This is a genomic window from Williamsia sp. z71, assembly GCF_059553375.1.
This window is the reverse complement of record NZ_JCANWX010000005.1, coordinates 115017-171894: the sequence shown is the minus strand read 5'-3', so window position 1 is coordinate 171894 and position 56878 is coordinate 115017. Positions and strand designations below refer to the sequence as shown.

Here is a 56878-nt window from a genome sequence, read left to right as displayed (position 1 = left end):
TTCGCCCTGCGGCAATTCGGAGATCCGGGTCATCGCGGTAGGTGCGTTGTTGGGGGAGTAACCCAGCAATTCCAGCCCCGGAATCGGGTTTCCGTACGGTGAGGTGGTCGGGTGGTCGAGGACCTCGAGCAGCCTGCGCTCGACGTTCTCGCTCATCACGTGCTCCCAGCGGCAGGCCTCGGCATGCACGTCTTCCCATGGCATCCCGATGACATCGACCAGGAGCCGTTCGGCCAGGCGGTGTTTGCGCATCACGGACGTGGCCAGGTTGCGGCCCTTGTCGGTGAGCTCGAGGTGTCGGTCGCCGGCCACGAGTACCAGGCCGTCGCGCTCCATCCGCGCTACGGTTTGTGACACGGTCGGTCCGCTCTGCTCTAGCCGTTCGGCGATCCGCGCCCGAAGGGGAACAATGCCTTCTTCTTCGAGGTCGTAGATCGTCCGGAGATACATCTCAGTCGTATCGATCAGTTCGTTCACGATCTCCATCCCTTTCGTCTTGACCCAGGTTACCCGCCCGGAAGGGTCAAGTCCGTACTCCTGCGGGGGGTCGTGGGTCACATACGCATGCGGTGTCGACCAGGACACTAGGCTCAATCCATGAGCACTCGGTCACATACGTCGAATCCCGGGTCTGCGGCAGTGATCTGGAGCGACGATTTCCTGCGCTACCGGTGGACCCCCGCGCACCCGATGAACCCGGTCCGGCTGGCGCTGACCATGTCACTGTCGCGGTCACTGGGGGTGCTCGACGGTGTCGAGACCAGTGCGCCGATGCCGGTCGACGACCGGCTGCTGCAGACCGTCCACACCTCGTCCTACCTCGATGCGGTCCGGGCCGCATCGAACATCGATGACCACACCAAGGGCGCCGCGCACCTGCTGGAACGGTTGTTCGGCCTCGGCAGTGCCGACAACCCGGCCTTCGAGGGGATGCATGAGGCCGCCGGAGTGCTGGTCGGCGGAACGATGGCGGCCGCGGCGGCGATCGCGTCCGGCTCGGTCACGCGCGCGGTCAACATCGGCGGTGGCATGCATCATGCGATGCCCGGACACGCGGCAGGCTTCTGCATCTACAACGACTGTGCGGTCGCGATCCGCTGGCTCCTGGACCAGGGCTACGACCGGATCGCCTACATCGACATCGACGCCCACCACGGTGACGGGGTGCAGAAGGTGTTCGCCGCCGATCCGCGGGTCCTGACCGTGTCGCTGCACCAGCACCCGGCCACCCTCTGGCCCGCCACCGGATGGCCCGAAGAGGTGGGTGAGAAGGACGCGCGGGGGACCGCGGTGAACATCGCCCTGATGCCGGAAACCAACGACAAACTCTGGCTGCGGTCCTTCAATGCGATCGTGCCGGCCATGATCGACCAGTTCCGTCCACAGATCATCGTCAGTCAGTGTGGCGCCGACAGCCACGTGCGCGACCCGCTGACGGACCTCTCGCTCACGGTCGACGGCCAGCGCGCTGCGATCCTGGCGATGCGTGATCTTGCCGACAAATACTGTGAGGGCCGCTGGCTCGCGGTCGGTGGTGGCGGTTACGGCATCGTCGATGTGGTGCCGCGCAGCTGGACCCATCTGATCGCGGCGGTCACCGGCAACGACATCGCACCCGATACGATCATCGATGAAAGTTGGCGCGAGGCAGCCAAAGTCGAATCGCAGTTGCTCGACGAGTCACTCCGCGGTGATCCGGCACCCACCATGACCGACGGTGGCGACCTGGACTACCTACCCTGGAACGGTGACGGCGGCGGCCCCTTGATGGAGGGCGTCACCGAGGCGGCGCAGACCCGCCTCGACGCCACCATCATGGCAACGCGTCGAGCTGTGTACCCGATGTGCGGTCTCGACCCGGAGGATCCCCGTGACTGACAATTTGCAGATCAGCGAACCGGCGACCGAGAACATCCGGCCGGATCAGCGTGGGCCCCACGACTTCCCCCGCCACTGGATCGCTGATGTCCTGGCCAGCGACGGCGGGGTGGTCCATCTGCGGCCGATCGTCCCGGAGGACGCGGACGCCCTGGTCCGGTTCCATTCGGGGTTGTCCGAGCGGACCCGCTACCTACGGTATTTCGGCCCTTTTCCGCACATCCCGGCCCGTGAACTCGCCCGGATGACCACCGTGGACCACTACTCACGGGTGGCGTTCGTCGGTGTCCTCGGCGGCGAGATCATCGCCATCGGGATCTATGAAGGTCTGGCGGCGAGCGGCAAGCCCACCACGGCCGAGGTCGCGTTCGTCGTCGCCGACGAGCATCAGGGCCGTGGCCTCGGTCCGGTGCTGCTCGAACATCTCGCGGGTGCGGCCGCCGAATGCGGATTCGAGAAGTTCGAGGCGGAGGTCCTCGCGGAGAACCCGAACATGGTCGCGGTGTTCCGCGACGCCGGATATCAGCTGCGCCGCAGCTTCGACGGCAGCACCATCCACGTCGAGTTCACCATCGACCCCACCGAAGCGCTGTTGTCGGTGCGCAACGCCCGGGAACGGGCGTCCGAGGCACGCAGTGTCGCCAATCTGCTGCGTCCGGGATCGGTCGCGGTGATCGGTGCCTCGGTGGACCGGCTCAAGGTGGGAAATGCGGTGCTGGCCAATGTGATCGCCGGGGGATTCACCGGTCCGGTATTCCCGGTCAACTCCGAACACCGTGCGGTCCGCGGCATCCGGGCCTACTCCACGGTGCGGGACATCCCCGACCCGGTGGATCTGGCGATCGTGGCGGTCCCGGCCGACGCCGTCGAAGAGGTGCTCGACGATTGTCTGCACAAGGGCGTCAAGACGATGCTGGTGCTCTCCGCCGGGTTCGGTGACACCAGCGATTCCGGGCTCGCCTCGGAACGTCGGCTGGTCGAATCGGTCCGGGAACACGGGATGCGACTGGTCGGCCCCAACGCGCTGGGCGTGGTCAACACCGATCCGGCCATCTCCCTCAACGCCACGCTCGCCCCCCACGTGCCCGGTCGCGGTGCGGTCGGATTCTTCTGTCAGTCAGGCGCTCTGGGCATCGCGATCCTCGACACCGCGGCCCGCCGGCAGCTGGGCCTGTCGACGTTCGTCTCGGCCGGCAACCGCGCCGACGTGTCGGGTAACGACCTGCTGCAGTACTGGGACACCGATCCCGAGACCGAGGTGGTGCTGCTGTACCTCGAGAGTTTCGGTAACCCGCGCAAGTTCACCAGACTCGCGCGCCGGGTCGCCAGCGGCAAGCCGGTGGTGGCGGTGAAGTCCGGCCGCGGGGCGGTGCCGCCGGCGATGGCGGCCGCCGATCATTCGCTCGACGACGCCAGTACCCGGGCCCTGCTGGCCCAGGCCGGTGTCATCCAGGTCAGCACCATCGGTCAACTCTTCGACTGCGCAACGGTCTTCGCCTATCAGCCGCTGCCGCGGGGGCCGCGGGTGAGCATCGTCGGCAACTCGACGGCCCTCGGTGTGCTGGCGCAGGAGGCGGGTAGTCACTTCGGGCTGCAGGTCGTGCAGCGCGTCGATCTCGGGCCGGGAGCCTCTCCGGAGACCTTCGAGGAAGCGGTCCGCACCGCGGCCGCCGACGAGGATGTCGATGCACTCATCGCGGTGTTCGTGCCGCCGGTCGCGATCAGCGTCGACCGGTACGCGCAAGCACTGATGACCGGGATGTCCGGTTCCGACAAACCGGTGGTCACCACATTCCTTGCGGTGGAAGGCATTCCGCAGCATCTGACGGTCCTGGGGCCGTACGGCACCCCGGCGCGTGGCTCGATCCCGTCCTACCCGAGTCCGGAGCGGGCCGCCGAAGCGCTGGGTCACGCCTGGCGGTACGCGCAGTGGCGTTCGCGGCCGGCATCACAGGTCCGGCGCCCGGTTGACGTCGATCCCGACCTGGCCCGGCGACTGGTTCGCGAAGCGGTGGAGAGGGCCGGCGGCGCGGTCATCGATCTCGACGATCAGCTGACCGCGGAGGTGTTGCGCTGCTACGGAATCGAGATCGTGCCGTTCCGGGAAGTCAGTACGGTCGACGAAGGTGTCGCGGCGGCAAATGAGCTCGGCTATCCGGTGGCGGTCAAGGCGTTCTCCTCGGTGTGGCGGGGGCGAGCCGACCGCGAGGGTGCCCGGCTGGACCTGCCGGATCAACATGCCGTCGAACTCGCGATGGTCGAACTGCGGGAGGTCACCGGGGAGTCCCGGCTGCACGTGCAGAAGATGGCGCCCAAGGGCATCAGCACCGTCATCCGGGTCCGCGACGATCCATCCTTCGGTTCACTGATGTCGTTCGGACTCGCGGGCGTGACCAGTGATCTGCTGGGGGACCGGGCCTACCGGGCGCTGCCGTTGACCGAAGCCGACGCCGCCGATCTCATCGAGGCGCCGCGGTCGGCGCCGCTGTTGTCGGGGTACGGCGGATCCGAACCGGTCGACAAGGAGGCCCTGATCGATCTGGTGACCAGGATCTCGGCGCTGGTCGACGACATACCCGAAACGCGTGAAGTGGTGTGCGATCCGATCCACGCCACCCCCGGCGGCGTTGCCGTGCTGTCCGCCCGGATGACCGTCGGGCCGGTACCGGCCAAACACGATTCCGGACCGCGCCGGCTCTGACGGGACGGGACTGGTCTCGGTTCCGGTCCCTGGCCGGGTCCGAACAGCGATCAGCCGCCACCGACGATGTCTGGTGGCGGCTGATCTACGCGATGAACGTATGTGTGTCTCAGCTGGCGTAGGCGCGCAGACGCTCGGCCCGCTCACCCTGACGGAGCTTCGACATGACCTCGCGCTCGATCTGGCGGACCCGCTCGCGGGACAGGCCGAACATGCGGCCGATCTGGTCAAGGGTGCGCGGCTGACCGTCGTCGAGGCCGAAGCGCAGGCGGATGACCTGCTGTTCCCGCTCGTCGAGGGTGGACAGGACCGACCGCACATCGCTGTGCAGGAGTCCGGCGATGACGGCGTTCTCGGCCGAGGTCGCCTCGGCGTCCTCGATGAAGTCGCCCAGGGGTGCCTCCTCGTCGCTACCGACCGGCATGTCCAGGCTCACCGGGTCGCGGCTGTGATCGAGGAGGTCGGCGATCTTCTCCGCCGGGATACCTGATTCTGACGACAACTCGTCGTCGGTGGCCTCACGTCCGAGCTGCTGATGCAGTTCACGCTTGATGCGGGCCAGCTTGTTGACCTGCTCCACGAGATGGACGGGCAGCCGGATCGTGCGGCTCTGATCAGCCATGCCGCGGGTGATCGCCTGACGGATCCACCAGGTGGCGTAGGTCGAGAACTTGAAGCCCTTGGCGTAGTCGAACTTCTCCATCGCGCGGATCAGCCCGAGGTTGCCCTCCTGGATGAGGTCGAGCAGCGGCATGCCGCGCCCGGTGTAGCGCTTGGCCAGGGAGACAACCAGGCGCAGGTTGGCCTCGAGGAGGTGGGCACGTGCCGACTCACCCTCACGGACCAGCTGGGCCAGATCCTTCTTCTTCACCGCGGACAGACGCTTGCGCGTGGCGAGTACATGCTTGGCGTAGAGGCCGACCTCGATCTGCTTGGCGAGTTCGACTTCTTGTTCAGCGGTGAGCAGCGCGGTGCGGCCGATCCCGTTCAGATAGACACGGACCAAATCCGAGGCCGGGCTCTGCGCATCCAGGTCCTGTTCGGTCATCGCCGGACGGATGGTGGTGGTGGGGCTGGACATGTCGGCCTCCTCAAGTGCGGTTGCTTTCACACTGTTCAACGGAGGGGCCGGTGCAGATAGTTCCTCATCGAGATCACGAGGTGAACCCCGTGACCTGCGTCTTTCGAGAACCGGGCTGAGAAGTTACTGAGAGTGTACTGAAGTTTCCCGGCGCAGGCCGTCCCAGCGGGCCGGTAGGACGATGCCGTGGCGGATCAGACCCTCGACGAATTCGTGCACGGCCGCGGCATCGATGTTCTCCTCGCCGGTTGCCACCGCGAGCAGTTCGGTCACCTCGTCCAGGGACAATCCGTCGGGGTTGAGACCGGCCAGCAGCGATTGCCCCAACTGGTCGATCTCGTGGCTCCACCGCGGACCGTCCGGCCGGTGGATGCGGGTGACGATGCGCTCCCAGCCGCCTTCGGCCGCCAGCGTCGACACCTGTTCCAGAGCGACGCCGTCGGCGACCGAGAATCGCTCGTCACCCACGTCGTGACTGCGTAGCCAGGCAACGCGACGCAGGTAGTCGGTGGCCTCGGCGCCCAGGGGATCCTCGAAGGAGTGACTCAGCTCTTCGGCGAGCAGGTCGGTGGGCTCATCGGTGCGGCGCAGGAACACGAAGCCGAATCCGATACCGCGGACTCCGGCCTTCTGCAGGTGAGTCAGCCACGCATCGGCCATCTTGGCCGATGCCGGGTCACGCGGATCGCGGCCGGCATCACGCAGCCAGGTGCCGACGTACAGGGCCGGGTCGGCGACGTCACGTTGCACCACCCAGGCATCGACACCCTGGTCGGGGATCCACTGCGCGATCCGCTCACGCCAATCGTCGCCGGTGATGACCCAGGAGGCGAGCATCGAGGCGGTTCCCCCCTCGGTCAGGAAGTTCGGTGCGGTCCGGCACATCAACTCGCTGGCACCGTCGAGGTCGAGACCGGAGTCGCGGTAGGTGTGTGTCACCTTCGGCGGTCCCACGACGAAAGGAGGATTCGCGACGATCTGATCGAACTTCTGGCCACCGACCGGGCCGAACCATGGCCCTTTGAGCAGCGAGTACCGCGAAGGTGCGATGCCGTTGATGGCCATGCCCGCGCGGGTCAGGGCCAGCGATCGGTCCGTGATGTCGGTTGCGGTGAGATGTGCGGCGAAATCCGCGGCATGCACGGCCTGCACACCGCATCCCGTGCCGACGTCGAGAAGCCGGCCGACCGGCTCGGTGGGGGTGGCCCGGAGCAGTGACAGCGACGCGTGGCCGACACCGAGGACATGGTCCTCGGTGATGCTGTGACGGCGCAGCGTGCCGTCGAGGTCGGAGAACAGCCACCGGTTGCCCGCGCCGAAGTCGAAGGGCCGCAGGTCGATCGCTGCGTAGAGCCCGCGATCGTCACGGCGGACGATGCCGTGCCGGAGCGCATCGTCGACCGTCACCGGCCGCAGTGCGGCGCTGACCTGCGCTTCTGTACAGGTGTCGCCGAGGAGGAGGAGGCGGACCAGGACGCCGAGTTCACCGCCGTCGGCGCAGATTCGGCGGGCCGGGACGGGTTCGCCGCGACCGAGGGCCGCATGTGCCTGTTCTCCGAGCAGGCGCAACACACCATCGGTGGTGTAGTCGGCGCGCAGAAAAGCCTCGCGTAGGCCGTCGGCCTGGGTGTACAGGTCGGCCGTTTGTTCTGTGATGGTCACTCTTTGCGTCGATCGATTCCGTGGAAATCGTTGCCGTCGGTCAGTTGTCGTGAATACGGACCGCTGTACTTGTAATGGAGCACTTCGTCTTTGGATCGGGGTGGCCGGTCGTTGGCCATCAGTACCGCGATCCAGGGAATGGGGATGGACAGCACGATCACGCCGAGCGCCAGGAACCCGTTCTGTGTGGTCGCATAGACGATTCCCGCGATGACCAGTGCCGGAATGCGAAAAGCCATCAACGTCAGGTATCTGCGTACGCGAGCGCGATGTTGTTCTTCCAGGGAGGTCTGTGCCTCGGTGATGAGAAACGTTTCGGGCGCGTGATCTTTCGAACCCACGATTTCTACTATCCTCTTTGTTCCCGCCGACGGCCACATCGGGTCGATATTGGCCCGACGGGCCAGGTCGTTGCAGAATTGACGGCATGGATACCCAGACACTCGACAAGCCGGACGTCACCACCGACGAAACCACGGAGGACGACACACCGAAGTTCTTCCACTACGTCAAGAAGGACAAGATCGTCGAAAGTGCGGTCATGGGCAACATCGTGGTGGCGCTCTGCGGTGAGACGTTCCCGGTCACGCGTTCGGCCAAGCCGGGTTCGCCGGTCTGCCCGAAGTGCAAGAAGATCTACTCGAAGATGAAAAAGGGCGACTGAGTCCCACCTGCGCGAGGCGCGTTCACACCTGCGGCGGCGGGCCCTGATCGTCGGCCCGGGTCTTTCGGACCGGGTCGGGCTTCTTCTGGATCGGGCCCGTCGGCAGCCATTGCGGAGTGCTGCGGAACTGATCGGTGATGTCGCTGGTCTGCTGTGAGACCCAGTCGCGCATCTGGTCGATCTTGGTGGGATTCGCGGGCCACAGCTGCTGCACGACCGAGTTGAACTCGGCGCCCACCACGATCGCGAAACCGAGGAAGAACGTGAACAGCAGGAACGCGATCGGTGTGGCCAGCGCACCGTAGCTGTACCCGGTTGCGGTGATGGCCGTCAGATACCAGCGCAGGACCGCGCTGGCGCACCAGAACACCAACCCTGCCAGCAGCGCGCCGCAGACCAGGCGATGCCAGGGCAGTGGTTTGGCGAGTGCGACGCGGTAGAGCGTGGTCAGACCCGCGATCAACAACAGCGCCACGGCCGGGAAATAGCCGTACTCGATCGCCACAGTGCTCGCCGGGTGCCACGAGTCCGGGATCACCTCGCGCACATAGGTGGGTCCGAGAGCGACCAGCGGCAGGGTCAGCACGGCGAGTACCAGGAAACACACGTACAGCCACAGGGCGAACAGCCGTTGGGTGACCGGATGACGCACGTTGTGCTGGCCGTGTGCGATCACGATCGAGTCGACAAAACTCGCCATGGCCGACGACCCTGCCCACAGGGACAGCAGGAAGCCCAGCGAGATCACCTCGGCGCGGCCGCTGACCAACACGTTGTCGACGGTGGGCCGGATGAGCTCGTCGACGACGTTCGCGCTGAAGGTTCGGTCCGAAAAACTGATGATCCGGTCGGAGATGATCTCTTCGGTGTTGGGCCCGAACCAATTTGCGATATACCCCACAGTGCCCAGTAATCCCAGGAGAAGCGGGGGTAGCGAGAGTGTCTGCCAGAACGCCGCCTGGGCTGCCATCGCAAAGATCGAGTCATCCCAGGACTTCGTGATGGTCCGCCAGAGCATCCAGGGCAGGCGCTTGGTCACCCCCGCAATCGTGGGTCTATCTGCGTCATCACCACGGGTCTGGGTCGACGGCGTGGGTTCGGGGACGGAATCGGGGGCGGGCCCGGCTGATGCACTGATGGTCTCAAGCATTGCCGAAGTTGGGATTCGATGCGTGTTGCCGCGCCGCCACCGCCCTGCACCCGATCGCCCGCCGATCCGCGGTAGCATTCCCCGATGCCTGGGCTCGCCGAGCGCTTCGTCGCCGACACCGACCGCCAGGCGCACTCGTCCGACTTCGTCGAACGGTGCACCACTGTTCAAACCTCAACTGCGTCAAGGAGTTGTGCTCTGCCGTGACCCGACCCACAGCCGTTTCCGAGCCATCGACAACCACCCCGGCCCCGGCGCCGGCAGCGTCGTCGCTACGGACCTGGCAGCGACGGGCGCTGACCAAGTACCTGTCGGCCGCGCCGAAGGATTTCCTGGCGGTGGCCACCCCGGGTGCCGGTAAGACCACCTTCGGTCTGCGGATCGCCGCCGAACTGCTGGCCGACCGTACCGTGGACCAGATCACGGTGGTCGCACCCACCGAACACCTGAAACATCAGTGGGCCGGCGCGGCCGCCCGGGCGGGCATCGCCCTGGATTCGAATTTCAGCAACTCCGCGGGCCAGACCAGCTCCGACTTCAACGGCGTGGTCCTGACCTATGCCCAGGTCGCGGCCCACCCGTCGCGACATCGTGTCCGAACCGAGAACCGCCGGACCCTGGTGATCCTGGACGAGATCCACCACGGCGGTGACGCGAAAAGCTGGGGTGATGCGATCCGCGAGGCCTTCTCCGACGCCACCCGGCGGTTGTCCTTGACCGGAACGCCCTTCCGGTCCGACGACAGTCCCATCCCATTCATCACGTACGAACCCGAACCGGGCGGCGGCGCCCGTTCGGTCGCCGACTACACCTACGGCTACTCCGACGCGCTGGCCGACGGCGTCGTGCGCCCCGTGGTGTTCCTGGCGTACTCGGGTGAGGCGAGCTGGCGCAACAGTGCGGGCGAGGAGTTCACCGCCCGACTGGGCGAACCGCTGTCCGCCGAACACACCGCACGCGCCTGGCGCACCGCCCTCGACCCGCACGGCGACTGGATCCCGGCCGTCCTGCAGGCCGCTCACACGCGTCTGAGGCAACTGCGCAGCACCGGCATGCCCGATGCCGGCGGCCTGGTGATCGCCACCGATCAGACCGTCGCGCGCGACTACGCGGAACTGCTGCAGGCGATCACAGGGAAGATGCCCACGCTGGTGCTCTCGGATGATCCGAAGGCGTCCGGGCGGATCGCGTCGTTCAGCGAATCCAAGGACGAGTGGATGGTTGCTGTCCGGATGGTGTCCGAAGGCGTCGACGTCCCGCGTCTGGCGGTCGGTGTCTACGCCACCAGCGCGTCGACCCCGCTGTATTTCGCCCAGGCCATCGGCCGGTTCGTGCGGTCGCGACGGCCGGGGGAGAACGCCAGCGTGTTCCTGCCGTCGGTGCCGGTCCTGCTGCAGTTGGCCAGCCAGCTCGAGGCGCAGCGCGATCACGTGCTGGGCAAGCCGCACCGGGAATCCGACGGTCTCGAAGATGCGCTGCTCAACGACGCGAACAAGCAGAAGGATGAAGCGGGCGAGGACGAGAAGGGGTTCGAGTCCCTGCATGCCGACGCCGAGCTGGATCAGGTGATCTTCGATGGGTCGTCCTTCGGCACCGCGACGTTCGCCGGCAGCGACGAAGAGGCCGACTACCTGGGCCTGCCCGGTCTCCTGGACGCCGACCAGGTGCGTGACCTGCTCCGTAAACGGCAATCCAATCAGGTCGAGAACCGAACCGCCGATCCGGCTCCGGCACCGCCGGTCGAGCGGTCACCGTCGGTGGGCAAGCAACTCACCGCCATGCGCAAAGAACTCAACAGCCTGGTGGCCATGCATCACCACCGCACCGGCAAGCCCCACGGCCAGGTGCACAACGAGTTGCGGGAACGACTCGGTGGTCCACCCACCGCGATGGCCACGGCTGAACAACTGCAGGAGCGGATCGACGCGCTGCGCAAGTGGCGCTGAGCGCGGTCTCCGGCTCTCGGCCGTCACTGCGGTAACCCCCCGCAAAACAGCACTGCCGCGGATCACTCGAGTGATCCGCGGCAGTGCTGTTGTTTTGTTGTCTTAGACGAGCTCGTCCTCGGATGTCACTGTCGCACCCATGTCGACAAGCCGTGCTTCGTGCTCGTTGAAGTGGTGACGGCAGAACAGCAGCTCTCCACCGGTGGAGAGCGTGGCGCGCACTCGTGCTGCGGCACCGCAACGATCACAGCGGTCAGCAGTGGTCAATTGCATGGCGATCGGGGGCGTGGTGATGGTGTCTGACATTTTTCCTCCGTCCCGGGCCTGCGTGGCGCGGTTCCCTTCGCGAGCTAATACACCGGGGCGGTGTATCCAGGTCTCACTCTCTCAGACGAATTGCCGATCGTCTTTGTTCCCCGGGTCCTCCGGGTGTGTCGTCACTCACCCGTAACAGGCGACCTGCGCTCTGCAACATATGTAACCGGAGTGGTGTGAGGCAAGTCCCGTCGGCCCCCGGCATTTACAGTTGATCGATGCACCCGTCCGCCGACACCGGCCCGCGCCCGGATGGACGCCTCGCGCTGCTGCCCGCGCTGTTCGTGATCGGGGCGATCTGTCAGTACGTCGGTGCCTCGATCGCGGTCCCGTTGTTCGACGACCTGAACCCCGCGGCGGTGGCCTGGCTGCGCACGATGGGCGCCGGAGCCGCGCTGCTGGCGATCTGGTGGCCGCTCGCCGGCCGGCGCCGGCCGCGCGTGGCGGGGTCTTTCGGCCACAGACGGTTACTGATCGCCGCGGCGTTCGGGCTGGTGACGCTGGGCATGAACATGTCGTTCTATCTGGCGATCGATCACATCGACCTCGGGGTGGCGGTTGCGATCGAGTTCCTCGGGCCGATCGTCGTCGCGGCGGCCGGTTCGCGGCGGCTCGCAGACGGCATCGCGGTGCTCGTGGTCCTCGTCGGGGTGGTGCTCTTGAGCGGTGCAAGCCTGTCGGGGTCACCCATCGGGGTGCTGTTCGCGCTGATGGCCGCTGCCCTGTGGGCCGGTTACATCCTGATCGGGAAGTCGGTCTCCGGTGGCGGAATGTCGGGGCAGTCCTGGCGGGACGGCATCGACGATCTGGCGATCGGACTGTCCATGGCCGGGGTGATCTGCGCGCCGCTGGTCATCGGGGTGAGCACCGCCACCGATCCCGGGGCCTTATGGGATTGGCGGCTCTTGGCGCTCGGCGTGGGTGTCGGGGTGCTCTCGAGTGCGATCCCGTATCTGCTCGACCAGATCGTGCTGGTTCGCCTGACCCGGGCCCGATTCGCGCTGCTGCTGGCGCTGCTCCCGGTGACCGCGGCGGTGGTCGGCGCCGTGATGCTGTCGCAGATACCGTCGCCCGCCGAACTGTGCGGCATCGCACTGGTCATCGCGGCCATCGTCTTCACCGCGCGCGACGAGAGCGGGCGCGACGAACGCGGGCGCGATGCGGGGCATGGAAATGGTGCCGGCAGCGGTGGCGAAATCGCCCCTGGCGCCCGCAATGAAATTGCCCCGGGCGCCCGCAATGAAATTGCCCCTGGCGCGCTGCCGGGCTGATGCGGCAGGCTGGTGGGGTGAGTGCAGGAACGAACCTGGTCCATCTCTGTTCGATCTCCGACTGGCTCGAGGCCAGGACGACCGGATCGATCGAGCCCCCATCTCTGGCCGAACAGGGTTTTGTGCACCTGTCTGAACGTCGGCAGGTTCATATCCCGGCGAATCTCCTGTATTCGGATCAGTCCGATCTGGTGTTACTGACCATCGATCCGCTCCGTGTCGGTGCCGAAATCGTGTGGGAGAACGGCGATCCACCGGATCCCTCGGGGTTGCAGTTCCCCCACCTGTACGGCGGGTTACCGGCCGGCGCGGTGACCGCGGTGGAGCGCTATGACGTCGACGAGTCCGGGCGCTACCCGCAACTGCACTAGTAGGTGAGGCCGTTCTCGCTGGTGAATCACCCGGCGGGTGCCCTCGGGAGCCAGAACCGCGCCCCTTCTGGCGTGGTGATCTGGCTTCTGAACGGAGCGATCTCGGCGTTGTTCGACCTGCGCGGGCCCGACCAGAAGTCGCAGCAGCGACAGCACTGGCAGTAGACGACGTTCCCGGCAGGGCCCGGCGATGAACCGACCGGTGGCGCGGTCATCTGTCTCCACGACACGCGCACTCAGGTCGGGTGTAAACGCGGTGTACCCCGATTGATGGCTCAGAATACGAATCCAGATGCAATCATCGGATATTCCGGCAGCTGATCGCCGGCATATCGCAGCTGAAAGGGATACATGCCTTCTGAGTTCACGGTCGATTCGAGTCGCGGCACAAAGCTCTCGGGTATTCGCTGGGACCCCACCGATGAACCGGTGGCGGCGGTGCTCCTGATCCACGGGATGGGTGAGCACATCCGGCGATACACCGAGACCGCCGAGGCGCTGGCCGACGACGGGTATGTCGTGTACGGCTATGACCATCGCGGCCACGGACGTTCCCGACTGGCCGACCGCGAGCTCGGTGACCTCGGTCCGGACGGATGGCGCCAGCTGGTCGCGGACATCGGACGGGTGATCTCGATGGTGCACACCGAGCAACCCGATCTGCCGTTGGTAGTCCTCGCGCACAGCATGGGTTCGTTTGCGGTGCAGCAATACCTACTCGACGACAGCAACCAGGTCGACGCCGTGGTGCTGACCGGCACCGCCGCGCTCGACGGACTCGAACCGGCGCTCGATCTCGATGCCGAACTCGACCTGACAGCGTTCAACGCGCCGTTCGCCCCCGCCAGAACGGATTTCGACTGGCTCTCCCGCGACAACACCGTTGTCGACGACTACGTGAAGGACCCGCTGTGCGGTTTCGGCATCGACGTGGACTCCACTCGGGCGATGTTCGTCGGCGCCCGGCGCATCGCGGAACGACCTGCGGTGGCCGCGATCCGGCCGGATCTGCCGATCCTCATCGCGGTGGGCGACCAGGATCCGGTGAACGGTGGGGGAGCACTGGTCGATCTACTCGCGGCCCACTACCGGAACGGCGGTCTCGAGGACGTCAGCGTCCGGGTTTTCGCCGGTGCCCGTCACGAGGTTCTCAACGAGACCAACCGGGCGCAGGTGCGTGGTGAGATCCTCGACTGGCTGGCCGAGGTCGTCGAACAGGGCGAATGAACAAATGGCCGGATCCCCATGGGGATCCGGCCATTTGCGCGTGGTGCGGGCGTGACTAGTCGAGGTAGTCGCGCAGGACCTGCGAACGCGACGGGTGCCGCAGCTTCGACATGGTCTTCGATTCGATCTGACGGATCCGCTCACGCGTCACGCCGTAGACCTGACCGATCTCGTCGAGGGTGCGCGGCTGTCCGTCGGTGAGTCCGAAGCGTAACCGGACAACGCCGGCCTCACGCTCGGACAGCGTCTCGAGGACGGACTGCAGCTGATCCTGAAGGAGCGTGAACGAGACCGCGTCAACGGCCACCACAGCTTCGGAATCCTCGATGAAGTCACCGAGCTGGCTGTCGCCCTCATCACCGATCGTCTGATCGAGCGAGATCGGCTCACGCGCGTACTGCTGGATTTCCAGCACCTTCTCCGGCGTGATGTCCATTTCCTTGGCCAGCTCTTCCGGGGTGGGCTCACGGCCCAGATCCTGGAGCAGCTCACGCTGGATACGGCCGAGCTTGTTGATGACCTCGACCATGTGCACCGGAATACGGATGGTGCGGGCCTGGTCGGCCATCGCGCGGGTGATCGCCTGACGGATCCACCAGGTGGCGTACGTCGAGAACTTGTAGCCCTTGGTGTAGTCGAACTTCTCGACCGCACGGATCAGACCGAGGTTGCCTTCCTGGATGAGGTCGAGGAAGGCCATGCCGCGGCCGGTGTAGCGCTTGGCCAACGAGACGACGAGTCGCAGGTTCGCCTCGAGGAGGTGGTTCTTGGCGCGGCCGCCGTCACGGGAAACCCATGACAGGTCGCGACGCTGCGCGACGGTGAGCTTCTCGCCCGCCTCGGCGAGCCGGCGCATCCGCTCGGTGGCGAAGAGTCCGGCCTCGATGCGTTTGGCGAGCTCGACCTCTTCTTCGGCGTTGAGGAGAGCGACCTTGCCGATCTGCTTGAGGTATGCGCGGACGGAGTCGGCTGAGGCGGTGAGCTCGGCATCCTTGCGGGCCTGGCGCAGGGCCTCGGACTCGTCCTCGTCCCACACGAAGTCGCCGGAGGCCTTGTCGGACTCGGACGGTTCGTCGTCGGCCTTCTTGGTCTTGGCGGCAGCCTTGCCGGGAGCCACCACGGCGACCACGGTGGTGTCGTCGTCATCGTCGTCATCGTCGACGGTGACCTCTTCGAGTTCGTCCTCGTTGACGTCTATGTCGTCGATCGAGGCCTCGTTCTCGATGCCGTCGCCGTCGATGCCGTCAACGTCGTCCTTGGGACCCCGCTTCGCGCCGGCTTTTTTCGCAGGTGCTTTTTTGGCAGCCTTCTTGGCCGGGGCCTTTTTGGCGGCTGCTTTCTTTGCGGGCGCCTTGCGTGCCCGCGGTGCGGTCACCGACTCCGATTCCGACTGCTCGGCATCTGGTTCAGTTTGGCGGGTCTTCGTGGCTGCCACGTACTACCTTTCGGGCTATCTACATGACACTGTGCCGCGGGGAATTGCGTCGCGACGGCAGTGTCAGGCCGAGTGAACTCGGCGAAGCTGGGGCTTGGGGGAACCGGCTCGAAGCCAGCCTGTGTGCCATTGTAACGGCACTCAGGGTCGCAACCCCGACACCACTGCCATCGCGGCGCCGACAATTCCCGCCGTATTCTGCAAAGTCGCCGGTACAACGGGTGTCCGATTGGTCAGAAGTGGAATCCATTTGTGCGCTTTGCGGCTGATCCCACCGCCCGCGATGAACACCTCGGGCCAAAACAGTGCCTCGTAGGCACTGAGCACCTTCGACACTTCTTCGGCCCACTGCGGGTACGAGAGGTCTTTGTCTTCCTTGACCTTCGAGGACGCCTGATGCTCGGCTTCCTTCTTGCCCACGTGCATGTGACCGAGCTCGGTGTTGGGGATCAGGACGCCGTTGTACATGATCGCCGAACCGATACCGGTACCGAACGTCAGCAACATGACAACGCCCTTGTAGTCCTTGCCCGCGCCGTAGTGGTCCTCGGCCATCCCTGCCGCGTCGGCGTCGTTGAGCACCGACAGCGGACGGTCACCGAGTTCGGCGGTGAGGAGTTTGTAGACGTCCGTACCGATCCAGGCCTTGTCGATGTTCGCGGCGGTCCGGGCGGTCCCGCCCGTCACCACGGCGGGGATGGCCACACCGACCGGACCGGTCCATTCGAAGTGTTCGACGACCTGACGGATCCCGGCGGCGACGGATTGTGGCGTGGCCGGTTGGGGAGTGAGGACCTTGAATCGCTCGCCGACGAGCTGTCCGGACTCGAGATCGACGATGCCGCCCTTGATCCCCGAACCACCGACATCGACGCCGAGAGCCTGATCCGGGCCGGACGCGGGAGTGGGACTACCGTCTGCGGATTCACTGGACACGGGATGTGGCTCCTTCGGTCGACTGGTGCGGGACCGGGGTCTGCGCCGGCCCGCCGTTGTTCAGGCTAGTCAGCCCGCGCGGGTTCTGCGTGTTGTGGCAGTGAACTGTGTATCTGCGGTGGCGGCGGGCCGGGCCGGTGGCGACCGGGCCCGGTGTGCTCACATGTAGGTGTGCCCCAACTCGATCCACATGAACTGACCGTTGTTGCCGTTGCGGTGGCCGAAGAGGCCGCCCGGCACGTCCGCGCCCGGCGACCCGAGGTCTTCGGGATCGGCGTCGCGAATGAATCTGTGCCGCAGGCCGTGTCGACCAAGAGCACTGACACCGACCCGGTGACGATCGTCGACACCGAATCGGAGTCGCTGATCCGGGAGTTGCTGGCCGTCCGGCGCCCGGGCGACTCGGTTCTCGGTGAGGAGGAAGGCGGGTCGGTCGCGGTCCCGGACGGCGTGCGCTGGGTGGTCGATCCGATCGACGGGACGGTGAACTTCCTGTACGGCGTCCCGGCCTACTCGGTGTCGATCGGTGCCCAGGTCGACGGCAAGACCGTGGCCGGTGCGGTGGTCGACGTCGCCCGCGGTGTTACTTATTCGGCGACCCGCGGCGAAGGTGCCTTTTCCGACGAGGGGTCGGGCCCGGTCAGGTTGCGCTGCAACGACGTCGATGACGTGGGCCTGGCTCTGGTGGCGACCGGATTCGGTTATGCCGCGTCCCGTCGCGAAGTGCAGGGTGCCCTGATCGCCCGGCTCCTGCCGCAGATCCGGGACATCCGGCGGATCGGTTCGGCGGCCCTGGATCTGTGCATGGTGGCCACCGGGGCCGTCGATGCGCACTACGAGCACGGACTGAGCCCGTGGGACTGGGCGGCCGGGTCATTGATCGCCGAAGAGGCCGGTGCGATCGTTCAGATCCCCGACCCCACATCCCGCGGAAGCGACGGGGATGTGACGTTGGCGATGGCACCGGGCATCGCCGCCGAGTTGCGGGCGTTGCTGGCCGGAATCGGCGCGTTGGAGCCGATCCCGGTTCAGCAGGATGCTTCGTGAACCGCTGAGACCAGGGTCGGGTCGGAACCGGTGTTGGGATCCTGTGGGTTGGCGCTGCGCAGGGTGTCGAGGACCGCGAGGGCGTCCTGGCTCTGGCTGCTGTCGCTGAAGGATTCGCCGATGGCCAGATCGACGACGGTGTCGGGGCGGCCGTCGTTGATCAGCTGGGTACAGGGCGCGGCGATCCACAGTGCGGCGGCGGCGGCCTTGCCCGCGTCCCCGAAACGGATCTGTCCGAAGCAGTCCAGATTGCGATCCGGGTAGAGCGGATCGTCGCCGTAGGCGCCTTCGGGGGTGCCCTGGAAGCCCAGGGAGGTCAGGTCATCGAGAACGGTCTGCGCCTTGCCCTGCTCGTCGGTGGCGTTGAGGACCCTGATCTGGAACCCGGATAATGCGGCGGGGGAGATCCGGAGCATCTCTTCCCGGTCGGCGGGGGTGCCGACGACCGGTGCGGGGGTATCGGGTGTCGCGGACGGCGTCGGCGGTGCCGGGCAGTCGACCGGTGCGGCCTCGGTTCCGCTCGACGACAGCGCACCCACCCAGACGACCACGGCGATCAGCGCCAACACGACCGCGAGGATGATCGCGGGGGCATATCGCCGCCGACGAAACGGGCGACCATGGTCGTCGGTGGGATAGCCATAGGTGATCTGCGAAACCATGGGCTGCTGGTGCCTTCCGCTTCAGATGGGGACGAGCGAGTCAAACTCTAAACGGTCGCCATCGGTCCGCTCGGCAGCGACCGACCGGGAATGTTTTTGCCTCGGGAGTGTTGTTGACTCTATGAAGCGGCTGGGCTAGGATTCAGCCGCCTCAGATTGGATAACCCGAAACTCGGACATCCGATGAACTGTGGCGAACATCACAATATACTTGCCCTGTTGAGCGACGAATCCCCACAGAGGAGTTGTTGATCAAAGGGCACTGTCGCGGACTTTGCAGACGAGGACGTGCGCGGCTTGTTGGGACACGCGGGACCTGCTCACATCGGGTACCTCGGGTCGCAGGTGCTTCTACCTAAGGCGGAAATATGGCAACTGATTACGATGCGCCCCGGCGTACTGAATCCGACGAGGTGTCCGAGGACTCACTCGAAGAATTGAAAGCTCGTCGCAGTGAAGCGCAGGCGGCCTCGGTCGACGTGGACGAAGGCGACATCGCTGAGTCTTTTGAACTCCCGGGCGCTGACCTGTCAGGCGAGGAGCTGTCTGTTCGGGTCATCCCGAAGCAGGCCGACGAGTTCACCTGCACCAGCTGCTTCCTCGTGTATCACCGCAGTCGGTTGGCAACAGAAAACGGCAACTCGCGCATCTGCGTCGACTGCGCGTAATCACTTGCAGCAGACTGATAGACACTCATCGCGTCGATGGTGTCACCAGGGGCCGTGGCCCCGGGGACATCATCGACGCGATTGTGTTTTTCGGCGCAATGCATTCACATCGCCGCGCCGCTGAACCTCGGGTCAGTCGGACGAATCCGACGCCGCGTCGGTCATCCCGAGTGCGGCGATCAGCTCGGCCGGGTGGCGGGTGCTGACTAGCCAGTACGGCGTCGGGTCGTCGGGGTCGTCGAGAACCAGCAGAACCATGGTCTTGACCCAGAACTTGTGGGCGAGGAATGCGGCCGGATCGAGCTGTCGTCCGAGTGCTGCGCTTTTCGCGCTGGCCGGGATGACGGCGGCCCGGTCGATCAGGTTGATCGGGAGATGGGCGTTGCCCGCCCACAATTCGCCGTCGGCGACGCGCACGCGCGTGCGGCCCATCGACCAGAGCAGCCATGCGGCCAGCGGAACGAGAACGATGTAGGCAATGGGGCTCAGGGCGGTGTCATGCAGGGCGAGCTGGATCTCGTAGCCGAGCAGCCCGATGACGATCGCCGCGACCAGCCACCACCACAGCGGTACTTGCAGGCGTTCGTCGTAGACGATGCCCCGGCGCTCACCGCCGCCGCCGTCGTGGGTCTGGGAGGGGTCTCCGGCTGTGTCGGGTGATGGAAATGGAGGCACGGCGCCAGCGTAGTCTTCCGGTGTGGCAACCGATCCTGGCAGCACCCCTGCCGACGCACCATTTCTCGCCGTCCAGTCCGTCGGACAGGTCGCCATCAGGCGTCTTGATCCGGGCATCGAACTGCCCCGGCGGGCGCATCCCGGGGATGCCGGCGTCGACCTGTCGAGCGCGATCGACATCGAGCTCGCGCCCGGGCAGCGGGCACTGGTGCCGACCGGGATCTCCATCGCCCTGCCGATCGGGACGGTGGGTCTGATCCATCCGCGGTCGGGACTCGCCGCGCGCGCCGGTCTGTCGATCGTCAACACGCCGGGCACCGTCGATGCGGGTTACCGCGGCGAGATCAAGGTCTGCCTCATCAACCTGGACCCCCACGAACCGATCGTCATCGCGCGAGGTGACCGCATCGCGCAGTTGCTGGTTCAACGGGTCGAACTCGTGGACTTCGTCGAAGTCGACGAGTTGGACGAAACAAGCCGCGGTGCAGGCGGTTACGGTTCGAGTGGCGGTCACGCGAGGTTGAACGCGAACGCGTCAGAAAGCAGCTGAGAAATGGCACGCGAAAGACGATCCCGGGGTATCCGTCGAGGACGCCCCAACCCCGAACACGACACGAACGCCGAGCCCAAGGTGATCGGTAGCGGCCAGGGGCCGTACGACATCGATGACCTGGCCCCCGGCTCGACATTCGACAACTCGCATCTCGATCTCGGTTCCGTCCTCGTCCCGGTGGTCGAGGGTGGTCAGGTGACCGTCGAGATGTCGGTGGACCATCAGCCGCAGTCGGTGTTCCTGGTGACACCGCACGGGCGAATCACCGTCGCCGCGTTCGCGGCTCCCAAATCGAGTGGGCAGTGGCGCGATGTGGTGAGCGAACTCACCGAATCACTGCAGGCCGAGGGCGCTTCGACGGCCATCGAAACGGGTTTCTGGGGCCGGGAGGTCGTGGCGACCGTTCCCGGGGGAGTGCACCGCTTCATCGGTGTCGACGGCCCGCGCTGGATGATCCGTTGTGTGGCGAGCGCGCCGAGCGCGGGTGCCGAGAGCCTGGCGAAAGTGGCTCGCGCGGTGGTCAGCGAGACCGTGGTCCGTCGTGGTGACGACCCGCACCCGCCCCGCACCCCGCTGCCGATCGTCCTGCCGCCGGTCCTCGCCGAGCAGGTGGCCGCCGCGCAACAGGAGATGGTGAAGTCAGGGACGATGGACGCCGGCGCCGCGCCCGCGCCGCAAGCAAGCAACGCACAGGCCCAGTCCGCGCAGGCGACGGTCCGGATTCAGGGTCAGCCGCAGCCGGCCGCGGCCGAGGCGACCGACAAAGAGGTACAGACCCCGCCCCCGGGCACCGGTTCGCGTGGATCGGCAATGCAGCAGCTGGGTAACCGCCCCAAGCGATGAGGGTGCGCCCGCTCACCCGATGAGCTGATGCCAGCCGTCCAGGCATCGCCTGCCCAGTACGCCGGGATCGGCGCCGAGCTCGTCGAGGGTGATGCTCTGCAGCAACGCTCGCGGTGCGGCGTCCCGCCAGATCTGTGCCACCTCGTACGGATGGACCGGGTCGTCGATGGTCGCGGTGATCGACAGCGGCACCGACAGTCCGGCGATGTCCGCGGCGCTCGGCGCGTGATGGCCGGCCGCCTCGGCGAGCATCGCATCGAGCACCGGGGCGGTGGCCCGCCACGACCGGGCGAGCTCGGTGGCCAGCCAGCCGGGAGTGCCCACCGTCATCTGTTCGATGGTGGCATCGAGACCGGTCCGGGCGAGGTGATCACGGGTCAGCAGGGCGCTGTGTGCAGCCGGAGCGGTCGCCGGATCTCCGAGCCAGGGTGGCAGTGCGGCCAAGACGCCCGCACATCGGTCCGGGTTCTGCAGCGCCCACCGGACCGCAACGCAGGCACCTATCGACACCCCGGCCGCCAGCACCCGGTGGCCGGCCGCGGCAGTGTTGTCGAGGGCGCGGAGATAACCGCTGATCAGGCCATCGCTCGTAGGGTCGACGGCAATCACCGGGATGGTTCGGCAGGCAAAAGCCCGGCCGGCAAAATCCCCGTCGGAGCCGGTTCCGGGCAAGGCCACGATCACCAGATCAGGGTTTGACCCAGTGGTCTGCGACACGGTCGAAAGCGGCATGTGATGATCTTGCCGCGGCGAGTGGAACTAGGCAGTGCCGGGGTCTACCCTGGCGAGAGCAACAGCCCCGCCGACCACATGCAGTAGCGATGTGGCGGCACGATTGAACTGGCGAAAGGGTGCGTAGCGCCATGACCGCAGGCGGATATCTCAAGCGCCTCACCCGCAGACTCACCGAAGACCTCGAGCAGCTCGACGCCGAGACGATCTCCGAGCAGTCCAAGCAGACCGGCGCCCAGCGCGCCTGTGATTGTTCGGCTGGTGACGAGGTCACCATGCAGGGCGAACTCCGATCGGTACAGACCTGTGCGAAGACCATGAAATCAGGTGTGGCAGCGGAGTTCTTCGACGGCACCGACGTGGTCACGCTCAAGTTCATCGGGCGCAATCGCATCCCGGGGATCGAGCCCGGGCGCACCATGATCGTCCGCGGCCGGATGGGCGAACACGACGGCCGCAAGGTGATGTTCAACCCCGACTACGAGTTGCTCGGTGAGAGCTGAACCCGGCGGGCATCGGGAGGACGCGGCACACGTCGACGAACCGCCGGCCCAGACCGTTCTCGAACAGATGGGTGGCGTCTCCGGACTCATCTATTCGTCGCTTCCGATCATCGCGTTCGTTCCGGCCAATTCGCTGTGGAATCTGACGGTCGCGATCTACGCGGCACTGGCCGTGGCCTTCGTGATCTTCGTGCTGCGCTTGGCCCGGCGCGAGCCGATCCAACCAGCCATCTCCGGTGTCATCGGTGTTGCGGTGTGTGCGTTCATCGCCCACCGAACCGGTGATGCCAAGGGGTTCTTCCTGTTCGGGATCTGGACGACGCTGTTGTACGCCGGGGTGTTCGCGGCCTCGATCCTCGTCCGCTGGCCCCTGGTCGGCGTGATCTGGAACGGCGTGAACGGCAATGGGACGCAGTGGCGCAGCCATCGGCGGACCCTGCTGGCCTACGACATCGCGACGGCGGTCTGGGCGGCCCTGTTCGGCATCCGCTACCTGGTGCAGTCATTCCTCTACGACAACGACGAGACCGGTGGCCTGGCCGTGGCGCGTATCGCGATGGGCTGGCCGTTGACCGCGGCCGCCGCCCTGGCCACGGTGCTCCTGGTTCGCTGGGCACAGAAGAACGAGGTCGACGAAGAGGCGACGGCGGCAGCGCCCGACGTCGACGGCCCCGGCGAGACTAGCGAGCAGGCGCCGCCGGCTCGATGATGGCGGCCCGCAGTTCGCTTTCTGCTTCGGCCGGCACGATGAAGACGAGTTCGTCGCCGCCTTCGACGGCATCGTCGGGTTGCGGAACGATCACCCGGCCGCCGCGCAGGATGGTCACCAGTGCGGCATCGCGCGGCAGGTTGAGTTTGCGGACCGGCTTGCCGGCCAGTGAAGTGTTGTCGGGCAGGGTCATCTCCACCAGATTGGCCTGACCCTGCCGGAACGTCATCAACCGCACGAGATCTCCGACCGAGACCGCCTCTTCGACCAGTGACGCCAGCATCCGCGGGGTGGACACCGCCACGTCGACACCCCAGTCCTCACCGAAGAGCCACTCATTGCGGGGATCGTTCACCCGGGCGACCACCCGCTGGACCGCGAACTCGGTTTTCGCGAGGAGACTCACCACCAGATTCGCCTTGTCGTCGCCCGTCGCGGCGATGACGACGTCGAACTTGTGCAGTTCGACCCGTTCGAGGTTGTCGAGTTCGCAGGCATCACCGCCGATCCAGCGGGCACCGACGACGGCTTCTTCGTCGATGTGATCGGGGTTGCGCTCGAGGAGCAGCACCTCGTGGGAATTGGCGAGCAGCTCACGGGCGATCGATCGCCCGACAGCACCGGCACCGGCTATCGCGACCTTCATGATTTCTTCCTTCGGTCTGCGGGGATCTTTGTCAGTCAGCTTCGGGGGCGAGGGTTCCCGCCACGGCACGGACCTTGTCGAGATTGTCGATCAACGCGGCAACGAAGACCTGATCATTTTGCTGGAGAACGGATTTCGGTCCAGGAAGAAGTGGTTTGCCGAGTCGGTTGACGAAGCTGATCCGCGAACCGGTCTGTTCCTGGAACAGCGTGAACGAGGTACCGACCCACGACTCGTGGATGCTGAGCTGCACGAGCGCAATCTGGCCGGAGGGCTCGGTCCAGGCAACGTCGCCGCTGTCCGCCCCGCCGAGCGCCGACATGAACCGATCGGTGGTCCAGGGCACGGTGGCGACGGTCGGGATCCCGAGGCGTTCGTAGACGGCGGCGCGTTTGGCGTCATAGATCCGGGCGACCACTTTGGGCACGCTGAACGTCTCGCGTGCGACGCGCGCGGCGATGATGTTGGAATTGTCTCCCGACGACACCGCTGCGAACGCGTCCGCGCCTTCGATCCCGGCTCGCCGGAGCACTTCCTGGTCGAAGCCGACACCCTTGACGGTGGTGCCCCCAAAATCTGTGGGCAGGCGGCGAAATGCCGTCTGATCTCGGTCGATGATCGCGACCGCGTGCCCGGCATCCTGCAACTGGCCGGCAAGGGACGCCCCGACGCGACCGCATCCCATCACCACAACACGCATGCCGACTCCTCGCTGGTCTCACCCGAGCAGATGCTCTCCGGAACGGTACCGCGACCGGCGTGGCCTTACGTCATCGCAGGCCCTATTGTTGCCTGGTGTCCACGGTGTCCAAGGCCTCAACGGCGGCGAAGCGGTTGTTGCTCGGGCGTCCATTCCGCAGCGACAAACTCGGGCACACCCTGCTGCCCAAACGGATCGCGCTCCCGGTGTTCGCGTCCGACGCGATGTCGTCGGTTGCCTATGCGCCGCAGGAGATCTTCCTGGTGCTCTCGGTGGCCGGCCTGTCGGCGTACACCTACACCCCGTGGATCGGACTCGCGGTCGCACTGGTGATGGCGGTGGTCGTGGCGAGTTATCGGCAGAACGTGCACGCCTATCCGTCGGGCGGTGGCGACTATGAGGTGGCCACCACCAACCTCGGACCCACCGCGGGACTGACCGTCGGTAGCGCACTGCTTGTCGATTATGTGCTGACCGTTGCGGTCTCGATCGCCTCGGCCGCGGAGAACATCGGCTCGGCGGTACCTTTCGTGCAGGAACACAAGGTCTGGTTCTGCGTGGTCGCGATCATCCTGTTGACGTCGATCAACCTGCGCGGGCTGCGAGAATCGGGTACCGCGTTCTCGATTCCCACCTATGCCTTCATCGTCGGCATGGTGGTGATGCTGATCTGGGGGTTCCTGCGCGTTTTCGTGTTCGGGGACAACATCGAGTCCGAAACCGCGGATTACCAGATCGTCGCCGAAGAGAACCACCTCGTCGGGATCGCCTTCGTCTTCCTTGTCGCACGCGCCTTTTCGTCCGGGTGTGCGGCGCTGACCGGGGTGGAGGCCATCTCCAACGGCGTGCCGGCCTTCGAGAAGCCCAAGTCGCGCAACGCGGCGACCACGCTGCTGCTGCTGGGAACCATCTCGATCGTCTTGCTGATGGGGATCATCCTGCTGGCCAAGGAGATCGGCGTGAAGTACGTCTCCGATCCGGCCAGGGATCTGCTCGGTGCACCGGCCGACTACGAGCAGAAATCACTCATCGCACAGCTGGCACATGCGGTGTTCGGCGGATTCAGCCCCGGTTTCTACTTCGTGACCGTGGTCACCGCACTGATCCTGGTGCTCGCCGCGAACACCGCCTTCAACGGGTTCCCGGTTCTCGGATCGGTGCTCGCACAGGATCGTTACCTCCCACGGCAGCTGCACACCCGCGGCGATCGGTTGGCCTTCTCGAACGGCATCCTGTTCCTGGCCGTTGCGGCCATCGCCTTCGTCGTCGCCTTCGGTGCCGAGGTGACCGCACTCATCCAGCTCTACATCGTCGGCGTCTTCGTCTCCTTCACCCTCAGTCAGATCGGGATGGTGCGGCACTGGACCCGGCACCTCAAGACCGAAGGTGATCCGCGAGCCCGGTCCCGGATGATCCGGTCGCGGATCATCAACAGCATCGGACTGGTGATGACCGGGTCGGTGCTGATCATCGTGTTCATCACGAAGTTCCTTGCCGGGGCCTGGATCGCGATCCTGGCGATGGTCGCGATCTTCGGTCTGATGAAACTCATCCACCGGCACTACGCGTCCGTGCAGTCCGAACTGGACAATTCCGATTACGAGGCCGTGCTGCCGAGCCGGACCCATTCGATCGTGCTGGTCTCGACGCTGCACCTGCCGACCCGGCGGGCGCTGGCGTTCGCCCGCGCCACGCGCCCGGACACCCTCGAGGCCATCACGGTCAACGTGGACGAGCGGGACACCCGAAAACTGGTGGCGCAGTGGGAGGACAGTGACATCACCGTTCCGCTCAAGGTGATCGCCTCGCCGTATCGGGAGGTGACCCGTCCGGTCATCGAGTACGTCCGGCGGTTGCGGCGGGAATCACCCCGGGACGTGGTGACCGTCTTCATCCCCGAGTATGTGGTCGGTCACTGGTGGGAGCAGATCCTGCACAACCAGTCCGCGCTGCGGCTCAAGGGCCGGCTGCTGTTCGAACCGGGCGTGATGGTCACGTCGGTACCATGGCAGCTCAGTTCCTCGGATCGGCGAAAGCGTGACCGCACGTACATCGCACCGGGCGACACCCGTCGCGGTGTCGGCTCGCCCCCTGCCGGTCCGACACCAACAGAGAAAACAGGTTTGTAGTGACCGGCTCAATGCCACAGCAGGAATCCCAGGAAGCCGGCAACGGATGGTTGGGAACCGAATTCGAGATCACCGTCGACCGCTTCGGCCACGGTGGAATCGGAGTCGGCCGCCGCGATGGCCGGGTGGTGTTCATCCGCCACGCCCTGCCGGGCGAAACGCTGAGGGTGGTGGTCACCGAGGATCGGGGCAAAGGTTTCTGCCGTGCGGAGATCCGCGAGATCGTCCAGGCATCGCCCCATCGCATCGAAGCGGTCTGCCAGGTGGGCGCCCCGGTGTCCGCCGGTGGTGCCGGAGCGGGTTGCTGTGACCTTTCGCATACGACGGGCGCCTATGCCCGCGAGTTGAAATCGCAGGTCCTCTCCGAGCTGCTGGGCCGGATGGCAGGCATCGAGTGGGACGGCGAGGTGGTCTCCCTCGACCCCGAGGCCACGGTCGCCCCGGAAACCGGGTGGCGGGTGCGGGAACGCCTCTTCATCGACGGGCAAGGGCGTCCCGGCGTGCGGGCCTACCAATCGCACTCGGTCATCCCACGCCTGGATTGTGCTCAGCCGGTTGCCGGGATGGTTGATGGCCTCGACGAGTTCGGCGACCTCGAGCCCGGTTCCGAACTGATGCTGACCGTCGGCGATGACGGTGTCCGCCATGTGGTCCACATCGCCGCCGCGACCGAACCGCATCGCGGGGGACGCGGCAAACGGCCACAGTCGGGACGGCGACGGACACAGCAACAACGGGCGCAGCGCTCGACCGCGCGACGTGAGGTACTGCTGGCCGGGGCGCCGACCGTGCGCCGCACCGTCGGCGGCCGCACCTGGGAGCTGCCCGTGACCGGGTTCTGGCAGGCCCACCGGCTGGCGGCATCCGGATACAGTGCCACGGTCCGAAGCCTGATGAGGTCGGCCGAGCTGCCGCGTTCGGTGGTGGCGTGGGATCTGTACGGCGGGGCCGGTGTCCTGGCGGGTGCTGTCCTGGACGAGAACGACGAGTCGTGGGGTACCGCCCGCGTTCACATCGTCGAGGCCGACCGCGGTGCCACGGCAGCCGCCGACCGCACCTTCGCCGACGACCATCGCGTCTCGGTGCACCGGGGCAGTGTCCTGCCGTCGATGGCCGATCTGCCGTCGCCCGACGTGGTGATCGTGGACCCGCCGCGGTCCGGTGCCGGCCGCGAGGTCGTCGATCGGATCACGGCCGCCGGACCCTCGGCTGTCATCGCGGTCGGCTGCGACCCGGCGACCTTCGCCCGCGACCTCGGCGACTACCGCCGTGGCGGATACGAGGTCGACACGTTGCTCGGTTTCGACGCGTTCCCGCTGACCCACCACATGGAGGCGGTGGCGCTGTTGCGTCCCGCGAAGCCGGCCGCGTCGTAACCAATCCCTGCGGCTCACGGTCTCGAAGAATCCGTAGACTGGTAACTCACGTGTCATCGCAGCCCGGTGGTACGAGTCGGCGGAGTTTTTCCCCGTCTGGAGATTGGCCATTGAAAGGATGTTGGGATGAGCGTGCTGGATTCGGTTGATTCGCCCACCGACCTGCGCGAACTGACCGTCGCGCAGATGCAGGCGCTGGCCGCCGATATTCGTGAGTTCCTGATCGCGAAGGTCTCGGCCACCGGTGGCCATCTCGGCCCGAATCTCGGTGTCGTGGAGACGACCCTGGCCATCCATCGGGTCTTCGATTCGCCGAACGATGCTGTGCTCTTCGACACCGGCCACCAGAGTTATGTCCACAAGATCGTCACCGGCCGCAAAGACCGTTTCGACACCCTGCGCCAGCGCGGCGGACTGACCGGTTACCAGGAACGTGCCGAGAGCGAGCACGACTGGGTCGAGTCGTCGCACGCGTCGGCGGCGCTGTCCTACGCGGACGGACTCGCCAAGGCCTTCGAACTGTCGAAGCAGGACCGGCACGTGGTGGCCGTGGTCGGCGACGGTGCCCTGACCGGCGGCATGTGCTGGGAAGCGCTCAACAACATCGCGGCCGGTGATCGTCCGGTCGTCATCGTCGTCAACGACAACGGCCGGTCCTACGCGCCGACCATCGGGGGATTCGCCCGGCACCTGTCCGGCCTGCGCCTGCAGCCCGGTTACGAACGTGTTCTCGACGAGAGCCGGCGCGCCGTACTGAAACTGCCGTTGTTGGGCCAGATCGCCTACGCCGCGCTCCATGGCCTCAAGACCGGCATCAAAGATGCACTGGCACCGCAGGCGATGTTCACCGACCTCGGCATCAAGTACGTCGGGCCGGTGGACGGCCACGATCAGGAAGCGCTGGAAAACGCGCTCCGACAAGCCAAGTCGTTCGGCGGTTCGGTGATCGTGCACACCGTCACCAGTAAGGGCATGGGATATCACCACGCCGAGAACCATGTCGCCGACCGGATGCACGCGACCGGCATCATCAATCCCGAAACCGGCAAGTCCACCAGTGTCTCGGCGCCGGACTGGACCTCGGTCTTCTCCGCCGCGCTGATCGAGGCGGGCAGCAATCGTGAGGACGTCGTGGCGATCACCGCGGCGATGCCCGGACCGACAGGACTCTCGGCCTTCGGCGAGCGCTTCCCGGAGCGGATGTTCGACGTCGGTATCGCCGAGCAGCATGCGCTGACCTCGGCTGCGGGCCTGGCCCTGGGCGGTATGCATCCTGTGGTGGCGATCTACTCGACGTTTTTGAATCGGGCCTTCGATCAGCTGCTCATGGACGTCGCCCTGTTGAAGCAGCCGGTGACGTTGGTGCTCGATCGAGCCGGGGTCACCGGGCCCGACGGCCCGAGCCACAACGGCATGTGGGATCTGTCACTGATGTCCATCGTGCCGGGCATGCGCGTGGCCGCGCCCCGCGACTCGGCACGTCTGCGCGAAGAGTTGGCCGAGGCGCTCGAGACCGACGACGGACCCACCGCATTGCGCTTCCCGAAAGGGGCGGTCCCGGAGGATATCCGGGCTGTGGAACGACTTTCCGACGGTACGGATGTGCTGCACCGGCCCGAGCGCGGCGAGGACGCAGACGTGTTGATCGTGGCGGTCGGACCGTTTGCGTCACTGGCGCTGGACACCGCGGCCCGGCTCTCCCAGCAGGGGATCGGTACCACCGTGGTCGATCCGCGCTGGGTGCTCCCGGTGCCCGAGTCGATTGTCGGTCTGGCACAGGCGCATCGACTGGTGGTGACGGTCGAGGATGGTGGCGTGCACGGCGGTGTCGGATCGTCGGTGTCGGAAAAGCTTCGGGCAGAGAACATTTCGACGCCGGTGCGCGACGTCGGCATCGAGCAGCGATTCTTGAGCCACGCGTCACGTGGTCAATTGCTCGACGAACTCGGCCTGACCGCGCAGGATGTGGCCCGCGCGATCACCGCCATGGTCTCGAGTATGCAGGCGCCGCTGTCGAGCGCCGACGAGGAAGATCTCAACGACATCAGCTAGCCCACCCGCGAATTGCTATTCGGTGGGTGGCGGAGCCAGCGCTTCGGCGATCACGGGTGCGGTCAGTTCGACCTGCCAGGGTCGAGCTCCACCGGCGGTCAATCGTTCGGCCACGGCCTCGGTGGACACCGAATTCAGGCCCTCCCAACACAATTGGCGGACGAGGTCGGGAAGCAACAGGTTCTCGACTGGTACGTCGACGCGTTCGGAGAGTTCGCTCAACCCGGCGCGGACGGCGGTGTAGCGGGCCGCGGCCGCCGGATCCTTGCCCTCCCAACGATTGACCGGCGGCAGGCCGGTGGTCGGCGGACGGCGTGAGGGGAGTTCGCTGTCGGGCAGGGTCCGCGCGGTCTCGAGCGCGGCCATCCAGCGGCCGGCCAGTCGCCGTTGCCGGGGACCACCGAAGACCGGCAGTTTGTAGAGTTCGTCCAGGGTTTTCGGGTCCGCGACCGCGGCGGCCACGATCGCCGAATCCGGAAGGATACGACCGGGGGCGGTGTCGCGTCGACGGGCCAGATCTTCCCGGGTGTTCCACAACTGCTGTACCGCGGCCAGGGTCCGGGGTGACTTGATGGTGTGGATCTTCGAGACCCGTCGCCAGCGATCAGGGCGGGGGATGGGATCGGGCCGGGCCAGGATCGCCTCGAATTCCTGTGCAGCCCAGCCATCTTTGCCTGCTTCGACGAGTGCTGCCTGCACCGCGTCGCGCAACTCGATCAGGACCTCGACGTCGAGGGCCGCATAATTCAGCCACTCGTCGGGCAACGGGCGACGGGACCAATCGGCGGCGCCGTGACCCTTGACCAGTCCGAGGCCGAGGAAGTGTTCGACCATGGCGGCCAGATTGACCCGGGGGATACCCGCGAGCCGGCCGGCCAGTTCGGTGTCGTACAGCGCGGCGCACCGGAAGTTCAACTCGCGCAGGCACGGTAGATCCTGGTCGGCGGCGTGCAGGATCCACTCCGGACCGTCGAGGACGTCGGCCACCGGACCGAGTGCCTCGGGGTGCTCGATCGGATCGATCAGCATCGTGCCGCTGCCGTTGCGCCGGATCTGGATCAGGTAGGCACGGCCCGAATAACGAAAACCCGAGGCGCGTTCGGTGTCGAGCGCAACGGGTCCCGAACCCTCGGCCAGTCGCCGCGCGGCGTCGGCGAATTCTTGGGGCGTGGTCAGGACCGGCGGGACACCGTCGGCCGGTGTCGTGAGCGGTATGGCCGGTGGCCGGTCGGGTTCTGCGGCCGGTTCCGGTGTGGCGGGATCGGTCACGCTTCGGCGAACCCGAGGCGTGTCACACCGGTCGGCGGAAGACCGGCGGCGAGTGCGAGCACATTGCAGAACGCTTCGACGTGGCCGCTGAGGTCATCGTTGGTCGCCGTCCACGACGCACGCAATTCGAGCTGATGCGCCCGCGGCGGCCCGGCGATGTCGCCGTAGCGAACCGAGGTCGTCGACGTCACGGTGCCACCCAGGGCCGTCACGTCCACGCGGTCCGACTTCTCGAGCGCTTCGGTGAGCCAGCTCCAGGCCACCTCGGGCAGGAGAGGATCGGTGGCCAGATCGGCCTCCATCTCGGCCTGGATGAACGCCACCAGGCGCATCGTGCCGTTCCAGGCCTCATGGCCGTCGGGGTCGTAGAGCAGGATCAACCGGCCGAATGCGGTCCCGTCGGAATCTGTTGCGATGTCGTCGTCAGGCTGGGTCACCTCTGCGCCGACGGCGTAGCTGTAGGGCGCAAGTCGTTGTGGTGGACGAATGCTGCCGAGTTCGATCTCCGACCGGACCTTGGCCGCATGCATCGATTCGATTGCGCTGCGGAAGACCGCAGGCTCGGTCGAGGCTCCGGATGTGGTCACTGCTCGACCGTAGGGCCGATCAGGTCGGACGCAGCGGAGGCGCGCCGAGCGGCACATGGCAGCATGTGGAGGTGATGTCTGAACATGATGCTCGCACTGTCTCTCCGCTGGTCGCGGCTGCCCGCGGGCAGGTTCCCAGCCACCGTCCGGTCTGGTTCATGCGCCAAGCTGGGCGCTCGCTACCAGAGTACCGGGAGATCCGTGCTGGTCGCGGGATGCTCGAGGCCTGTTTTGATCCGGAACTGGTCTGCGAGATCACCATGCAGCCGGTCCGCCGCCACGGTGTGGACGGGGCGATCCTGTTCTCCGACATCGTGGTTCCCCTCAAGGCCGCCGGCATCGACCTCGACATCGTTTCCGGTGTCGGTCCGGTGATCGCAAATCCGGTGCGTACACACGCCGATGTGCAGGCCCTGCCGATCCTGCGGCCCGAAGCCGTGGGCGCGGTCTCGTCGGCCGTCAAGTTGCTCAAGGCCGAGCTCGGCGACACCGCACTGATCGGATTCGCCGGCGCACCGTTCACCCTGGCGTCGTATCTGATCGAGGGCGGACCGAGCCGCAACTACGAGAACACCAAGGCGCTCATGTACTCCGAGCCGCAGGTGTGGCACGAACTCGTGGGCAAACTCGCCGACATCACCATCGCTTTCCTCAAGGTGCAGCTCGAAGCCGGCGTCGACGCCATCCAGCTGTTCGATTCGTGGGCCGGGGCACTCTCGGTTGCCGATTACCGCACCTTCGCCCGGCCACATTCGGCGCGCGTGTTCGCCGAACTCGCGTCCTACGACGTGCCGCGTATCCACTTCGGCGTCGGAACCGGTGAGCTGCTGCACGATATGGGCACCGCAGGCGCCGACGTGGTCGGTGTCGACTGGCGGATACCGCTCGACGAGGCCGGTCGCCGTGTCGGTCCCGGCAAGGCGTTGCAGGGCAACCTCGACCCGGCGTTGCTGTTCGCGCCCTGGGAGGTCGTGCAGTCCCACGTCCGCCGGATCGCTGCCGAAGCCGACGCCGCCGTGGCCGCCGGTTCCGCGGGCCACATCTTCAACCTCGGTCACGGCGTGTTGCCGACCACGGACCCGAGCATGCTGACGCGGGTGGTGGAGCTGGTGCATTCGCTGTGAATCCCTCGCGGCTGGCAGTGATCGGCGGCGGTATCTCGGGTCTGATGGCCGCCTACCGTCTACGGACACTGCTCGGACCGGCCGTCGACATCGAGATCTTCGAGGCCACCGATCGGCTCGGTGGCACCCTCAAGGGCGTCGAGCTGGCCGGTCGACGGCTTGATGTCGGCGCCGAGGCGTTCCTGGTCCGGCGCCCCGAAGTCCCCGCGCTGCTGGACGAACTCGGTATCTCGGGGCGGATGGTGCACCCGGGCACGCTCGGTCCCCGGATCCTGGCCCGGTCGGCGCTCGAGCCGATGGCGCGGCCCACGCTCATGGGGATTCCCGCCGATCCGGCCGTGGTCGCGCATCTCGCCGAACCCGCCGATCTGGCGTTGATGACCGACGAACCCACCCGGCCGTTCCGGTGGACGTCCGGTCAGGATGTGTCCATCGGCGGACTGGTCGCGCAGCGTTTCGGTCGTTCGGTGGTCGACCGCAGCGTCGACCCGATGCTCTCCGGTGTCTACTCCGCCCGCGCCGACGACCTGGGTCTGCGGGCGGTATTGCCCGCGCTGGCCGCAACGTTGGACGCCGGCGCCCCGAGTCTGACCGCGGCTGTCACCGAACTGCTCGGCGCCACTCCGGGTCAGGGACCGATCTTCGGCGCGTTGACCGATGGCTATTCCGAGCTCCTCGACGTGCTGATCGAGCGGTCCGCGGTCACGCTGCGTACCCATGCCGTCGACGATGTTCGCCGCGGCGAGGACGGCTGGCTGGTCGACGGAGACGCCTACGACGGGGTCGTCTGTGCGCTCGCGGCGCCGGCTGCGGCCCGCGTGCTGGGGTCCGAACCCGCCCTGGCCGCACCACTGTCGCGCATCGACGTCTCCGGATCGGCCGTGGTGGCACTGGCATTGGGCCCGGAGGTGATCCTGCCGGAGTTGTCCGGCGTGCTGGTGGCCAGCGACGAGACCGTGGTGCGCGCCAAAGCATTCACCTTCAGCAGCCAGAAGTGGCCGCATCTGGCCGGTGACGGCGCGCTCGTCCGCGCGTCCTACGGCCGGTTCGGTGCGCCGGTCACCGGCATCGACGACGAACAGTTGATCGACTGGGCCACCGGAGACCTGTCCACCGTCATCGACATCTCAGGAGGCCGCGGCGAGCCCCTGCGACCGGTGGACGCGGTGGTGCAGCGGTGGCCTTCCGGACTGCCGCGATATGCGACCGGGCATGCCGAACTGGTCGCCGAGCTCGACCAGAGCCGTCCGCGTGGACTCGTCCTGGCCGGTGCGGCCTACAACGGGGTGGGGGTCCCGGCGTGTATCGGCCGGGCCGACCGGGCAGCGCGCCAACTCGTGGCCGACCTGATCGCCTGACCCCTCGCGCATCGGCCCCCTGGGCTGCCGAGACACAGCCGGTGGGTGGCAGTATGAAATCCATGACCCGCCTGGATTATGCCGAAATCAATGCCACCGTCCGCTATCTGATGTTCTCGGTTTTCTCGGTTCGCCCCGGTGAACTCGGTGACGATCGGGCCGAGGCGATTGCCGACGCCACCAAGTTCTTCGATTCGCTGGAAGAGCGCGGCGTCGTGGTCCGTGGCCTCTATGACGTCGCCGGCCTGCGGGCTGATGCCGACTTCATGATCTGGTGGCATTCGGAAGAGGTCGAGCAGATCCAGGCTGCGTACGCCGACTTCCGTCGCACCACGATCCTGGGCAAGGCCAGCAACTCGGTGTGGAGCAACGTCGCGTTGCATCGTCCGGCCGAGTTCAACAAGAGCCACATCCCGGCTTTCCTCGCCGGTGAGGAAGCGGGCAAGTACATCTGCGTCTACCCGTTCGTGCGGTCGTACGAGTGGTACCTGCTGCCCGACGACGAGCGCCGCAAGATGCTCGCCGACCACGGCAAGGAAGCTCGCAGCTACAAGGACGTGCGGGCCAACACGGTCTCGTCGTTCGCGCTGGGCGACTATGAGTGGCTGCTGGCCTTCGAGGCCCCCGAACTGCACCGGATCGTCGACCTCATGCGTGATCTGCGGGCCACCGAGGCCCGCATGCACGTGCGGGAGGAGACACCGTTCTACACCGGGCCGCGGGTCGAGGTCGACAAGCTGATCGCCTCGCTGCCCTGATCGATCGGGCCCTCACAAACGAGCCGGTTATACGAAGACGAGCCACAAATATGTGGCTCGTCTTCGTATAACCGGCTCGTTTGTGGAGCTGTGGGGGGTCAGGCCGGCAGTTCGGCCTTGATCGGTTGGTCGCGCTTGCGCAGATCGAGGTAGCGGAACAGCAGCGAGCAGAACACCGCGATCATCAGCAGCGACCAGCCCCAGGTGACCTTGTTGTATTCGATGGCCCGGCCGAAGGCTTCCCACCTGATCGAGTAGAACGCATCGAACGACAGACATCCGTAGACGCCCAGCCAGGCGGGCCAGTTCCGGACGGCCGAACCCCGCAAGAGGACGGTCATCAGCAGCGGGAACAGCAGCATCGAGTAGTAGCCCTGGCCGAGTGAACCCACCAGCCACGAGGTGCACAGCAGAACGCCCGACGAGGTTGCCATCCAGAGCAGTTCATCGCTCTGGCGGTAGTAGCGGTACAGGAACCAGAGGCTGAACGCGGCCATACCGACGAAGGCCAGCCGCAGAAGCCAGACCAGCCAGGTGTCGACGCCGAAGTAGGCGCCGGTGCCGACGATCGAGCTGTTGTAGTAGTCCCGCGCCTCGAACAGGTACGGGGCGGTGCGGGTGAAGAAGTCCATCGGGTCGGCCGAGAGCGGCCAGGCCATCGCGGTCAGCAGGATCGGCATCCCGATGGCGCCGACGAACACCTTCCACTGCCGGTTGAGCAGCGGCAGCAGGAGCAGCACGGCCAGGACCGGTTTGACCGCGATCGTGATACCCAACGGGACACCGGCCCACAGATCCTTGCGCTGCAGTGCCCAGGTCATGAAGAGCAATTCACCCAGCAGCACAAAGGAATTGAAGTTCACGAAGATCAGGGTGTGCGAGACGCTCTCGGACAGGAAGAACACGAACAACACCACCGGCATGACCGGCGAACGCCAGGAGTACCCGAACATCCGGGTGATGAGGTAGGCGCAGAACACCAGCACGACCGCGGAGGCGAAGATGAACAGCCACCGCGACTTCTCCGGATCGAGGTAACCCAGTGGTGCCATCAGCATGGTGCCGGACGGAGGGTAGAGGTAGTGCGGATCGACGGTGTTGTAGTTGCCGTTGTAGACCGGTTCGTTGCGCAGGAACGCCAGCGCGGCGCGGTACACCGGTGCGAAATCGTCGGTCCGGTCGCCGTTGACACCCAGGATCAGCGACCGCTGGATCACCATCAGGATCGCGACCGGCCACAACACCATGGACACGATCCGACCGGTGTCGACCTGCGGAAACAGCAATCGATCACGGATCGTTGCAGGGCTGGTCGTCAGTTGTTGGTCGTCGCGGGTGTCATTCATCGGCACTGCCGCACCGTACTACGGCCACCGGTGGCCGCGGCGCCCGACACGGGACTCAGGCCGGACAAGCGCCCGTCGTCGGGGGTGTTCCGGAGTGCGCATACGCCATCACGGCCTGGCCGGCACAGTCCGAATGCGCGGTCACCGAGTACCCGAGCCCTTCCCACGTCAGCATCGAGAAGTCGGCACCGGCGCCCACCAGGCCACCGTTGACACCGTCGGTGGCGACCGGCCCGTTGATCGGGTCACCGGCGCCACGGAGGACCAGAACCGGCACCGGTAGCTCGCGCAGCGACGGCGGTGCGTCGCCGGAAGGGAACCCGTTGCAGCGCAGGAGACCGAGTGCGGCATTGCTGCCGGTCAGCGGATATTGCTGACTCCATTCGGCGAGCAGATCCGCGACCTGGTTCTGGCCGACCGGTTCGGTGGTGTCGTTGCAGCGTGAGAGCAGTTGGCCGTCACCGCCGCGCAGTTCACGGGACTGTTCGATCGCGGTTCGCAGCGGGCCCAGGGTGCCGTCGTCGGCCTTGCTCAGCAGGTCGGAGGTGGCGGCGATGACCGCGGGCCGGTCACCGGGTGTCAGGGCGATCGTGGTGGTCGCCGCGAGGAGGATGTCGGTGTCGGAGAATCCGCCGACGTTCCCGGCCCGGGCCCGTTCGAGGAGTCCGGCGATGGTGGCCGCGGGATCGGCGCCGAGAGAACAACTCAGTGCCCGGCACTGTTCGGCGAAGGTCCGCAGCGCGGCGTTGGTTCCCTCGGCGATCTGCTGGGCCGAGTTCTGGGCGTTGGCGCCGTACGGGGCCGGGGTGTCCAGGATCAGTCGGGCGACATGGTCGGTGTACAGACCGGCGTACGCCAGTGCCACCGCGGCGCCGTTGCCGACTCCGATGATCCCGATGTGCTCGACGTCCCACAGGACACGCAGTTCCTCGAGGTCGGCGGCCGCATTGTTGGTGGTGAACTGCACCTGGTGAGGGCTCAGCGTCTCGGTGCAGCCGTCGGATGCGGAGGTTCCCGCCGCGGCCAGGCGGCGTTCGCGGTCCGCGCTCGCATCAGCTGACTCGCTGAAGCCGTTGCTGAGCAGGGTGTTCCGTTCGAGGTTGGTCATGCAGTCGAGCGGGGTCGACTCGCCGGTGCCTCTGCGGTCGACGGCGACCACCGGGTTACCGGCGAGCAGGGCGCTGCCGCCGCCTGCGGCCAGCGAGACCAGCGTTCGGGCCGACGCGAGGTCGGTGCCCGAGGTCAGGACCAACGGAGGTGCCTCGGCGGGGGTCGCCGATGATCGGGCCCGCACCGCGGACACCAGAACGGAATCGATGCTCTGGACACCGGGGGTGACCGAGTTCGTGTAGTTGGCGCAGTCGAGGGTGATGCCGTCGGGGAGCGCGGCGACGCCGAGGCGTTCGACCGTCGCGTCGGTGCACTCGGTCCAATTCAGGTCCGACGCCGGGGCCGCCAGTTCCGGCGGTGCCTCGGCGGTCGATGGCGCCTGCCCGCCGTCACCGTCCTGCTCGATCACCAGATCGGGACCGGGGTCCGGACCGGCGGAGCATCCGGTGAACGCACCGATGGTCACTGCCGTGGCAATCGCGCACAGTCGGAGCCGTCGGCGGATCACGGTGGGGCGTCGCATGATGGCGAGGGTACTGGCGCGGGCGGTCATCGCGGATCGCGCACCCAGCGCACGTACAGGTAGTCCTCGTCGTCGGCCAGGACGTGAGCCCGCCGCATCTGCCGGGCCGCGGTGCCGCCTGCGGTGAGGTGCCTGGCGTCGCCGGCGGTGAGCACCGGTGCGACGGTGACGCACAACTCGTCGAGCAGGTCCTTCTCGATCAGTGTGCCGAGCAGCGACGGACCCCCTTCGCAGAGGACCCGCCACCGGCCACTGCCGGCCAGATGGGCCGCGACCGCGGTCATGTCGACACTGTCGGTGCCACAGTCGACGAGCGTGGCACCGGCGTCGACGAGACGTGCCCGGGCGTCCGCGGGGGCGTCGCGGCAGGTGAGGATCTCGGTTCCGGGGTCGGTGATCAGTGGATTGTCGGGCGCGATGGTGAGCGCGTTGCTCACCAATGCCAGTGTCGCCACGGGCGATTGACCCAAGCCGGCGCGACGTCCGGCCATGTCGGGGTTGGGCTGCACCGGCCCGTAACCTTCCGCGACCGCGGTCCCTGCCCCGACGACCACCACGTCGGCCAGTCCGCGCAGCACCATGAACAGCCGACGGTCCCCGTCGCCACCGAGGCCGCCGGAGAGACCGTCCACCGCCGCGCCACCGTCGATGGAACCGATCATGTTGGCGCGCATCACGACAGCGCCCGCCGGGGCCGGGGGATAGGCGTAGAGGTCGGCGAGAGCCTCGGGACACAGCTCCGCAACCGTGGTTCCCGCGCGGTCGACGCCCCGGGTTCCTGTGAGCTGGGTCGCTTTCGTCAATGGGTGCACGGAACCATTCTGACCACTTGACTAGGCTCGCGACATGCCAGCACGTCTGAGCGACCGCACGCCGCAGGTCGCACCCGAGGCCCTCATCGGTGAGATGGTCCCGCCGTCGATGTTCGACGAGGTCAGTTTCGACTCCTACATACCCGATCCCAACGAGCCCAGTCAGGCCCAGGCGGTTGCCGCGGCCCGCGCCTTCGTCGAACGCGCCAAGAAGGTCAAGGGCGGCAAGAAAGGCCTGTTCGGCCGCAAGTCCGCACCACAGGCCGGACTCGGTCTGTACCTCGACGGCGGGTTCGGTGTCGGTAAGACACATCTGCTGGCGTCGATCTATCACGCGATGCCCGAGCCCAAGGCGTTCGCGACATTCGTCGAGGTGACCCACGTGGTGGGTGCCCTCGGCTTCGTCAACGCCCTCGAGCGGCTCTCGGAGCACTCGGTGCTGTGCATCGACGAGTTCGAACTCGACGATCCCGGTGACACCATGCTGGTGTCGCGGTTGCTGACCGAACTCTCGGCGAAGGGTGTCTCGATTGTCGCCACGTCGAACACATTGCCCGGACAGCTCGGTGAGGGCCGCTTCGCAGCCCAGGATTTCCTGCGGGAGATCAAGAAGCTGTCGGCGGTTTTCGAGGCGATTCGCGTCGACGGTCCCGACTACCGCCACCGTGATCTGCCGCCCGCGCCCGATCCGGCCACCGAGGCCGAATTGCGGGAACTGGCCGAGAAGACCCCGAACGCCACGCTCGACGACTTCGACGAGCTGTGCGCGCATCTGGCCAAACTGCATCCGTCGAAGTACAAGGCCTTGGTCGAAGGCGTCAGCGTCGCCTGCGTCTCCGGGGTGCACCCGGCGGCCGATCAGACGGTGGCACTGCGGATCGTGGTCCTCGCCGACCGGCTGTACGACGCCGGTATCCCGCTGATGGTCTCGGGGTCGAAGCTCGACGAGATCTTCACCGAAGAGATGCTCAATGGCGGTTACCGCAAGAAGTACCTGCGGGCGACCTCCAGGCTGCTGGCGCTGTCGCGGTTCGCCGAATCCAGGTAGCCGGCCGGCGTTCGATCCGGACCGGGTTTTGATCGGTCCGCCGTAGGCTGGTCACATGGCTGATCCCGCGGCGCCACACCTGCACCCCGCAGATCTGGCTGAGTGGAGCCGGTGGCTCGAGGCCAACCACGACACCTCGCCAGGTGTCTGGCTGGTTTTCTGGCGCAGGGAGTCCGGCAGGGTGCCGCTCGATTACGACGGTGCCGTGCGAGAGGCGCTGTGCTGGGGCTGGATCGACGGCCACACGCGAGCCGTCGATGCCGATCGCCGGGGCATGTGGTTCACCCGCCGGGGTCGTAGCAGCGTGTGGGCCGCATCGAACCGGGCACGTGTTGCCGACCTGATCGCCGAAGGTCGCATGCGGCCGCCGGGACAAGCGGTGATCGATGATGCCAAGGCCTCCGGTTTGTGGAATCTCCTCGAGGACGCGGAGGCGCTCATCGAACCGGCGGAACTGGCATCTGCGCTCGACGACGACCCGGCGGCGCGCGGTCATTGGGACCGATTCCCGCCCAGCGCAAGGAAATTCGCGTTGACGCAGATCGCCATGGCCAAGCGGCCGGAGACGAAGCGTAAGCGCATCGTCGCGATCGTCGAGAAGGCAGCCCGAGGTGAACGGCCCTGACCCGCAAAGGATCAGGCGGGGCTTCCCTGAGGGCTGCGCGCGAAGATGAAGTCGTTGCAGATGGCGCCGTTGACCTGAAAGGTCTTGTGGCCCACGATGTCGAAACCCATCTTCTGGTAGAAGCGCTGCGCCCGGATGTTCTTCTGGTTGACGCCGAGCCAGATCAGTTCGCTGCCTGCCGCAGCCGCGTGGTTCAGAGCCGCGGCCATCAGCCCGGCCGAGGCGTCGCGGCCGTGATGGCCTGGTAGAACGTACATTTTCGACAGCATGGTGACCGGTCGCGCGGTGATGGTCGACAGTACGTCGCGGTCGGTGGGTTCTTCGTCGACGACGAGCGCGTACCCGGCGATCTTCGAGGTGGCCGGGTCGACTGCCTTGAAGACATGGTGGGTTGGATCCGCCATGAACGCCAGGAAATGTTCGGCCGTGAGGTTGTGGGCCACGAAGTGTTCGATGTCGGTGATGGTCAGTTCCGGCGGACAGGCGAGAGGGAAGGTCACGGCGGCAACGGCCGCGATCTCAACCGCGTCCTCGGGTACGGCGATGAGGATCTGAGCCCTGTCGTTCTGGGTCATGCGGCTGGTCATCCTTGTCGGTCGGCGGGTCGGCGGAGAATCTCATTGTTTGATCAAGACGTCGGCCACGTTGTCTCGGGCACGCACCCTTTCAGTTCACCACCCTTCCCGCGCTGACGTCGACGGTTCCGGCCCCCCCGGATTCCGGAGCCGACGACAGGTCAGATGATCTGCTCGGTGGGGAGGATGTGGATTTCGGTGAGATTCACGTGCCCGGGAAGGGAGGCGAGGAAGGCGACGGTCTCGGCGATGTCCGCTGATTGCAGTACGTCGATCTGTTCGATGAGGTCCGCCATCAGCTTGCTCGCGGAGGGGTCGGTCACGTGGTCGGGGAGTTCTGTGTCGACCATGCCCGGTTCGATGGCGCAGACGCGGATCTTCTTCCGGCCGAGTTCCATGCGGAGCAGCCGGGTGAGTTGGGTGAGATAGGCCTTGGTGGCCGAGTACACCTGGAAACCTTCGAGATACCGGACGGCGGCGGTGGAGGATGTGACGACGAGGTCGGCCGGTCGCCCTGCCGCGGCGGCCGCTTCCAACGGGCCGACGAATGCCCCGATCGTGTTCATCGTGCCCTTGATGTTGAGATCGATCTGCGCGTCCCAATCGGCAACGGCGAGGTCGCTGATCCCGGAGATGAGTTGAACGCCGGCGTTGGCGAAGAGCAGGTCGACCGTGCCGAGTTCGTCGGCGATCCGATCCGCGGTCGACCGGACGGCGTCGCGGTCGGTGAGGTCGGTCGGTAGGGCCAGAGCGATGCCGCCCTTGGCGCGGATGCGGTCTTCGAGTGTGTCGATCCGGTCGCCGCGGCGGGCCAGGAGCGCGACCGAGGCGCCGAGTTCGGCGAAGCGCTCCGCGGTGGCGGCGCCGATCCCGCTGGAGGCGCCGGTGACGACGGCGACTCTCCCGGCGAGGGGGGTTCCGGCGATGATCTGAGGTCCGGGGATCTGGGCAGTGGTGGTGTTCTGTGTTGTGTTCACCTCACCAGCGTCCGTGTCCGAGCGACGGTGAGGGAGGCCGCGACAGGGCCACTCTCACAAGGGGTTCGGATTGCCGTCCGACAGTAGGCTTCGACCATGACGCAGGCAGATCTAGGAGAGTTCCTCCAGACCCGACGCGCCCGGGTTCAGCCCGAGCTGCTCGGAATACCTATCGTGGGCCACCGGCGCGTTCCGGGCCTTCGTCGCGACGAGGTGGCGACCGATGCGGACATCAGCGTGGATTACTACCGGCGGATGGAGCAGGGGCGCGAGCGGCACCCTTCGGAACAGATCCTGGCGTCCCTCGCGCGGACCCTACGGCTCACACCCGATGAGCAACGGCACCTCTACGCGCTGGCCGGTGTCGCATGGAAGCTCGATGGGCAGGCAGTGAATCGGCCGGTGCCCGCCGAGCTTCTGACGCTGCTCGACACCTGGCAGGAGGCAGGGGCGATTGTCCTCGATCCGGTCCTCGACGTGATCGCACTGAACGCGCAGGCGGAGGAGTTGTTCGGTGGATTCGCCGCCCGGAGGAATCTCCTGGAGATGGTGCTCCTCGACCCACATGGGCGCTCGTTCTTCGTCGACTGGGAGGCCTCGGCCCGGGCCACTGTCGCCAACTTGCGGGCCAGCGCCGATTTCGGTGAGACCCCGGCCCGGTTTCGTGAGCTCATCGCCGAGCTGCGACGGAACAGTGCGGAGTTTCCGGCGCTGTGGGCGATGCACGACGTTGCGCCGAAGACACACGAAACAAAGGAGCTTCTGCATCACGAACGAGGTCTGCTGACCATCGACTTCCACGCCTTCGGTGTCTCGAGCGCACCCGGGCACCAGTTGCTGGTCTATCGGGAGCAACTCAAGGGTCGATCATCACCCTGACGCCGATGGCTGCCGGTTCACGGCTCCGGAGACATCGAGGTCCTCGAGCTCGGCGACCAGGGTGCCCGCCGCCGCGTCGCGCCTGATGATCACGCCGAGTTCGGCCGCGGCCGCCGCGTACGACGGAGTGTCCAGGACGCGCTGCGTGGCCGCTGCGATCTTGTCCGGCGTCGCCTTGCGCGAGAGCGTGATCCCGGCACCTCGGGCGCTGACCCGGGCTGCGTTGTCGGCCTGGTCCCGGCCATGGGGCAACGCCACGATCGGCACGCCTGCGGCCAGCGCGCGGACCACCGTGCCGTGCCCGGCATGGGTGATGACGGCACGGGCATGTTCGAGAACCGCGGAGTGAGGTGCCACCGCGACGACGGTGACGTTGGCGTGCGCGTGCAGGGTGGTCGGGTCGATCGCAGGTCCGGTGGTCACATAGCCACGAACCGGCATCTGCGCGAGCGCATCGACGATTCGCTGCAGGCAGGCCGCCTGGTCCTGAAACGTCGAGGACAGGGCCACCAGGACCAGCGGTGCGTCACCGGCGGGCGGGGTCCACCGGTCGGCACCGGTCCAGGCGGGATCGTCGAGGACGGCGCCGACATACCGGACGTGCGCAGGCATCTGGGCGGGGAAGTCGAACCCGGCGGAGGTCAGGACCAGATGTCTGCGTGCCGCGTGCATCTGGTCGAAGAACTCGGCCACCGGCGCAAGACCGTAGGACACCCGCAGTCTGTTCAGGGCCTCGGTGCCCTTGTTCCACTGGCTCAGTGTCAATGCCCTGACGGTGCGATCGCGGAGCCGGGTCACCCGGCCGTGGGCCGGCTGCAAGCCGAGACCAACCGGCGGCATGCCTGTCGTGGGCAGGAGATAGGTGTTGGCGAACGGCACGTCGAACGGGACCCCGCGGGCCTGCGCGGCAACCATCGCACCGACCGCGAAGAACGAGCAGACCGCCAGATCCGGATGAACGGAGTCGATGACGTCCGCCATGTCACGGGCGTAGGCAGGTGCGGGGCCGACGAATTGGCGGTTGCGCAGGCGGGCGAACAACGTGATCGGGTTCGAGCATTCCCAATCCTCGAGCGGGTCGTCCGCGGCGCTGCGGGACGCCCGGTTGGGTGCGGCGGTCCACGGCACAAATCTCGCACCGATGGATTCGACGTCCGAGGTCATCGAATCCTCGGCGAGGACGGTGACGCGGTGGCCCCGTTCGACGAGTCGTCTCGCCGCGCCGAGTTCAGGAGGTACGGTGCCGCCGCCGTCGACCAGGGCGAAGAGGTACGTGTGCGCCTTCATGTTCTGGTTCCTCTCAGGACGCCGACGACCAGGTCGGCCATGGATTGTTCGGTGGCCGCCCGGCTCAGACCGAGATCGCGCCGGAGCAGTTTCCAGACATAGACGTCGGTCGCCGCATGCAACGTATGGAGGGCGTGGACACGGGCTGCCGGTTCCGTGGGCAGTTGGTCGCCGAACATCGCGACCAGCCACTGCTGGTGAAGGGTCCGCGCCTTGTCGAGGGCGGTTGCCAGGTCGGGAAATCGGTCCGCCGACATCGCCCATCGGACGTTCGCATCACCCATCAGCTCGTACTCACCGACCAGTGCGTTGATGGCACCGCGGACGTCGCCGGGCCGCGCGGCGTGACGGGCGGCGTTGGTCTGCTCCGCCAACGACTCCGCCAATCCGCGAACCACCCCGGCCTTGGATTCGAAATGATTGAGCACCGTCTGGTGCGAGACACCCGATGCCTTGGCGATCGAGGCCAGGGTCACATCCTCGAAGGACCTCTCCATGAAGAGGTCTTTCGCGGCGGCGAGAATCCGCTCGCGGGTGGCGACTTTGCTCTCGGCGCGACCGGTCTGGGTGTAGGTGCGTGTCATTTTCATTTGACTGCCACTCAAGCACTGACTTGAGTGCCGGTCAAGCGAATTTATTCACCGAAAAAAAAGCCGGGCCGCCGTGGCGGCCCGACCGGGGGAGTGCGGGGGATGTTCTGGACTCAGACGAACGTGGCGCAGATGCGCTGTGCCGCGGCATGCAGTGCCCGTTCGCGCTGCGTATCGACATATCTGGACACGAGAAAAACCCGGCCTGGGGGCCGGGTTTCTCTTTTCGAACCATGGTGCGCGATACAGGGATTGAACCTGTGACCTCTTCCGTGTCAGGGAAGCGCTCTCCCGCTGAGCTAATCGCGCCTGTTCATGGGGATTCGATCTGTTTGGAGCGGATGACGGGATTCGAACCCGCGACCCTCACCTTGGCAAGGTGATGCGCTACCAGCTGCGCTACATCCGCATTCGTTGAAGAAGCCCCGGTACAAGCCGGGGCTTCTTCGACGATGGTGCGCGATACAGGGATTGAACCTGTGACCTCTTCCGTGTCAGGGAAGCGCTCTCCCGCTGAGCTAATCGCGCTAGATCTTGTTCAGTTGTAAGCCTATTCAAACAATGGAGGCGGCGACGGGAATCGAACCCGTGTGCACGGCTTTGCAGGCCGTTGCCTCACCACTCGGCCACACCGCCACGGTGAATCTCGATCTTCGAGCGGATGACGGGATTCGAACCCGCGACCCTCACCTTGGCAAGGTGATGCGCTACCAGCTGCGCTACATCCGCATTCGGAACCAGGGTCTTGGTCGTGCTGTCCTGGCAACGAGGACAAACATTATCGGACCGACCCGCAAAGTCACAAATCGCCTGATCAGGCGGATTTCGGGTGAAGCGGCGCCGATGTTGATCGAGTTTCGGGTGGTGTTGGTGGGGTCGGTGGGATCGACCTTGCGATTTGGTTGCACGCAGGGTCATCGTGTTAATGTCTTCCGGTCGAGACCGAAGGATCTGGTCACGACAAACTGGTCCCGTGGCTCAGTGGAAGAGCGTCCCGTTCACACCGGGAAGGTCGCTGGTTCGATCCCAGCCGGGACCACATAGAAGAGGACGTCGCCCAAGCGGCGTCCTTTTTCGTTGCCCTCCCCGGCAGTGTTTCGGACCCCGTTCCCGGTTCCGTCGTTCTGACCCCAGCTCAGCCGTGTTGCATCGCCCATTCGACCAGTGGTGTGCCTTCGCGCCAGCCCGCCCGGATGCGCTCGATGAGTTCGGGTGTGTGGATGAAGTCGTCGAATCCGAAGTCCTGGCTCACGGTGAGGGTTTTGTGCCGCAGTAGGGCAATCCGTGGATGGTCTTTGTCCCATCCACGCGGCGCGGTCTTCAGCGTCGCGCCGCCGATCTCCCATCCGCCGGCGCGCAAGGTCTCGATGATCTTCTCGAGCTCGGGACCGAACAGGTCGTTGTCGATGGCGGCGCGCAGGTTCGCGAGCCGTTCGGGCGTCGAATCGTAGAATCCGGCGGCGATCTTCACGCCCGGTGCACCGATCTGCACGTAGTAGCCGGTGGCCGGTCCGACGGCGACAAACGCTCCCTGATGGGTCTTGAACGGCGTCTTGTCCTTGGCGAAGCGGACATCGCGATACGGGCGAAAGACCTTGGCCTGTCCGAACTCGTCGCTCAACGCCTCGGCGAGTTGGTTCATCGGTCCGGCGACGGCGCGCTGATACGTCTGCTTGTGCGCTTCCCAGAACGCCTTCGAGTTGTCCTGCTCCAAGTCGTCATAGAAATCCAGCGCGGCCTCTGGGAATCCCTGGAAAGTCATCGCCAAATGGTACGTCGGCACCGATGTCGACCCGCTTCCACTTGCCTCGGTGGGCACCGAGCGGCTACTAATTGAATTCTGGATGAGAATTACGTTCTCGCTCAGAGAGATCTATGTATTCGCAGGTGCGACCGAGGTGAGGACGTGCACGCCCATGTTGTTGGAGCTGACCGACGATCAAGAGTTCTTCCGGGACACCACGGACAGGTTCCTGTCGGCGAAGGTGCCGGTGGCCGAACTCCGTCGTCTCCGGGACGATCCCGTCGGGTATCCGTCGGACTACTGGCGCAAAGGTGCCGAACTGGGCTGGACCAGCCTGCTGGTCGACGAGCAACGCGGTGGTGGATCCATCAGCGGTTCCGGGCTCGCCGATCTCACGCTGGTTGCCCATGAGTTCGGACGCCATGCCGCGCCGGGCCCCTTGCTGCCCACGAATGTCGTCGCCTCGCTGCTGAACACCTACGGGTCCGAAGAGCATGGCGCCGTACTCGAGGAACTGCTGGCCGGCACCGCGACCGCGGCCTGGGCGCTCGCCCGGCCGAACGCGAAATCTCTGGTTGCGGTCCGGGACACCTTGATCACCATCGATGGTGACGAGGTGGTTGTCCAGGGTGCCAAGCGCCCGGTCGAAGGGGCCGCTGCGGCCGACCACCTGCTCGTCGTCGGGCGGACCGGGGAAGGCCTGTCGCAGGTGCTCGTTCCACGGACTGCAACCGGTGTCACGGTTAAACCCCTGCAATCGATCGACCTGACCCGGCGGTACGCCGCCGTCGACTTCGACGAGGTGCGCGTGCCACTCTCGGCGCTGGTCGGTGAGCCGGGGCAGGCCCGCGAGGCCGTCACCCGGGGTTGCCAGGTGGCGATCGTGATCAACTGCGCCGAGTCGGTCGGCGCGATGCAATCGGTGTTCGACATGACCCTGGAGTGGGCCTTCGACCGCTACTCGTTCGGTCGGGCCCTGGCCTCATACCAGGAGATCAAGCATCGTTTTGCCGACATGAAGATGTGGCTCGAGGCCGGTCACGCCGTCGCTGACGCCGCCGCTGCGGCGGTTGCCGCGCAGGCCCCGAACGCCGCGGAGGTCGTCAGTGCGGCCAAGGCGTACATCGGTCAGTACGGCGAGGAACTGATGCAGGACTGCGTGCAGATCCACGGCGGGATCGGTGTCACCTTCGAACACGATCTGCACCTGTACAGCCGGCGCGCGAGCGCCAATCGATCCACTTTCGGCGTTCCCGCCGATCACCGGCAACGCATCGCCGACATCGTTCTGCGCCAGGAGGCCACGGTATGACCGCCCCCAAGACCGACACCGCCGACACCGAGATGGAATCCGTCGAGGACTTTTCCGCCCGGGCCCGCGCCTGGATTCAGGACAATCTCAAGCGATCCGACCCGGCCGCCCACATCGGGGTGATGCGCAACGAGGGCAGCGACGAGGAAGAAGTGGCCCTCGTGGCCCGCGAGCGTGAAATCCAGCGCATGTTCTACGACGAAGGGTTCGCCGGGATCTGCATACCGCGCGAGTACGGCGGTCGCGGTCTGACCCGGGCACACCTGAAGGCTTTCGACGACGCACTCGGCGGTTACGAGTACCCGGCCCGTCTGCAGTCGCCGACGTTTGCGCCCTGCGTGGGCGTCATCCTCGACTACGGCACCGAAGAGCAGAAAAAGCAGCACATCCCCGCCATCCTGAAGGGCGAGGAGATCTGGATGCAGTTCCTCTCCGAGCCCAGCGGCGGATCGGACGTGGCAGGTGCGCTGACCACCGCGGTGCGCGACGGTGACGAATGGGTGCTCAACGGATCGAAGATCTGGACCACCGGTGCCTGGTGGTCGGACTGGGCACTCTGCCTGGCCCGGACCAACTGGGACGTCCCCAAGCATCGCGGCCTGACGGTCTTCATGCTGCCGCTGCGTCAGCCGGGCATCGAGGTGCACCGCATCGAACTGCTCAACGGGTCGCGGGAGTTCTGCCAGGAGTACCTGACCGACGTCAGGGTCCCGGACAGCGATCGGGTCGGGGAGGTCGACAACGGCTGGAAGGTCGGCACCGGCTGGATGTTCCACGAGCGGATGGCCCATCACTCGCCGTACACGACGATGCCGGCCGGTTCGGCCCGTGGTGGTTCGCGCGTGCCCGAACTGATCGAGGTGTTGCAGGATTCCGGCCGGGCCGACGATCCGATCAGTCGCGACCTGATCGGCGAGGCGCGAATGTTCGATGTGGTAAAAGATGCTCTGCAGCAGCGTATTTCGCGAGGCATCGCCAAGAAGACCGTGTCGGATCAGGCGGCCAGCATCGCCCGGCTGATGACCGGTGTGGCCGCTGTGCGCTCGACGGCGATCGGATACGAGCTCACCGATGCCTCCGGTGCGGCGTGGGACAGCGACGACGGCGCAGTCGCCGAGCGCGGCGTGGACAATCTCATGCGGCAGGTCTCGACGATCGCCGGCGGCACCACCGAGATGGCCCGCAACGCGATCAGCGAGCGGCTGCTCGGGATGCCGCGTGAGCAGACTCACGACGTGAACCTGGCGTTCCGTGACGTTCCGAGAGGGCGATCCGGCAGCTGAACCGGTGCCGGCCCCCCGGTTACGTAAGCTGTGACCATGGATCGAAGTGGGGACGCCGTGGAGCGGCAAGACGGTAACGGCTTCCTGCAGGCGATATCGAACAAGCGCAACGACATTCGGAATCGGCGCACTCTCAACCTGGTCTATCGCTGCGCCGTCGGGTTCATCGGTACCGCGGTGCTGGCAGTGGGGATCGTCACGATCCCGTATCCGGGTCCGGGCTGGCTGATCGTCTTCACCGGCCTGGGCATCCTGGCGACGGAATTCGTCTGGGCCAATCACGTGCTGAAGTTCGCCAAGGGCAAGTACGACAACTGGATGGACTGGATCTCGGCGCAGCACTGGTCTGTTCAAGCCATGTTCTGGCTGTTGACCTGTGCCGTTGTCGTGGGGACGTTGTGGCTTCTGGGCGCATTGGAGATGGGCGCGGGCTGGGTCGGCATCGAATGGACGTGGCTGGCAAGCCCCGTTCTGTGAGCCATCGCGCGCGTCCCGGCAACCGGACGTGGGCCTGCCGGGTGGTCGGCATTACGATCATGGATTGACATGGAACCCGGCCGCCCTCGGTCGGGTGGTTTCATTCGACAAGGAGTGCCCAGGTGCCAGAAAATCCCGTTCCCGGTCCATCAGCCACGATCGCGGTGGCGGCCGGGACCACCGCGGGTGCGGCGCTGCGCGAGAGCGGGCATCCCAACAAGGGTCCCGAGGCGATTGTCGTGGTCCGCGACGCCGACGGCACCCTGCGTGACCTGTCCTGGGCCCCCGACTCCGACACCGTCGTCGAACCCGTCGCCGCCAACACCGAAGACGGCCGCAGCGTCATCCGGCATTCGGCCGCCCACGTGCTGGCCCAGGCCGTCCAGGACCTGAACCCGAAGGCCAAGCTGGGCATCGGACCGCCCATCGAGAACGGTTTCTACTACGACTTCGACGTCGAAGAGCCGTTCACGCCGGAGAACCTGACGGCGCTCGAGAAGAAGATGAAGCAGATCATCAAGTCGGGTCAGCGCTTCTCCCGACGCGTCTACGAATCGGTCGACGAGGCCAAGGCCGAACTGGCCGGCGAGCCGTACAAGCTCGAACTCGTCGAAGACAAGGGTTCGGCCGACGACCCCGAGGTCATGGAGGTCGGTGGGGGAGAACTCACCGCCTACGACAACCTCAATCCGCGCACCGGCGAAAAGATCTGGGGCGATCTGTGCCGCGGGCCGCACGTGCCGACCACCAAATACATCTCCGCGTTCAAGCTGACCCGCAGCTCGGCGGCCTACTGGCGGGGCAACCAGGACAACGCCGACCTGCAGCGTGTCTACGGCACGGCCTGGGAGTCCGCAGAGGCGCAGGACGCCTACCTCGAACTGCTCGCCGAGGCCGAGAAGCGCGACCACCGCAAGCTCGGTGCCGAGCTCGACCTGTTCAGCTTCCCGGACGCGCTGGGTTCCGGCCTGCCGGTGTTCCACCCCAAGGGTGGCATCATCCGCAAGGAACTCGAGGACTACTCCCGGCAGCGTCACACCGATGAGGGCTACGAGTTCGTCAACACCCCGCACATCACCAAGAGCAACCTCTACGAGATCTCCGGCCACCTCGACTGGTACCGCGACGGGATGTACCCGGCGATGCACCTCGACGCCGAGCTCGACGAGAACGGCGAGGTGCGCAAGCCCGGCCAGGACTACTACCTCAAGCCGATGAACTGCCCGATGCACAACCTGATCTTCAACGCCAGGGGACGCTCGTATCGGGAGCTGCCGCTGCGGATGTTCGAGTTCGGATCGGTCTACCGGTACGAGAAGTCCGGCGTGATCCACGGATTGACCCGCGTGCGCGGCATGACGCAGGACGACGCCCACATCTACTGCACCAGAGAGCAGATGCGGGCCGAGCTGACGGGCGCGCTGAACTTCGTGCTGGGTCTGCTCAAGGACTACGGCCTCGACGACTACTACCTCGAACTGTCCACCCGCAACCCGGACAAGTCCGTCGGATCGGACGAGATCTGGGACGAGGCGACGGCCACCCTCGCCGAGGTCGGTGAGGCCTCCGGCCTGCGGCTGGTACCCGATCCGGGCGGTGCCGCGTTCTACGGCCCCAAGATCTCCGTGCAGGTCAAGGACGCGCTCGGCCGCAACTGGCAGATGTCGACCATCCAGCTCGACTTCAACCTGCCCGAGCGGTTCGAGTTGGAGTACACCGGCCCCGACGGCTCCAAGCACCGTCCGGTGATGATCCACCGGGCGCTGTTCGGATCCATCGAACGGTTCTTCGGTGTTCTGACCGAGCACTACGCGGGCGCGTTCCCGGCCTGGTTGTCGCCGGTGCAGGTGGTGGGTATCCCCGTCGCCGACACGTTCGTCCCGCACCTGGACGACGTGGTGGCGCAGCTCAAGTCGAACGGTATCCGGGCCGAGGTCGACCAGTCCGACGACCGGATGCAGAAAAAGATCCGCAATCACACGACCGGCAAGGTGCCGTTCATGTTGCTGGCCGGCGAACGCGACGTGGAGGCGGGCGCGGTGAGCTTCCGGTTCCGCGACGGTACCCAGGTCAACGGTGTGCCGGTCGCAGATGCGGTCCGCATCATCACCGAGTGGGTCCGGGCCCGCCGCAACGAATCGCCCACCGCCGGGCTGATCGAGGCGCCGGCGTGATCCGGGACGTGGGGCCGGGGCAACCCGATCGACTTCAGCGGCTGTGGAGCCCACACCGCATGTCGTACATCACCGCCGCCCCACGCACCGCCTCCGGCAATGGTGACGACTCCGAGTCGTCGGCGAAGTCGGTACATCCGTTCATCGACATCCCCCGGATGTCCGACGAGGCGGGTCTCATGGTCGCCCGCGGCGAGACGGTCTATGCGGTCCTGAACCTGTATCCGTACAACCCCGGGCACGCGATGATCGTGCCCTACCGCCAGGTCGCCGACCTCGAAGATCTGACCGAGGCCGAAAGCGGTGAGCTGATGGTCTTCACCCAGAAGATGATCCGGGCCATCAAGTCGGTCTCCAATCCCGATGCGTTCAACGTCGGTCTCAACCTCGGGACCGCGGCGGGCGGTTCGCTCGCCGAACACCTGCACCAGCACGTTGTGCCCCGATGGGGCGGTGATGCCAACTTCATCACGGTGATCGGTGAGACGAAGGTGATGCCGCAGTTGCTGCGCGACACCCGGGCTCTGTTGGCAGAAGCCTGGCTGAAGCTGCAGGATTGACGGCGCAGTAGCTGATGACGATGTTTCCAATGGAGAGCGTGCTGAATCTATGTTGAGTGTGCTGGGTCGGGCGTCGGTGTCCAAGATCACCCTGCCGCTGGGGAAAGTGCTGATCAAGACCGGTCTGACACCTGATGCGATGACGATCATCGGCACCGTGGCCACGATCGCGGCCGCGGTGACGCTGCTGCCGATGGGCTACTTGTTCGTCGGGACGCTGGTGATCTGGCTCTTCGTGATGTTCGACATGCTCGACGGTGCGATGGCCCGGGCCCGCGGCGGCGGCACCAAGTTCGGTGCCGTGCTCGATTCCACCTGCGACCGGCTCGCCGACGGTGCCATCTTCGCCGGACTCGGCTGGTGGACCCTGGTGGAGGAACCGAGCAAGCCGCTGTTCATCGCGACGATGATCTGCCTGGTCACCTCGCAGGTGATCTCCTACGCCAAGGCGCGTGCAGAGGCCAGCGGTCTCAACGGCGATGGCGGGCTGATCGAACGGCCGGACCGCCTGGTCATCGTGTTGGCCGGCACCGGCCTGACCGGCCTCGGATTGCCCTGGGCCATCCACATCGCGATGTGGGCACTGGCCGCGGGCAGCGTGATCACCGTTTTTCAGCGGATGTGGTCGGTGTACAAGTCGCCGGGAGCCACCGATCCGGTCCCCATCGCGGCCCCTTCGAAGGCACCGGAACCCGGCGGGCCGACGGAGTGACGGCGGTTGCCGAACGGCTCGCGGACCTCGGTTACGCGGCCGGATGGTCCCTGGTCAGACATCTGCCGGAAGGCCTGGCCCGCAGCATTTTCGACGGGGTGGGCACAGTCGCCGGCAGCCGTCGAGGGGGACCCGATCAGCTTCGCAAGAACCTGGCGCGGGTGTTGGGCTGCACACCCGAGCAGGTCCCCGACGACATGATGAAGGCCGCGATGCGGTCGTATGCGCGTTATTGGCGGGAGTCGTTCCGCCTTCCGTCCATGGATACTGCCGACGCGGCGGCCCGGGTGCACATGCCCGACGCCGATCGCGACCGGTTCATGACGGCCCTGGACAAGGGCAAGGGCCTGGTCTTCGCGCTGCCGCACACCGGCAACTGGGACATGGCCGGGGTCTGGCTCGTCCACTCGGTCGGCGAGTTCTCCACCGTCGCCGAGCGGCTCAAGCCCGAGTCGTTGTTCGAGCGGTTCGTCCGGTACCGGGAGAGCCTGGGCTTCGAGATCTTCCCGCTCAGCGGCGGGCAGGCCCCGCCGTATCAACAGCTCGCGGCCCGGCTTCGGTCCGGGGGTGTTGTCTGCTTGCTCGGTGAGCGCGATCTCGCCAAGCGCGGCGTCCCGGTGACGTTCTTCGGGGAACAGACCCGGATGCCGGCCGGCCCCGCCAAATTGGCGATCGAAACCGGGGCCGCGTTGATCGCGGCCCACCACTGGTTCACCGGACCCGACAGCTCCCAGGTCTCCTGTAGTGAGGTCATCGACACGTCCGGTGGGCTGCAGGCGACCACGCAGGCGTTGGCGGCGATATTCGAGACCAATATCGCTGCGCATCCCGAAGATTGGCACATGCTGCAACCCCTGTGGGAGGCTGACTGGTCGCAGAACCGGCGTCGCATGATCGAGGAGGGGAGCACCGAATGAAGATCGGCATGATCTGCCCGTACTCGTTCGACATCCCGGGCGGGGTCCAGGCCCACGTGATGGAACTCGCGCAGGTGTTCATCAACCGTGGACACATTGTCAGTGTGCTGGCCCCGGCGGGCCGGGGCACCGAGTTGCCGGACTACGTGGTGTCGGTCGGCGAGGCACTGGCGATCCCGTACAACGGCTCGGTGGCCCGACTGAACTTCAGTCCGAAAGCGTATGGGCGCCTGCGCAAGTGGCTGCGAGAAGAGGAGTTCGACGTACTCCACGTCCACGAGCCCAACTCGCCAAGCATCTCGATGCTCTCGCTGATGGTCGCGCAGGGTCCGATCGTCACCACCTTCCACGCGGCGACCACGAAGTCGTTGTGGCTCAGTCTTTTCCAAGGGATTCTGCGGCCCTATCACGAACGCATCGCCGGTAAGATCGCTGTCTCCGAACTGGCCCGCCGGTGGCAGATGGAATCCCTCGGATCCGATGCGGTCGAGATCCCGAACGGGGTCCACGTGCGGTCTTTCTCCGATGCCGAGCCGTTCGAAGGCTATCCCCGCCGGGGCAAGACGATCCTGTTCCTCGGTCGCTACGACGAACCCCGCAAGGGGATGGACGTTCTGCTCGGGGCGCTTCCCGCGGTGGTCGCCCGGTACCCGGACGTGCGGGTCCTGGTGGTCGGCGGCGGTCACGAACGCACGCTGCGCGGCAAGGCCGGGGAGTACGCGGACCGACTGGTCCTGCTCGGTCAGGTCGACGACGAGACCAAGGCCCGCGCCCTGCGGTCGGCCGATGTGTACTGCGCGCCCAACCTGGGCGGCGAGAGTTTCGGCATCGTGCTGGTCGAGGCGATGGCCGCCGGCGCAGCTGTCGTGGCGAGCAAGCTCGACGCATTCCGCAGGGTCCTCGACGACGGACGCTGCGGAGTGCTGGTCGAGGTGGGCGACTCGGAAGAACTCGCCTTCGGCATCATTTCGGCCCTCGGCGACGACGCCAGTCGCTCCGCCATGGTCGGGCGCGCAGAGCAGCGCGCCGCACGGTACGACTGGTCGCAGGTCGCTGATCAGATCCTGCGGGTTTATGACACGGTCACGATCGGGGCCGGCAAGGTGGTAGTCGAAGAATGACGATTTCAGCTCTGACGATTCTGATCCTGGGAATCGTCGCGGTGGTGGTGCTGGCCGGGCTCGGCTGGTCCTACAAGACCGCGAACCGGCTCGACCGCCTGCATGTGCGGGTCGATCTGTCCTGGCAGGCCCTCGACGCGGCACTGGCCCGCCGCGCCGTGGTGGCGCGGTCGATCGGTGCCGGTCTCGGTGGTGACGGCAAAGCGCTGATCGCCGCGGCCGACCGGGCCGAAGGTGCACCCGTCGGCGAACGTGAAGACGCCGAGAACGTGGTCTCCGCCGCGCTGGCGCAGGTCGACAGCGCCTCGCTGCGCTCCCAACTGGTCACCGAACTCGCCGACGCCGAGACCAGGGTGATGATCGCCCGGCGGTTCTACAACGACGCTGTTCGCGACACGCTCGCGTTGCGAAACCGGCGCCCGGTGCGGTGGCTACATCTGGGCGGTACCGCCCCGCTCCCGACGTATTTCGAGATCGTCGAGCGCGCGGCGGCCTGAACTGCGACCCCCCGGCGTTGGAATGGGCTGACGCCCCCCCGGGACCGGCACGTACCGAAAGGCCCAGGGCATACACTGAACGTCCAGGACTTTACGGACTGTGTATCCACTAGTTGTGTAGGAGTAATAGACGTGAGCAGTGCTTCAGACCTTGGTTCTTCGGTGAGCCCGGAAGCTTCCGGCACCGGCACTGCGCGGGTCAAGCGTGGAATGGCCGAGATGCTCAAGGGCGGCGTGATCATGGACGTGGTCAACGCCGAGCAGGCCAAGATCGCCGAGGATGCCGGTGCTGTTGCCGTCATGGCTCTCGAACGCGTTCCCGCCGACATCCGGGCCCAGGGCGGAGTCTCCCGGATGAGTGACCCGGACATGATCGATTCGATCATCTCCACGGTCTCGATCCCGGTGATGGCCAAGGCCAGGATCGGCCACTTCGTCGAGGCCCAGATCCTGCAGAGCCTCGGCGTCGACTACATCGACGAGTCCGAGGTGCTGACCCCGGCCGACTACGCCAACCACATCGACAAGTGGCAGTTCACCGTTCCCTTCGTCTGTGGTGCCACCAATCTCGGTGAGGCGCTGCGCCGGATCACCGAAGGTGCCGGGATGATCCGGTCCAAGGGTGAGGCCGGAACCGGTGATGTCTCCAACGCCACCACCCACATGCGCAAGATGCGTGACCAGATCCGGTGGCTGACCTCGTTGCCCAAGGACGAGCTGTTCGTGGCCGCCAAGGAACTGCAGGCGCCGTACGACCTGGTTGTGGAGATCGCCGAGGCCGGCAAACTGCCGGTCACCCTGTTCACCGCCGGTGGTATCGCCACCCCGGCCGATGCCGCGATGATGATGCAGCTCGGCGCCGAGGGCGTGTTCGTCGGATCGGGCATCTTCAAGTCCGGTAATCCGGCTCAGCGCGCGGCCGCCATCGTGCAGGCCACCACCTTCTTCGACGACCCCGATGTGCTGGCCAAGGTCTCCCGCGGACTGGGCGAGGCAATGGTCGGTATCAATGTCGACGAGATCCCGGAGCCGCACCGCCTCGCAGAGCGCGGTTGGTGACCGGCGTCATCTGATCGAACGAGCGCTGCCTGGGCTGCCCGGTCCGGCCGGAAAACCGGCCGGACCGCAGGTGACCGGGCTGTTTCTGCCGACACGCATGGTCAATTCACTGCGCCCGGCGGGTCGATTGTGGATGATCAGACCGGGCAAGGTTGCTGCGCCGGGCAGAAGAAGCTTTGACGTGGCAGATTGATACGTGTTGGCGCGCTCGACCAAAAGACC

General features: G+C 66.2%; 54 protein-coding genes, 6 tRNA genes and 1 pseudogene (1 of these 61 running past the window's edge). 33 read left to right on the top strand and 28 right to left on the bottom strand.

What is annotated here, in order from left to right:
- Positions 1–477 carry the 5' portion of an iron-dependent transcriptional repressor DtxR gene (locus AC51GR_RS13835; RefSeq protein WP_496325212.1) on the bottom strand. Its footprint begins 207 nt before the window's first position, so only the first 477 of its 684 coding nucleotides appear in the window; it begins with the start codon at positions 475–477; the stop codon falls past the left edge of the window.
- Positions 478–597: 120 nt separating this feature from the next.
- Between AC51GR_RS13835 and AC51GR_RS13830 the strand changes: the two genes are divergently transcribed.
- Entirely contained in the window at positions 598–1878 is a 1281-nt protein-coding gene (locus AC51GR_RS13830; RefSeq protein ID WP_496325211.1) for an acetoin utilization protein AcuC, read from the top strand.
- Positions 1871–4579 carry a bifunctional acetate--CoA ligase family protein/GNAT family N-acetyltransferase gene (locus AC51GR_RS13825; RefSeq protein ID WP_496325210.1) on the top strand — a complete coding sequence of 903 codons (2709 nt, stop codon included), beginning with the start codon at positions 1871–1873 and terminating at the stop codon, positions 4577–4579. The genes AC51GR_RS13830 and AC51GR_RS13825 overlap by 8 nt, the downstream gene beginning before the upstream one ends.
- Before the next feature lie 109 nt (positions 4580–4688).
- Here the strand turns inward: AC51GR_RS13825 and AC51GR_RS13820 are convergent, their stop codons facing one another.
- The 3 genes from AC51GR_RS13820 to AC51GR_RS13810 all read right to left on the bottom strand — a co-directional run bounded on the left by AC51GR_RS13820 (position 4689) and on the right by AC51GR_RS13810 (position 7702).
- Positions 4689–5660 carry a sigma-70 family RNA polymerase sigma factor gene (locus tag AC51GR_RS13820; protein ID WP_496325209.1) on the bottom strand — a complete coding sequence of 324 codons (972 nt, stop codon included), beginning with the start codon at positions 5658–5660 and terminating at the stop codon, positions 4689–4691.
- 123 nt (positions 5661–5783) lie between these two features.
- Positions 5784–7322 (bottom strand): DUF7782 domain-containing protein, encoded by a 1539-nt coding sequence (locus tag AC51GR_RS13815; protein ID WP_496325208.1) that lies wholly within the window; start codon positions 7320–7322, stop codon positions 5784–5786.
- Positions 7319–7702: a DUF3099 domain-containing protein gene (locus AC51GR_RS13810; RefSeq protein WP_496325207.1), complete on the bottom strand. Its 384-nt coding sequence runs from the start codon at positions 7700–7702 to the stop codon at positions 7319–7321. The genes AC51GR_RS13815 and AC51GR_RS13810 overlap by 4 nt, the downstream gene beginning before the upstream one ends.
- 47 nt (positions 7703–7749) lie before the next feature.
- On the opposite strand from AC51GR_RS13810, the gene AC51GR_RS13805 reads away from it, so the two are divergent.
- Complete coding sequence (locus tag AC51GR_RS13805; protein WP_496325206.1) at positions 7750–7986, top strand: DUF3039 domain-containing protein; 237 nt, start codon at positions 7750–7752, stop codon at positions 7984–7986.
- A 22-nt stretch (positions 7987–8008) separates the two neighbouring features.
- Here the strand turns inward: AC51GR_RS13805 and AC51GR_RS13800 are convergent, their stop codons facing one another.
- Positions 8009–9025 carry a YihY/virulence factor BrkB family protein gene (locus tag AC51GR_RS13800; protein WP_496325205.1) on the bottom strand — a complete coding sequence of 339 codons (1017 nt, stop codon included), beginning with the start codon at positions 9023–9025 and terminating at the stop codon, positions 8009–8011.
- Positions 9026–9339: 314 nt separating this feature from the next.
- Between AC51GR_RS13800 and AC51GR_RS13795 the strand changes: the two genes are divergently transcribed.
- Entirely contained in the window at positions 9340–11082 is a 1743-nt protein-coding gene (locus AC51GR_RS13795) for a DEAD/DEAH box helicase (protein WP_496325204.1), read from the top strand.
- A gap of 102 nt (positions 11083–11184) precedes the next feature.
- Here the strand turns inward: AC51GR_RS13795 and AC51GR_RS13790 are convergent, their stop codons facing one another.
- Positions 11185–11388 (bottom strand): DUF7455 domain-containing protein, encoded by a 204-nt coding sequence (locus tag AC51GR_RS13790; RefSeq protein WP_482139250.1) that lies wholly within the window; start codon positions 11386–11388, stop codon positions 11185–11187.
- 227 nt (positions 11389–11615) lie between these two features.
- Between AC51GR_RS13790 and AC51GR_RS13785 the strand changes: the two genes are divergently transcribed.
- The 3 genes from AC51GR_RS13785 to AC51GR_RS13775 all read left to right on the top strand — a co-directional run bounded on the left by AC51GR_RS13785 (position 11616) and on the right by AC51GR_RS13775 (position 14266).
- The gene (locus tag AC51GR_RS13785; protein WP_496325203.1) at positions 11616–12668 is read left to right on the top strand and encodes an EamA family transporter; all 1053 of its coding nucleotides are present in this window, start codon (positions 11616–11618) and stop codon (positions 12666–12668) included.
- A gap of 17 nt (positions 12669–12685) precedes the next feature.
- On the top strand, positions 12686–13039 hold the full coding sequence (locus AC51GR_RS13780) for a DUF952 domain-containing protein (RefSeq protein WP_496325202.1): 354 nt from the start codon (positions 12686–12688) through the stop codon (positions 13037–13039).
- A gap of 351 nt (positions 13040–13390) precedes the next feature.
- A complete protein-coding gene (locus tag AC51GR_RS13775) occupies positions 13391–14266 on the top strand; it encodes an alpha/beta hydrolase (protein WP_496325201.1) in 876 nt (291 codons plus the stop codon).
- Positions 14267–14321: 55 nt separating this feature from the next.
- On the opposite strand, the gene AC51GR_RS13770 is transcribed toward AC51GR_RS13775, so the two are convergent.
- Together AC51GR_RS13770 and ppgK are read right to left on the bottom strand one after the other, a co-directional pair.
- Positions 14322–15701, bottom strand: a complete 1380-nt coding sequence (locus AC51GR_RS13770) for an RNA polymerase sigma factor (protein ID WP_496325200.1) — start codon at positions 15699–15701, stop codon at positions 14322–14324.
- A gap of 141 nt (positions 15702–15842) precedes the next feature.
- On the bottom strand, positions 15843–16637 hold the full coding sequence (gene ppgK, locus AC51GR_RS13765) for a polyphosphate--glucose phosphotransferase (protein ID WP_496325199.1): 795 nt from the start codon (positions 16635–16637) through the stop codon (positions 15843–15845).
- Positions 16638–16808: 171 nt separating this feature from the next.
- On the opposite strand from ppgK, the gene AC51GR_RS13760 reads away from it, so the two are divergent.
- Positions 16809–17684 carry an inositol monophosphatase family protein gene (locus tag AC51GR_RS13760; protein ID WP_496325198.1) on the top strand — a complete coding sequence of 292 codons (876 nt, stop codon included), beginning with the start codon at positions 16809–16811 and terminating at the stop codon, positions 17682–17684.
- Here the strand turns inward: AC51GR_RS13760 and cei are convergent.
- Positions 17666–18346 (bottom strand): envelope integrity protein Cei, encoded by a 681-nt coding sequence (cei, locus tag AC51GR_RS13755; RefSeq protein ID WP_496325197.1) that lies wholly within the window; start codon positions 18344–18346, stop codon positions 17666–17668. The two genes, AC51GR_RS13760 and cei, sit on opposite strands and share 19 nt — an antisense overlap.
- A 368-nt stretch (positions 18347–18714) precedes the next feature.
- Between cei and AC51GR_RS13750 the strand changes: the two genes are divergently transcribed.
- Positions 18715–19014 (top strand): DUF4193 domain-containing protein, encoded by a 300-nt coding sequence (locus AC51GR_RS13750; RefSeq protein WP_482139258.1) that lies wholly within the window; start codon positions 18715–18717, stop codon positions 19012–19014.
- A gap of 132 nt (positions 19015–19146) precedes the next feature.
- Here AC51GR_RS13750 and AC51GR_RS13745 read toward each other — a convergent pair whose 3' ends face one another.
- Positions 19147–19734, bottom strand: a complete 588-nt coding sequence (locus AC51GR_RS13745; protein ID WP_496325196.1) for a DUF3093 domain-containing protein — start codon at positions 19732–19734, stop codon at positions 19147–19149.
- Between the two features lie 49 nt (positions 19735–19783).
- Between AC51GR_RS13745 and dut the strand changes: the two genes are divergently transcribed.
- Entirely contained in the window at positions 19784–20239 is a 456-nt protein-coding gene (gene dut, locus AC51GR_RS13740; RefSeq protein ID WP_496325460.1) for a dUTP diphosphatase, read from the top strand.
- Positions 20240–20242: 3 nt separating this feature from the next.
- Positions 20243–21085, top strand: coding sequence for a DUF3710 domain-containing protein (locus AC51GR_RS13735; RefSeq protein ID WP_496325195.1), 843 nt, complete (start codon positions 20243–20245; stop codon positions 21083–21085).
- Between the two features lie 12 nt (positions 21086–21097).
- On the opposite strand, the gene AC51GR_RS13730 is transcribed toward AC51GR_RS13735, so the two are convergent.
- Positions 21098–21769, bottom strand: a complete 672-nt coding sequence (locus AC51GR_RS13730) for an alpha/beta fold hydrolase (protein ID WP_496325194.1) — start codon at positions 21767–21769, stop codon at positions 21098–21100.
- A gap of 179 nt (positions 21770–21948) precedes the next feature.
- Here AC51GR_RS13730 and AC51GR_RS13725 point away from each other — a divergent pair, with 179 nt between their 5' ends.
- Together AC51GR_RS13725 and AC51GR_RS13720 are read left to right on the top strand one after the other, a co-directional pair.
- Positions 21949–22320 carry an OB-fold nucleic acid binding domain-containing protein gene (locus tag AC51GR_RS13725; RefSeq protein WP_496325193.1) on the top strand — a complete coding sequence of 124 codons (372 nt, stop codon included), beginning with the start codon at positions 21949–21951 and terminating at the stop codon, positions 22318–22320.
- Entirely contained in the window at positions 22310–23029 is a 720-nt protein-coding gene (locus tag AC51GR_RS13720) for a DUF3159 domain-containing protein (RefSeq protein ID WP_496325192.1), read from the top strand. The genes AC51GR_RS13725 and AC51GR_RS13720 overlap by 11 nt, the downstream gene beginning before the upstream one ends.
- On the opposite strand, the gene AC51GR_RS13715 is transcribed toward AC51GR_RS13720, so the two are convergent.
- Both AC51GR_RS13715 and AC51GR_RS13710 read right to left on the bottom strand, forming a co-directional pair.
- Positions 23001–23675 (bottom strand): potassium channel family protein, encoded by a 675-nt coding sequence (locus tag AC51GR_RS13715; RefSeq protein ID WP_496325191.1) that lies wholly within the window; start codon positions 23673–23675, stop codon positions 23001–23003. The two genes, AC51GR_RS13720 and AC51GR_RS13715, sit on opposite strands and share 29 nt — an antisense overlap.
- A gap of 31 nt (positions 23676–23706) precedes the next feature.
- Positions 23707–24375: a potassium channel family protein gene (locus AC51GR_RS13710; RefSeq protein ID WP_496325190.1), complete on the bottom strand. Its 669-nt coding sequence runs from the start codon at positions 24373–24375 to the stop codon at positions 23707–23709.
- Between the two features lie 95 nt (positions 24376–24470).
- Between AC51GR_RS13710 and AC51GR_RS13705 the strand changes: the two genes are divergently transcribed.
- The 3 genes from AC51GR_RS13705 (at position 24471) to dxs (ending at position 29932) form a co-directional block, all read left to right on the top strand.
- Positions 24471–26504, top strand: coding sequence for an APC family permease (locus AC51GR_RS13705; RefSeq protein ID WP_496325189.1), 2034 nt, complete (start codon positions 24471–24473; stop codon positions 26502–26504).
- Complete coding sequence (locus AC51GR_RS13700; protein WP_496325188.1) at positions 26504–27880, top strand: class I SAM-dependent RNA methyltransferase; 1377 nt, start codon at positions 26504–26506, stop codon at positions 27878–27880. Before AC51GR_RS13705 ends, AC51GR_RS13700 begins: the two co-directional genes overlap by 1 nt.
- Positions 27881–28006: 126 nt before the next feature.
- Positions 28007–29932 carry a 1-deoxy-D-xylulose-5-phosphate synthase gene (gene dxs, locus AC51GR_RS13695; protein WP_496325187.1) on the top strand — a complete coding sequence of 642 codons (1926 nt, stop codon included), beginning with the start codon at positions 28007–28009 and terminating at the stop codon, positions 29930–29932.
- A gap of 15 nt (positions 29933–29947) precedes the next feature.
- Here the strand turns inward: dxs and AC51GR_RS13690 are convergent, their stop codons facing one another.
- Positions 29948–31201: an HRDC domain-containing protein gene (locus tag AC51GR_RS13690; RefSeq protein ID WP_496325186.1), complete on the bottom strand. Its 1254-nt coding sequence runs from the start codon at positions 31199–31201 to the stop codon at positions 29948–29950.
- Positions 31198–31788 carry a DUF3000 domain-containing protein gene (locus tag AC51GR_RS13685; RefSeq protein ID WP_496325185.1) on the bottom strand — a complete coding sequence of 197 codons (591 nt, stop codon included), beginning with the start codon at positions 31786–31788 and terminating at the stop codon, positions 31198–31200. Before AC51GR_RS13685 ends, AC51GR_RS13690 begins: the two co-directional genes overlap by 4 nt.
- 74 nt (positions 31789–31862) lie before the next feature.
- Here AC51GR_RS13685 and hemE point away from each other — a divergent pair, with 74 nt between their 5' ends.
- The 3 genes from hemE to hemQ all read left to right on the top strand — a co-directional run bounded on the left by hemE (position 31863) and on the right by hemQ (position 35028).
- Positions 31863–32912: a uroporphyrinogen decarboxylase gene (hemE, locus tag AC51GR_RS13680; RefSeq protein WP_496325184.1), complete on the top strand. Its 1050-nt coding sequence runs from the start codon at positions 31863–31865 to the stop codon at positions 32910–32912.
- Complete coding sequence (locus tag AC51GR_RS13675) at positions 32909–34270, top strand: FAD-dependent oxidoreductase (protein WP_496325183.1); 1362 nt, start codon at positions 32909–32911, stop codon at positions 34268–34270. The genes hemE and AC51GR_RS13675 overlap by 4 nt, the downstream gene beginning before the upstream one ends.
- 62 nt (positions 34271–34332) lie before the next feature.
- Entirely contained in the window at positions 34333–35028 is a 696-nt protein-coding gene (gene hemQ / locus AC51GR_RS13670) for a hydrogen peroxide-dependent heme synthase (protein WP_496325182.1), read from the top strand.
- Positions 35029–35126: 98 nt separating this feature from the next.
- On the opposite strand, the gene AC51GR_RS13665 is transcribed toward hemQ, so the two are convergent.
- Genes AC51GR_RS13665 through AC51GR_RS13655 form a run of 3 tightly spaced genes read right to left on the bottom strand, consistent with a single transcriptional unit; the run spans position 35127 to position 38819 of the window.
- Entirely contained in the window at positions 35127–36374 is a 1248-nt protein-coding gene (locus AC51GR_RS13665; RefSeq protein ID WP_496325459.1) for a glycosyltransferase family 87 protein, read from the bottom strand.
- A gap of 55 nt (positions 36375–36429) precedes the next feature.
- Positions 36430–38007 carry an alpha/beta hydrolase gene (locus tag AC51GR_RS13660; protein ID WP_496325181.1) on the bottom strand — a complete coding sequence of 526 codons (1578 nt, stop codon included), beginning with the start codon at positions 38005–38007 and terminating at the stop codon, positions 36430–36432.
- A 26-nt stretch (positions 38008–38033) separates the two neighbouring features.
- On the bottom strand, positions 38034–38819 hold the full coding sequence (locus AC51GR_RS13655) for a dihydrofolate reductase family protein (RefSeq protein WP_496325180.1): 786 nt from the start codon (positions 38817–38819) through the stop codon (positions 38034–38036).
- 34 nt (positions 38820–38853) lie between these two features.
- On the opposite strand from AC51GR_RS13655, the gene zapE reads away from it, so the two are divergent.
- Both zapE and AC51GR_RS13645 read left to right on the top strand, forming a co-directional pair.
- Positions 38854–39867: a cell division protein ZapE gene (gene zapE / locus AC51GR_RS13650; protein WP_496325179.1), complete on the top strand. Its 1014-nt coding sequence runs from the start codon at positions 38854–38856 to the stop codon at positions 39865–39867.
- A 55-nt stretch (positions 39868–39922) separates the two neighbouring features.
- Positions 39923–40492 (top strand): YdeI/OmpD-associated family protein, encoded by a 570-nt coding sequence (locus AC51GR_RS13645; RefSeq protein ID WP_496325178.1) that lies wholly within the window; start codon positions 39923–39925, stop codon positions 40490–40492.
- Between the two features lie 11 nt (positions 40493–40503).
- Here the strand turns inward: AC51GR_RS13645 and AC51GR_RS13640 are convergent, their stop codons facing one another.
- Both AC51GR_RS13640 and AC51GR_RS13635 read right to left on the bottom strand, forming a co-directional pair.
- Positions 40504–41067 (bottom strand): GNAT family N-acetyltransferase, encoded by a 564-nt coding sequence (locus AC51GR_RS13640; RefSeq protein ID WP_496325177.1) that lies wholly within the window; start codon positions 41065–41067, stop codon positions 40504–40506.
- 161 nt (positions 41068–41228) lie between these two features.
- The gene (locus tag AC51GR_RS13635) at positions 41229–42044 is read right to left on the bottom strand and encodes an SDR family oxidoreductase (protein WP_496325176.1); all 816 of its coding nucleotides are present in this window, start codon (positions 42042–42044) and stop codon (positions 41229–41231) included.
- Positions 42045–42140: 96 nt separating this feature from the next.
- Here AC51GR_RS13635 and AC51GR_RS13630 point away from each other — a divergent pair, with 96 nt between their 5' ends.
- The gene (locus AC51GR_RS13630) at positions 42141–42923 is read left to right on the top strand and encodes a helix-turn-helix transcriptional regulator (protein WP_496325175.1); all 783 of its coding nucleotides are present in this window, start codon (positions 42141–42143) and stop codon (positions 42921–42923) included.
- Here the strand turns inward: AC51GR_RS13630 and AC51GR_RS13625 are convergent.
- The 7 genes from AC51GR_RS13625 to AC51GR_RS13595 form a co-directional block, all read right to left on the bottom strand.
- A complete protein-coding gene (locus AC51GR_RS13625) occupies positions 42915–44210 on the bottom strand; it encodes a glycosyltransferase (protein ID WP_496325174.1) in 1296 nt (431 codons plus the stop codon). The genes AC51GR_RS13630 and AC51GR_RS13625 overlap by 9 nt on opposite strands.
- The gene (locus AC51GR_RS13620; RefSeq protein WP_496325173.1) at positions 44207–44794 is read right to left on the bottom strand and encodes a TetR/AcrR family transcriptional regulator; all 588 of its coding nucleotides are present in this window, start codon (positions 44792–44794) and stop codon (positions 44207–44209) included. Before AC51GR_RS13620 ends, AC51GR_RS13625 begins: the two co-directional genes overlap by 4 nt.
- A 240-nt stretch (positions 44795–45034) precedes the next feature.
- Positions 45035–45109 (bottom strand) — tRNA-Val (locus AC51GR_RS13615).
- Positions 45110–45133: 24 nt separating this feature from the next.
- Positions 45134–45209, bottom strand: a tRNA-Gly gene (locus AC51GR_RS13610).
- Positions 45210–45253: 44 nt separating this feature from the next.
- Positions 45254–45328, bottom strand: a tRNA-Val gene (locus AC51GR_RS13605).
- Positions 45329–45362: 34 nt separating this feature from the next.
- Positions 45363–45436 (bottom strand) — tRNA-Cys (locus tag AC51GR_RS13600).
- Positions 45437–45456: 20 nt separating this feature from the next.
- Positions 45457–45529 (bottom strand) — tRNA-Gly (locus AC51GR_RS13595).
- A 238-nt stretch (positions 45530–45767) separates the two neighbouring features.
- Between AC51GR_RS13595 and AC51GR_RS13590 the strand changes: the two genes are divergently transcribed.
- Positions 45768–45839 (top strand) — tRNA-Val (locus tag AC51GR_RS13590).
- A 96-nt stretch (positions 45840–45935) separates the two neighbouring features.
- Here the strand turns inward: AC51GR_RS13590 and AC51GR_RS13585 are convergent.
- A complete protein-coding gene (locus AC51GR_RS13585; protein ID WP_496325172.1) occupies positions 45936–46562 on the bottom strand; it encodes a DUF2461 domain-containing protein in 627 nt (208 codons plus the stop codon).
- Positions 46563–46716: 154 nt separating this feature from the next.
- On the opposite strand from AC51GR_RS13585, the gene AC51GR_RS13580 reads away from it, so the two are divergent.
- The 10 genes and pseudogenes from AC51GR_RS13580 to pdxS all read left to right on the top strand — a co-directional run bounded on the left by AC51GR_RS13580 (position 46717) and on the right by pdxS (position 56656).
- Entirely contained in the window at positions 46717–47856 is a 1140-nt protein-coding gene (locus AC51GR_RS13580) for an acyl-CoA dehydrogenase family protein (protein ID WP_496325171.1), read from the top strand.
- Complete coding sequence (locus AC51GR_RS13575; protein WP_496325170.1) at positions 47853–49139, top strand: acyl-CoA dehydrogenase family protein; 1287 nt, start codon at positions 47853–47855, stop codon at positions 49137–49139. The genes AC51GR_RS13580 and AC51GR_RS13575 overlap by 4 nt, the downstream gene beginning before the upstream one ends.
- Before the next feature lie 36 nt (positions 49140–49175).
- Entirely contained in the window at positions 49176–49616 is a 441-nt protein-coding gene (locus AC51GR_RS13570) for a TIGR02611 family protein (protein WP_496325169.1), read from the top strand.
- 122 nt (positions 49617–49738) lie between these two features.
- On the top strand, positions 49739–51790 hold the full coding sequence (thrS, locus tag AC51GR_RS13565) for a threonine--tRNA ligase (protein WP_496325168.1): 2052 nt from the start codon (positions 49739–49741) through the stop codon (positions 51788–51790).
- Complete coding sequence (locus AC51GR_RS13560) at positions 51787–52350, top strand: ATP adenylyltransferase (protein WP_496325167.1); 564 nt, start codon at positions 51787–51789, stop codon at positions 52348–52350. The genes thrS and AC51GR_RS13560 overlap by 4 nt, the downstream gene beginning before the upstream one ends.
- A gap of 49 nt (positions 52351–52399) precedes the next feature.
- Positions 52400–53062, top strand: coding sequence for a phosphatidylinositol phosphate synthase (gene pgsA / locus AC51GR_RS13555; protein WP_496325166.1), 663 nt, complete (start codon positions 52400–52402; stop codon positions 53060–53062).
- Complete coding sequence (locus AC51GR_RS13550) at positions 53059–53979, top strand: phosphatidylinositol mannoside acyltransferase (protein WP_496325165.1); 921 nt, start codon at positions 53059–53061, stop codon at positions 53977–53979. The genes pgsA and AC51GR_RS13550 overlap by 4 nt, the downstream gene beginning before the upstream one ends.
- Positions 53976–55100: a glycosyltransferase family 4 protein gene (locus AC51GR_RS13545; RefSeq protein WP_496325164.1), complete on the top strand. Its 1125-nt coding sequence runs from the start codon at positions 53976–53978 to the stop codon at positions 55098–55100. Before AC51GR_RS13550 ends, AC51GR_RS13545 begins: the two co-directional genes overlap by 4 nt.
- A pseudogene (locus AC51GR_RS13540) lies at positions 55097–55591 on the top strand (LemA family protein); the annotation flags it as partial. The gene AC51GR_RS13545 and the pseudogene AC51GR_RS13540, both read left to right, overlap by 4 nt.
- A gap of 138 nt (positions 55592–55729) precedes the next feature.
- A complete protein-coding gene (pdxS, locus tag AC51GR_RS13535) occupies positions 55730–56656 on the top strand; it encodes a pyridoxal 5'-phosphate synthase lyase subunit PdxS (RefSeq protein WP_496325163.1) in 927 nt (308 codons plus the stop codon).
- The last annotated feature ends 222 nt before the right edge of the window (positions 56657–56878 follow it).

Bases quoted from the DNA above. Each gene is read 5' to 3' on its own strand.
- AC51GR_RS13830 (WP_496325211.1), top strand. From the start codon at position 598: ATGAGCACTCGGTCACATACGTCGAATCCCGGGTCTGCGGCAGTGATC.
- AC51GR_RS13820 (WP_496325209.1), bottom strand. From the start codon at position 5,660: ATGTCCAGCCCCACCACCACCATCCGTCCGGCGATGACCGAACAGGAC.
- AC51GR_RS13810 (WP_496325207.1), bottom strand. From the start codon at position 7,702: ATGTGGCCGTCGGCGGGAACAAAGAGGATAGTAGAAATCGTGGGTTCG.
- AC51GR_RS13805 (WP_496325206.1), top strand. From the start codon at position 7,750: ATGGATACCCAGACACTCGACAAGCCGGACGTCACCACCGACGAAACC.
- AC51GR_RS13790 (WP_482139250.1), bottom strand. From the start codon at position 11,388: ATGTCAGACACCATCACCACGCCCCCGATCGCCATGCAATTGACCACT.
- AC51GR_RS13785 (WP_496325203.1), top strand. From the start codon at position 11,616: ATGCACCCGTCCGCCGACACCGGCCCGCGCCCGGATGGACGCCTCGCG.
- AC51GR_RS13775 (WP_496325201.1), top strand. From the start codon at position 13,391: ATGCCTTCTGAGTTCACGGTCGATTCGAGTCGCGGCACAAAGCTCTCG.
- cei (WP_496325197.1), bottom strand. From the start codon at position 18,346: ATGGTTTCGCAGATCACCTATGGCTATCCCACCGACGACCATGGTCGC.
- AC51GR_RS13750 (WP_482139258.1), top strand. From the start codon at position 18,715: ATGGCAACTGATTACGATGCGCCCCGGCGTACTGAATCCGACGAGGTG.
- AC51GR_RS13735 (WP_496325195.1), top strand. From the start codon at position 20,243: ATGGCACGCGAAAGACGATCCCGGGGTATCCGTCGAGGACGCCCCAAC.
- AC51GR_RS13725 (WP_496325193.1), top strand. From the start codon at position 21,949: ATGACCGCAGGCGGATATCTCAAGCGCCTCACCCGCAGACTCACCGAA.
- AC51GR_RS13715 (WP_496325191.1), bottom strand. From the start codon at position 23,675: ATGAAGGTCGCGATAGCCGGTGCCGGTGCTGTCGGGCGATCGATCGCC.
- AC51GR_RS13710 (WP_496325190.1), bottom strand. From the start codon at position 24,375: ATGCGTGTTGTGGTGATGGGATGCGGTCGCGTCGGGGCGTCCCTTGCC.
- dxs (WP_496325187.1), top strand. From the start codon at position 28,007: ATGAGCGTGCTGGATTCGGTTGATTCGCCCACCGACCTGCGCGAACTG.
- hemE (WP_496325184.1), top strand. From the start codon at position 31,863: ATGTCTGAACATGATGCTCGCACTGTCTCTCCGCTGGTCGCGGCTGCC.
- hemQ (WP_496325182.1), top strand. From the start codon at position 34,333: ATGACCCGCCTGGATTATGCCGAAATCAATGCCACCGTCCGCTATCTG.
- AC51GR_RS13665 (WP_496325459.1), bottom strand. From the start codon at position 36,374: ATGAATGACACCCGCGACGACCAACAACTGACGACCAGCCCTGCAACG.
- AC51GR_RS13660 (WP_496325181.1), bottom strand. From the start codon at position 38,007: ATGCGACGCCCCACCGTGATCCGCCGACGGCTCCGACTGTGCGCGATT.
- zapE (WP_496325179.1), top strand. From the start codon at position 38,854: ATGCCAGCACGTCTGAGCGACCGCACGCCGCAGGTCGCACCCGAGGCC.
- AC51GR_RS13645 (WP_496325178.1), top strand. From the start codon at position 39,923: ATGGCTGATCCCGCGGCGCCACACCTGCACCCCGCAGATCTGGCTGAG.
- AC51GR_RS13640 (WP_496325177.1), bottom strand. From the start codon at position 41,067: ATGACCCAGAACGACAGGGCTCAGATCCTCATCGCCGTACCCGAGGAC.
- AC51GR_RS13630 (WP_496325175.1), top strand. From the start codon at position 42,141: ATGACGCAGGCAGATCTAGGAGAGTTCCTCCAGACCCGACGCGCCCGG.
- AC51GR_RS13625 (WP_496325174.1), bottom strand. From the start codon at position 44,210: ATGAAGGCGCACACGTACCTCTTCGCCCTGGTCGACGGCGGCGGCACC.
- AC51GR_RS13620 (WP_496325173.1), bottom strand. From the start codon at position 44,794: ATGACACGCACCTACACCCAGACCGGTCGCGCCGAGAGCAAAGTCGCC.
- AC51GR_RS13585 (WP_496325172.1), bottom strand. From the start codon at position 46,562: ATGACTTTCCAGGGATTCCCAGAGGCCGCGCTGGATTTCTATGACGAC.
- AC51GR_RS13580 (WP_496325171.1), top strand. From the start codon at position 46,717: ATGTTGTTGGAGCTGACCGACGATCAAGAGTTCTTCCGGGACACCACG.
- AC51GR_RS13575 (WP_496325170.1), top strand. From the start codon at position 47,853: ATGACCGCCCCCAAGACCGACACCGCCGACACCGAGATGGAATCCGTC.
- AC51GR_RS13570 (WP_496325169.1), top strand. From the start codon at position 49,176: ATGGATCGAAGTGGGGACGCCGTGGAGCGGCAAGACGGTAACGGCTTC.
- pgsA (WP_496325166.1), top strand. From the start codon at position 52,400: ATGTTGAGTGTGCTGGGTCGGGCGTCGGTGTCCAAGATCACCCTGCCG.
- AC51GR_RS13545 (WP_496325164.1), top strand. From the start codon at position 53,976: ATGAAGATCGGCATGATCTGCCCGTACTCGTTCGACATCCCGGGCGGG.